The sequence below is a fragment of the Ruegeria sp. BHSC026 genome, from assembly GCF_059613065.1.
The window spans coordinates 1-48951 of sequence record NZ_JBXWRV010000020.1 but is presented as its reverse complement, the minus strand read 5'-3'; the positions used below and the strand labels follow the sequence as shown (position 1 = coordinate 48951).

General features: G+C 62.4%; 38 protein-coding genes, 1 tRNA gene and 2 pseudogenes. 23 read left to right on the top strand and 18 right to left on the bottom strand.

The genetic code is table 11. The features are described 5' to 3' along the window. Positions 1-803: 803 nt before the first annotated feature. Entirely contained in the window at positions 804-1430 is a 627-nt protein-coding gene (locus tag AC2FME_RS16820; RefSeq protein ID WP_496801048.1) for a hypothetical protein, read from the bottom strand. Between the two features lie 202 nt (positions 1431-1632). Here AC2FME_RS16820 and AC2FME_RS16815 point away from each other — a divergent pair, with 202 nt between their 5' ends. Genes AC2FME_RS16815 through AC2FME_RS16785 form a run of 7 tightly spaced genes read left to right on the top strand, consistent with a single transcriptional unit; the run spans position 1633 to position 10445 of the window. Continuing rightward, positions 1633-2277 (top strand): restriction endonuclease subunit S, encoded by a 645-nt coding sequence (locus tag AC2FME_RS16815; RefSeq protein WP_496801047.1) that lies wholly within the window; start codon positions 1633-1635, stop codon positions 2275-2277. Further along, complete coding sequence (locus AC2FME_RS16810) at positions 2274-3791, top strand: type I restriction-modification system subunit M (RefSeq protein ID WP_496801046.1); 1518 nt, start codon at positions 2274-2276, stop codon at positions 3789-3791. Before AC2FME_RS16815 ends, AC2FME_RS16810 begins: the two co-directional genes overlap by 4 nt. Next, positions 3781-4983: a restriction endonuclease subunit S gene (locus tag AC2FME_RS16805; protein WP_496801045.1), complete on the top strand. Its 1203-nt coding sequence runs from the start codon at positions 3781-3783 to the stop codon at positions 4981-4983. Before AC2FME_RS16810 ends, AC2FME_RS16805 begins: the two co-directional genes overlap by 11 nt. Beyond that, complete coding sequence (locus AC2FME_RS16800; RefSeq protein ID WP_496801044.1) at positions 4980-5447, top strand: hypothetical protein; 468 nt, start codon at positions 4980-4982, stop codon at positions 5445-5447. Before AC2FME_RS16805 ends, AC2FME_RS16800 begins: the two co-directional genes overlap by 4 nt. Then, positions 5444-6520 (top strand): serine/threonine-protein kinase, encoded by a 1077-nt coding sequence (locus AC2FME_RS16795; RefSeq protein WP_496801043.1) that lies wholly within the window; start codon positions 5444-5446, stop codon positions 6518-6520. Before AC2FME_RS16800 ends, AC2FME_RS16795 begins: the two co-directional genes overlap by 4 nt. Further along, positions 6517-9732, top strand: a complete 3216-nt coding sequence (locus AC2FME_RS16790; protein ID WP_496801042.1) for a type I restriction endonuclease subunit R — start codon at positions 6517-6519, stop codon at positions 9730-9732. The genes AC2FME_RS16795 and AC2FME_RS16790 overlap by 4 nt, the downstream gene beginning before the upstream one ends. Further along, positions 9729-10445: a M48 family metallopeptidase gene (locus AC2FME_RS16785; RefSeq protein WP_496801041.1), complete on the top strand. Its 717-nt coding sequence runs from the start codon at positions 9729-9731 to the stop codon at positions 10443-10445. The genes AC2FME_RS16790 and AC2FME_RS16785 overlap by 4 nt, the downstream gene beginning before the upstream one ends. Positions 10446-10533: 88 nt before the next feature. On the opposite strand, the gene AC2FME_RS16780 is transcribed toward AC2FME_RS16785, so the two are convergent. The 3 genes from AC2FME_RS16780 to AC2FME_RS16770 all read right to left on the bottom strand — a co-directional run bounded on the left by AC2FME_RS16780 (position 10534) and on the right by AC2FME_RS16770 (position 14365). Then, the gene (locus AC2FME_RS16780; RefSeq protein WP_496801040.1) at positions 10534-10965 is read right to left on the bottom strand and encodes a hypothetical protein; all 432 of its coding nucleotides are present in this window, start codon (positions 10963-10965) and stop codon (positions 10534-10536) included. After that, complete coding sequence (locus AC2FME_RS16775) at positions 10962-11372, bottom strand: hypothetical protein (protein WP_496801039.1); 411 nt, start codon at positions 11370-11372, stop codon at positions 10962-10964. Before AC2FME_RS16775 ends, AC2FME_RS16780 begins: the two co-directional genes overlap by 4 nt. Before the next feature lie 710 nt (positions 11373-12082). After that, positions 12083-14365, bottom strand: coding sequence for an adenosylcobalamin-dependent ribonucleoside-diphosphate reductase (locus AC2FME_RS16770; RefSeq protein ID WP_496794696.1), 2283 nt, complete (start codon positions 14363-14365; stop codon positions 12083-12085). Between the two features lie 129 nt (positions 14366-14494). Between AC2FME_RS16770 and AC2FME_RS16765 the strand changes: the two genes are divergently transcribed. Then, positions 14495-14926 (top strand): DUF1489 family protein, encoded by a 432-nt coding sequence (locus tag AC2FME_RS16765; protein WP_149776173.1) that lies wholly within the window; start codon positions 14495-14497, stop codon positions 14924-14926. Between the two features lie 2 nt (positions 14927-14928). On the opposite strand, the gene hisG is transcribed toward AC2FME_RS16765, so the two are convergent. Genes hisG through hisS form a run of 3 tightly spaced genes read right to left on the bottom strand, consistent with a single transcriptional unit; the run spans position 14929 to position 18194 of the window. After that, positions 14929-15618, bottom strand: coding sequence for an ATP phosphoribosyltransferase (gene hisG / locus AC2FME_RS16760; protein WP_496727602.1), 690 nt, complete (start codon positions 15616-15618; stop codon positions 14929-14931). Beyond that, positions 15615-16703, bottom strand: a complete 1089-nt coding sequence (locus AC2FME_RS16755; protein ID WP_496801038.1) for an ATP phosphoribosyltransferase regulatory subunit — start codon at positions 16701-16703, stop codon at positions 15615-15617. Before AC2FME_RS16755 ends, hisG begins: the two co-directional genes overlap by 4 nt. A gap of 3 nt (positions 16704-16706) precedes the next feature. Beyond that, positions 16707-18194, bottom strand: a complete 1488-nt coding sequence (gene hisS / locus AC2FME_RS16750; RefSeq protein ID WP_496801037.1) for a histidine--tRNA ligase — start codon at positions 18192-18194, stop codon at positions 16707-16709. Between the two features lie 128 nt (positions 18195-18322). On the opposite strand from hisS, the gene AC2FME_RS16745 reads away from it, so the two are divergent. Continuing rightward, positions 18323-18517 carry a SlyX family protein gene (locus AC2FME_RS16745; protein WP_093964614.1) on the top strand — a complete coding sequence of 65 codons (195 nt, stop codon included), beginning with the start codon at positions 18323-18325 and terminating at the stop codon, positions 18515-18517. A gap of 7 nt (positions 18518-18524) precedes the next feature. Here AC2FME_RS16745 and dnaE read toward each other — a convergent pair whose 3' ends face one another. Further along, on the bottom strand, positions 18525-22025 hold the full coding sequence (gene dnaE, locus AC2FME_RS16740) for a DNA polymerase III subunit alpha (RefSeq protein ID WP_496801036.1): 3501 nt from the start codon (positions 22023-22025) through the stop codon (positions 18525-18527). Between the two features lie 343 nt (positions 22026-22368). Between dnaE and xdhA the strand changes: the two genes are divergently transcribed. From xdhA to AC2FME_RS16705, 7 genes are all read left to right on the top strand, one after another. Then, positions 22369-23730 carry a xanthine dehydrogenase small subunit gene (gene xdhA / locus AC2FME_RS16735; protein WP_496801035.1) on the top strand — a complete coding sequence of 454 codons (1362 nt, stop codon included), beginning with the start codon at positions 22369-22371 and terminating at the stop codon, positions 23728-23730. Next, positions 23727-26069 carry a xanthine dehydrogenase molybdopterin binding subunit gene (gene xdhB, locus AC2FME_RS16730; protein ID WP_496801034.1) on the top strand — a complete coding sequence of 781 codons (2343 nt, stop codon included), beginning with the start codon at positions 23727-23729 and terminating at the stop codon, positions 26067-26069. Before xdhA ends, xdhB begins: the two co-directional genes overlap by 4 nt. Next, positions 26069-27004 carry a xanthine dehydrogenase accessory protein XdhC gene (gene xdhC / locus AC2FME_RS16725; RefSeq protein WP_496801033.1) on the top strand — a complete coding sequence of 312 codons (936 nt, stop codon included), beginning with the start codon at positions 26069-26071 and terminating at the stop codon, positions 27002-27004. Before xdhB ends, xdhC begins: the two co-directional genes overlap by 1 nt. Then, positions 27001-28518 carry an ABC transporter ATP-binding protein gene (locus tag AC2FME_RS16720; RefSeq protein WP_496801032.1) on the top strand — a complete coding sequence of 506 codons (1518 nt, stop codon included), beginning with the start codon at positions 27001-27003 and terminating at the stop codon, positions 28516-28518. Before xdhC ends, AC2FME_RS16720 begins: the two co-directional genes overlap by 4 nt. Before the next feature lie 63 nt (positions 28519-28581). Continuing rightward, the gene (locus AC2FME_RS16715) at positions 28582-29664 is read left to right on the top strand and encodes an ABC transporter permease (RefSeq protein ID WP_496687308.1); all 1083 of its coding nucleotides are present in this window, start codon (positions 28582-28584) and stop codon (positions 29662-29664) included. 3 nt (positions 29665-29667) lie between these two features. Further along, the gene (locus AC2FME_RS16710) at positions 29668-30588 is read left to right on the top strand and encodes an ABC transporter permease (protein ID WP_496801031.1); all 921 of its coding nucleotides are present in this window, start codon (positions 29668-29670) and stop codon (positions 30586-30588) included. 32 nt (positions 30589-30620) lie between these two features. Next, positions 30621-31694, top strand: a complete 1074-nt coding sequence (locus AC2FME_RS16705; RefSeq protein ID WP_496678504.1) for a BMP family ABC transporter substrate-binding protein — start codon at positions 30621-30623, stop codon at positions 31692-31694. A 52-nt stretch (positions 31695-31746) separates the two neighbouring features. On the opposite strand, the gene AC2FME_RS16700 is transcribed toward AC2FME_RS16705, so the two are convergent. The 3 genes and pseudogenes from AC2FME_RS16700 to AC2FME_RS16690 all read right to left on the bottom strand — a co-directional run bounded on the left by AC2FME_RS16700 (position 31747) and on the right by AC2FME_RS16690 (position 34062). After that, entirely contained in the window at positions 31747-32361 is a 615-nt protein-coding gene (locus AC2FME_RS16700; protein WP_496678506.1) for a CDP-alcohol phosphatidyltransferase family protein, read from the bottom strand. Positions 32362-32432: 71 nt separating this feature from the next. Further along, positions 32433-33662, bottom strand: a pseudogene (locus AC2FME_RS16695) (HlyD family secretion protein). Continuing rightward, on the bottom strand, positions 33655-34062 hold the full coding sequence (locus tag AC2FME_RS16690) for a hypothetical protein (protein WP_496687304.1): 408 nt from the start codon (positions 34060-34062) through the stop codon (positions 33655-33657). Before AC2FME_RS16690 ends, AC2FME_RS16695 begins: the two are co-directional and overlap by 8 nt. Before the next feature lie 149 nt (positions 34063-34211). Here AC2FME_RS16690 and AC2FME_RS16685 point away from each other — a divergent pair, with 149 nt between their 5' ends. The 4 genes from AC2FME_RS16685 to AC2FME_RS16670 all read left to right on the top strand — a co-directional run bounded on the left by AC2FME_RS16685 (position 34212) and on the right by AC2FME_RS16670 (position 37276). Further along, positions 34212-35150 carry an aldo/keto reductase gene (locus AC2FME_RS16685; protein WP_496801030.1) on the top strand — a complete coding sequence of 313 codons (939 nt, stop codon included), beginning with the start codon at positions 34212-34214 and terminating at the stop codon, positions 35148-35150. Further along, a complete protein-coding gene (locus AC2FME_RS16680; RefSeq protein ID WP_496801029.1) occupies positions 35147-36214 on the top strand; it encodes an NAD(P)/FAD-dependent oxidoreductase in 1068 nt (355 codons plus the stop codon). The genes AC2FME_RS16685 and AC2FME_RS16680 overlap by 4 nt, the downstream gene beginning before the upstream one ends. After that, positions 36211-36864 (top strand): DUF938 domain-containing protein, encoded by a 654-nt coding sequence (locus tag AC2FME_RS16675; protein ID WP_496687301.1) that lies wholly within the window; start codon positions 36211-36213, stop codon positions 36862-36864. Before AC2FME_RS16680 ends, AC2FME_RS16675 begins: the two co-directional genes overlap by 4 nt. Before the next feature lie 73 nt (positions 36865-36937). Beyond that, the gene (locus tag AC2FME_RS16670) at positions 36938-37276 is read left to right on the top strand and encodes a carboxymuconolactone decarboxylase family protein (RefSeq protein WP_496801028.1); all 339 of its coding nucleotides are present in this window, start codon (positions 36938-36940) and stop codon (positions 37274-37276) included. 279 nt (positions 37277-37555) lie between these two features. Here the strand turns inward: AC2FME_RS16670 and AC2FME_RS16665 are convergent, their stop codons facing one another. The 4 genes from AC2FME_RS16665 to AC2FME_RS16650 all read right to left on the bottom strand — a co-directional run bounded on the left by AC2FME_RS16665 (position 37556) and on the right by AC2FME_RS16650 (position 44659). After that, on the bottom strand, positions 37556-40063 hold the full coding sequence (locus AC2FME_RS16665; protein WP_496801027.1) for a GcvT family protein: 2508 nt from the start codon (positions 40061-40063) through the stop codon (positions 37556-37558). Positions 40064-40299: 236 nt separating this feature from the next. Then, a complete protein-coding gene (locus AC2FME_RS16660) occupies positions 40300-41697 on the bottom strand; it encodes an FAD-binding oxidoreductase (protein ID WP_496801026.1) in 1398 nt (465 codons plus the stop codon). A 92-nt stretch (positions 41698-41789) separates the two neighbouring features. After that, positions 41790-43580 carry a gamma-glutamyltransferase gene (gene ggt, locus AC2FME_RS16655; RefSeq protein ID WP_496801025.1) on the bottom strand — a complete coding sequence of 597 codons (1791 nt, stop codon included), beginning with the start codon at positions 43578-43580 and terminating at the stop codon, positions 41790-41792. A gap of 92 nt (positions 43581-43672) precedes the next feature. After that, positions 43673-44659, bottom strand: coding sequence for a 2-hydroxyacid dehydrogenase (locus tag AC2FME_RS16650; protein ID WP_496678522.1), 987 nt, complete (start codon positions 44657-44659; stop codon positions 43673-43675). A gap of 165 nt (positions 44660-44824) precedes the next feature. On the opposite strand from AC2FME_RS16650, the gene AC2FME_RS16645 reads away from it, so the two are divergent. Next, positions 44825-45313 (top strand): SH3 domain-containing protein, encoded by a 489-nt coding sequence (locus AC2FME_RS16645; protein ID WP_496687414.1) that lies wholly within the window; start codon positions 44825-44827, stop codon positions 45311-45313. Between the two features lie 441 nt (positions 45314-45754). Here AC2FME_RS16645 and AC2FME_RS16640 read toward each other — a convergent pair whose 3' ends face one another. Beyond that, positions 45755-46504: an alpha/beta fold hydrolase gene (locus AC2FME_RS16640; RefSeq protein WP_496801024.1), complete on the bottom strand. Its 750-nt coding sequence runs from the start codon at positions 46502-46504 to the stop codon at positions 45755-45757. Between the two features lie 80 nt (positions 46505-46584). Between AC2FME_RS16640 and AC2FME_RS16635 the strand changes: the two genes are divergently transcribed. Then, positions 46585-46659: transfer RNA gene (locus tag AC2FME_RS16635), tRNA-Gln, on the top strand. 420 nt (positions 46660-47079) lie between these two features. On the opposite strand, the pseudogene AC2FME_RS16630 reads toward AC2FME_RS16635, so the two are convergent. Beyond that, a pseudogene (locus AC2FME_RS16630) lies at positions 47080-47217 on the bottom strand (IS5/IS1182 family transposase); the annotation flags it as partial. 151 nt (positions 47218-47368) lie between these two features. On the opposite strand from AC2FME_RS16630, the gene AC2FME_RS16625 reads away from it, so the two are divergent. Beyond that, the gene (locus AC2FME_RS16625) at positions 47369-47974 is read left to right on the top strand and encodes a hypothetical protein (protein WP_496801023.1); all 606 of its coding nucleotides are present in this window, start codon (positions 47369-47371) and stop codon (positions 47972-47974) included. Between the two features lie 490 nt (positions 47975-48464). Here the strand turns inward: AC2FME_RS16625 and AC2FME_RS16620 are convergent, their stop codons facing one another. Continuing rightward, positions 48465-48689 carry a hypothetical protein gene (locus AC2FME_RS16620; RefSeq protein WP_496687290.1) on the bottom strand — a complete coding sequence of 75 codons (225 nt, stop codon included), beginning with the start codon at positions 48687-48689 and terminating at the stop codon, positions 48465-48467. Between the last annotated feature and the right edge of the window lie 262 nt (positions 48690-48951).

Below are 48951 nucleotides of genomic sequence, written 5' to 3'. Positions count from 1 at the left end.
CAACCTGCCGCAACTTCGTTACAATTTCCTCAGGCTTGAGTCGTTTCGTTCCCATTCTGATCCTCCGTTTTCCTAAACATAACGGCGGACCACTTCAGTGGGGGAGGATCAAGGTACCGCCCCGTTTTTCCAGGGGAGGTGGCATGAAGTACTCATCCGACAAAGACATCCATCGATTGATAAGAAACCTGGTTTCCCAAGGCTGGCAGTTCAAACGCCGCTCTAAACACGGTCGCCTTATTTCGCCCAGCGGCGCCGCAATCACGGTGTCGACGAGTCCGGGTGACAGGAAAACGTTGCAAATTCTCCGGTCTCGAATACGCCGAGCCAACGAAAATTAGAGCAGATTTTGGGTGGGGCCATTCGCTGCAACAAATGAGCTCTTGAACTCCGGCTGGCGCACATCAACACCCCGACGGCGGCCTGCTGAACCAAGATCCATCTTTCGTCCAGCTACGTGGCCCCAACAAACCTAACTTTTTGTCGCTGCGGGCAGCCTTCATTCTGTCCGCACATATTTTCGCAGGCCAAAGCCGATCGGTTATCTCGCATCAACAAGGGCGCCTACATGGACCCAGCCGTTCATTAAACTCGTGCCTTCGGCGATACGCTGGATGCACCATCTGGTTGAGGCATTGATGCCCCCACAGCATTTTGTAGTCGCTACGAAGAATCGCCCGGTTTTATTAACGCATTACGCGGCGAACCACTATCCACCGCGTAATTGTCAAATGTATTCCTCAAAGCTATGGCGGACTGAACAGTCGTTGCTCGCACCCCCAACGAAGGTCCGCTTCGGCCAATTAGCCGAGCCTCAGCATCCGAGACATGAAATCAGAAAAGGCAGCACAGATGCCGCCCTCGGTGCCATCTAATTCATGTCGCGACCAACGCAGTGGCCTACCCGCGCCCTGCGGCGAGGACGACATACGATGATAGCTCTTTGGATAGAGATCAGGTCGCCAGGCGGGGAGACTGAAAGTTAGTAGCCAATTGTCGATCTTGAACTCATCTGCCGTCCAGAATGCGTCCAGACGAAACGGCAGGATGTTCTCAAGAAGTGGTTGGTAAGCCGCAGGCGTGCGATCATTGATCGCCAACAGCACAACGACATCGTGACAGTATTCCAGATAGACTACTGGGATAGGCTCAATACGAAAAACCGAACCTTGGACCCGGTGCCTTTCACTCAGAGCTTGGAGATCCTTCTCGAAAAAAGAAATCGACCCCGGGTAATACCTTTTGATCCATGTGCCATGCCAAGCGTTCCGCCCGTAACCAAGATAAAGCATCTTTCCGAAATGAATGTCACGAGGAAGGCGACTTCGTTCTGCCAAAGATGACGGTGGTATTCTTGTAAGGTTGCAGTATTTCCTTCTTTGCGCTTCTCGCTCCTCGTATTCTCGAACAAGCTGTTGATAGTCTTCCATAGTTTGCTCCAACCACGACGGTCTGAAATTGCAATCAGCACCGCTCTTCAGCCAATTTCAAGCAGAAGATGAAAGTTTGACTGATGGTGCCTCTGATTGGCACGACACTCCGAGATAAACGTAAAATTCGTGATTTAGCGGTGGCTGCGAGGCCAACGAACGCCACTCAAATTATTTGCTGTAATTTGAATACAGAAAAACATTGACACTGGACTCTAACCGTGAAATCTCTGTATCAACATTACAGGGAGATTCCATGATTCTGAGCGAAATTTGCAGCATAGCAACTGGGTACACAACCCGCGGCCGACTGGAGCCAGCTCAGTCGGGCGGCTCTCTCGCAATCCAGATGCGCGACGTTCAGGAAGGCAGAGGCTTGGATACGGATACTTTGCAGCGGTGTAAATTCGACACCCCGGTGGAGCGCTTCTTGGTGCACGGCGGGGAAATCATCTTCAAATCGCGTGGCGAAAGCAACACTGCGGTGGCAATCGGACAGTTAAGCGAACCTGCGGTCGCAATCCTTCCCCTGTTTATTTTACGCCCAAAGAACGATGTCGTACTTCCCGATTACCTCGCCTGGGCCATCAACCAGCGCGAAACCCAAAGACGCCTTGATGCAGAAGCTCAAGGAACCGGAGTCAGAATGATTTCCAAGTCAACTCTTGAGCGGATTGAACTCCCCTTGCCAGACATCGAAACTCAGCGTCTGATCGTGGCAATCGCAGATCTCGCATCCCGGGAGGGCACACTCCTACAAGAACTCGCCAACCGCCGGGAGCAATTGTCCAGCCTAATCCTGGCAAAGTGCGCAAGAAAATCGCGAAAGGAGGAAACTCGGCAGTGACCGATCAAATTACTCAGGACCAAGTCAACAGTGCCGCTTGGGCGGCTTGCGACACATTTCGAGGCGCAGTCGATCCCGCCCAATACAAGGACTACATTCTCGTAATGTTGTTCCTGAAGTACATTTCGGACCTTTGGAACGACCATCTCGAGGCCTACCGTAAGCAGTATGGCGACGATGAAACCCGCATTCGGCGGCGACTCGAGCGCGAGCGCTTTGTCCTGCCCGAAGGCGCCAGCTTCTATGATCTCTACGCCCAGCGGAACGAGGCCAACATCGGCGAGCTGATCAACATCGCGCTGGAACGGATCGAAGACGGCAACCGGGCCAAGCTCGAGGGCGTCTTTCGCAACATCGACTTCAACTCCGAAGCCAATCTGGGTCGACCGAAGGACCGCAACCGCCGCCTGAAGAACCTGCTGGAGGACTTCGCCAAGCCCGCCCTCGATCTGCGCCCTTCGCGCATTTCCGAAGACGTGATTGGCGAGTGTTACATCTACCTCATTTCGAAATTCGCTTCGGACGCCGGCAAAAAGGCCGGTGAGTTCTACACTCCTGCTGCCGTTTCGCGCCTGCTTGCCAAGCTGGCCGCGCCGCAGCCCGGCAACACGATCTGCGATCCCGCCTGCGGGTCCGGCTCGTTGCTGATCCAGGCCTCGCAGGAAGTCGGGTCTGAGAACTTCGCCCTCTACGGGCAGGAGGTGAACGGGGCGACCTGGGCGCTGGCTCGGATGAACATGTTCCTGCATGCCCGCGACGCCGCGCGCATCGAATGGTGCGACACGCTCAACAGCCCCGCGCTGGTCGAGGGCGACCACCTGATGCGGTTCGACGTGGTGCTCGCCAACCCGCCTTTCTCGCTCGACAAGTGGGGGGCGGAAAATGCTCCCAGCGACCAGTACAACCGTTTCTGGCGCGGCGTGCCGCCCAAGTCCAAGGGCGACTACGCATTCATCACCCACATGATCGAGACCGCCAAGCGGCAGTCTGGCCGGGTTGCCGTAATCGTGCCGCATGGCGTGTTGTTCCGGGGCGGGGCCGAGGGCCGCATCCGGCAGCAGCTGATCGAGGAGAACCTGCTCGACGCTGTCGTCGGCCTGCCAGCCAACCTGTTCACCACCACGGGGATCCCGGTCGCCATCCTGATCTTCGACCGCTCCCGCGAGGAAGGCGGCGCGAACGCCGACCGGCGCGACGTGCTGTTCATCGACGCCAGCAAGGAGTTCACGCCGGGCAAGACCCAGAACGTGATGGACGAGGCACATGTCGCCAAGGTGCTGGAAACCTACGCCACCCGCGCCGAGGTCGAGCGGTATTCGCACCGGGCCAGCCCCGAGGAGATCGCCGAGAACGGCTACAACCTCAACATCCCCCGTTACGTCGACACCTTCGAGCCGGAGGAAGAGATCGACGTCGCCGCCGTGCAGGAGGACATCCAGCGGATCGAGGCCGAGCTGGCCGAGGTGCGGGCAAAGATGACCGGGTATCTGAAGGAGCTCGGCGTTGAAGTTTGATGGGTGGAAAAGCGTCGCGCTCTCCGAACTGGCAACGTTCCAATCAGGAGGCACGCCAAACAAAGGGCGGTCATCTTTTTGGGGTGGGCCGATCCCGTGGGTGACCGTCAAGGACATGAAGGCCATGCGCCTGAATGGGGTGGGTGAAAGCCTCACTGAGGAGGGTGCCAAAACCGTTCGAGTCGTCCCTGCCGGAACCGTTTTGGTGCTTGTGCGCGGCATGGGCCTGTTCAAGGACTTGCCGGTGGCTCTGTGTGATCGCCCCGTAACCTTCAATCAGGACATCAAGGCACTCGTGGCGAAGGACGGTGTTGACAGCGAGTATCTTGCGTTCGCCCTCATCGCCCGAAAGTCCGACATTCTTCGGCATGTTGACAGCGCCGGGCACGGCACGGGTCGGCTCGATACTGACTTATTGAAATCGACGCCGCTTCCACTCCCCCCGCTCCCCGAACAGCGGAAGATCGCCGAGATCCTGCGGACCTGGGACGAGGCGCTCGAAAAGCTCACCGCCCTCCGCGCGGCGAAGCAGGATCGGTTCACGGGCCTGACGCAGCAGATCGTGGGGCGCGGCGGGGCCTTCCCCCAACAATGGCCGCTCAAGGCGCTGTCGGCAGTCTCGACCCCAGTTCGGCGCAAGAGTAAAGGCGACAATCATCCTGTGATGACGATCTCGGCGAAGTCCGGTTTCCTCATGCAGTCCGACAAGTTCGCTCGCGACATGGCGGGCCGAAGCGTCGAACGCTACACGCTGCTGCACGAGGGCGAGTTCGCCTACAACAAGGGCAACTCCAAGACCGCCCCCTACGGTTGTGTCTTCCGCCTCGACCGGCCGACTGCGCTGGTCCCCTTCGTCTACTACTGCTTCGCGCTGAAGTCGGGTCTCGATCCCGAGTTCTACGAGCATCTCTTTGCTGCTGGTGCGCTGAACCACCAGCTCTCACGCCTGATCAACTCCGGCGTCCGCAATGACGGGCTGCTCAACCTCTATTCCGACGACTTCTACAGCTGCCGTGTGCCGGTACCGCCGATTGACGAGCAACGAAAAATCGCGCGGGCCCTGACGACCGCAAAGCAGGAATTGGAGTTGATTGATGAAGAGATCGAAGCCCTGACCCGTCAGAAACGTGGGCTGATGCAGAAGCTGCTGACAGGCGAGTGGCGCGTGAATTCAGAGAAGGAATTGGTATGAAGGTACTTGGATTTCGCGGTGACCCGAAGGCCCCCCGCTACGCCGTCGTGTCGGAGGTGGGCGGGGCCTACACCTTGGAGAACGCCACCAGCGACAACAAGCTGTCCGTCCCCGCCTCGATCTCAGAGAACGCCGATGCCGAGCGGCTGGACTGGCTGTACAACGAAATCCTCGCGATCTTCGATGCCCACCCCGACATCGCCAAGGTGATGATCAAGCAGAATGAATACACACAGAGCGACACCAAGGCGAAGCGCAAGTCTGCGCATGCTGATGCTGCCGTCGTGCTCGCCTGTGCGCATCGTGGCATCCCGGTCGAGCTGAAGATCTACTCGTCCATGCCAACTACGAGCAAGGACACGAAGCAGCACGCCGAGGCCCGGGTCGGAAGAACCGACAAGTACTGGGACAACAAGATGGCGGACGCCGTGAATGCGGCATGGTGGGGGCTGAAACGGCCATGAACCAGCTTGTCCCTGTAACGCTCATGCCTGGCATCAGCCTCTACAAGTACCACTTGCTGAGCAAGATCGGTGAGGGATCACTTGGCGAGGTTTGGCTGGCGCGGGAAGGTGCCCTACAACGGGACTTTGCCATCAAGATCCTGAAGCCACGCTTCACTGTTGACCACAGGCTGAAGGAAGCCCGGATCGGGAACGTCCTCTCCCACAATAATCTTGTCCACGTCTATCAAGCCGACGTTGTGAACGTTCAAGGCTCTGACGTGGTCATCCTCGCCATGGATTATCAGCCAAACGGGTCGGTCGAGACCTTGGCAAATCCTGCGGGGTATCTTCCTCTTGGAGCCGTTCTGCGGATAGCCCGGGATATCCTTCAGGGGCTGGAACACCTCCACTCGCGGGGCTTCTTCCACAACGATATCAAGCCCGGGAACATTCTGATTGGCCCGCAACAACAAGCAATGCTTTCAGACTATGGCATCACCGGGATCTCGTCGAATGGAGCGCCGGTGCCAGCGCCGGATGCCTACTTACTGCACCTGGCCCCCGAAGTCGCAGCCACGGGCAACATTGGCGTCAGCTCAGACATCTTCCGGGTCGGAATGACCCTTGCGAGGCTTCTGATCCACCTTGATCACCTTGGTGCGGTCTGGTCTCAGATCGGGCAAGCAGAGTTCGAACGGGCGATTTCAGCTGGAAAGCTGCTCACATCCAAGGACTTCGGTTGCCACATCCCGCCAGCTGTTCGGCGCGTGATCCTGAAGGCCGTCGATCCCAATCCGGCAAAGCGGTACACCAGCGCCCTCGAAATGCGACGCGCGCTCGAGAAGCTGCACTATCCCGGGCACTGGACCGTCGACGCTGCCGGCAACGAGGTCGGCAAGTGCGGGACCTACGAATTCTCCCACTCGGTCTCGCCTGTGGCAGCCGGGAAGTTCGACGTGACCTGTAGCAAGCGCAACGTGGTCTCGGGCAATACTCAGCGCGTCACCCAGTTCTGCAGGCGTGGTGTAACCCAGAAACAGGCGGAAAAGATCGTCGCGGACTTCAAGCAATTCGTGGTGACCGGGAAATGACCTTCAACGCCGCCGAGAAACACCAGTCCCAAGTTCCAGCACTGCAGCTGCTCGTGGCGCTCGGGTTCACCCCGCTCTCGCAAGAGGAAGCGCTGCGCCTCCGCGGCGGGCGCCTCCGGAACGTTGTGCTGGATGATGTGCTCACCGAGCAGCTGATGCGCATCAACTGCTTCACGCATCGGGGTCGCGAGTACTCCTTCGACCTCGAGGACGCGCATGAGGCAATGCGGCGGCTTAAGCCCACGCCGGACCGGCTAAAGGGTCTCCGCGGAACGAACCAGGACATCTACGACACGCTCGTTCTCGGCACGACCATCACCAAGTCCATCGACGGCGACTCGAAGAGCTACTCGTTCCGCTACATCGATTGGGAGCGGCCGGAGAACAACGTCTTCCACGTCACCGCAGAGTTCTCGGTCGAAAGGACCGCATCGAGCCAGACCAAGCGCTGCGACATCGTCGCATTCGTGAACGGCATCCCGATCCTGGTGATCGAGAACAAGCGTCCGACCGAGAGCCTGAAGAAGGCGGACAGCCAGCTGATCGGCTACCAGAACGAGGACAACATCCCGCAGCTCTTCCATTTCGCCCAGCTGCTGATCGGAATGAACCGCAACGAGGCGCGCTACGCGACCGTCGGGACGCCGCGGAAATTCTGGCAGACCTGGCGCGACGAGGAAGACACCGACGAGGCCATCGCGCCCTTTGCCAACCGCGTGCTCACCGCAGCGGAGAAGGACGCCATCTTCTCCGGTGATTTCGCCAGCGCGCGCACTTATTTCGACGCGCTGGCCGCTGAGGGCGAGCGCGCGGTCACGGTTCAGGATCGGACGGTGTACGCGCTGTGCCGCCCCGAGCGGCTGCTCGATCTTATCCGCCGCTTCACCGTGTTCGACGGCGGCGTCCGCAAGGTCGCGCGCCATCAACAGTTCTTTGGCATCCGGCGAGCGGTCGAGACGGTCAAGCAGCATGATGTCAGCGGCGCCCGCAAGGGCGGCGTGATCTGGCACACACAGGGCTCGGGCAAGTCGCTGACGATGGTGATGCTTGGGCGCTCGCTCGCTCTCGAGCGCAGCATCGAAAACCCGCGGATCATCATCGTCACGGACCGCGACGATCTCGACAAGCAGATCAAGGACACCTTCAAGTCCTGTGACCTCGAACCGGTTCGGGCGACGAGTGGGTCTCATCTTCTGGAGCTCGTCCACAACAAGGCTCCGCTGGTCACCACGATCATCAACAAGTTCGACACGGCGCTGAGGAACAGCAAGCTGGCGGACGAGGATCCGAACATCTTCGTGCTGGTCGACGAGAGCCACAGGACGCAGACGGGGCGCTACGGCGGACACAGCCAGTTCGCCGCGAAGATGCGGCGCCTTCTGCCCAAGGCCTGCTACCTCGGCTTCACCGGCACACCCCTGCTGAAGAAGGAGAAGAACACGCTTTCGACCTTCGGGCGGCTGATCCACCGCTACGCCATCGACGAGGCGGTCGCCGACGGCGCCGTCGTGCCGCTGCTCTACGAGGGACGGCTTGTCGAGCAGCAGGTCTCGGGCACCGTGATCGACCGCTGGTTCGAGAAGATCAGCGAGGGGCTAACCGACAGCCAGAAGGCCGACCTCAAGCGCAAGTTCTCCCGGATGGACGCGCTGTCGAAGACCGACCAGGCCATCCGAGCCAAGGCGTTCGACATCTCCGAGCACTATCGCCAGCACTGGCAGGGCACTGGCTTCAAGGCGCAGCTCGTTGCCCCCTCGAAGGCCGCAGCCGTCCGCTTCAAGGAGGTTCTCGACGAGATCGGCCACGTCTCGAGCGCGATCGTCATTTCGCCGCCGGATGAGAACGAGGGCAACGAGGAGGTCGACCAGGAATCCAAGGACCTCGTCCGCCGCTTCTGGTCGCAGATGATGGCGCGGTACAAGACCGAGGAAGAGTACAATCGCCAGATCATCGATGCCTTCAAGGGCTCCGGCGATCCCGAGATCCTGATCGTTGTCTCTAAGCTGCTCACCGGCTTCGACGCCCCCCGGAACACGGTGCTCTACGTCTGCAAGTCCCTGAGGGAACACAACCTGCTGCAGGCGATTGCGCGCGTGAACCGCCTATACGAGGACGGCGGTACGGAGAAGCAGTTCGGTATCATCGTCGATTACGAGGGGCTGCTGGGCGAGTTGGACAGCGCCCTGACAACCTATAGCGCCTTCGAAGGTTACGAGGCCGCGGACCTCGCAGGGACGGTGCACGATGTCCGGGAGGAAATCCGCAAGCTACCCCAGCTGCACGATCAGCTTTGGGACCTTTTTAAGCCGGTGAGGAACAAGAAGGATATGGAACAGTTCGAGCAGCACCTCGCTGACGAGGCGCTGCGCCATGAGTTCTACGCACGCCTCAAGGCGTTCAGCCGCTGCCTGCACATCTCGCTCTCGTCCGACAAGCTGTTCGATGTCTTCGACGAGACCAAGGTCGATGCCCTGAAACGCGATTGGAAACAGTTCTCCGAACTCAAGCGCTCGGTCCAGCTCCGCTATCAGGAAACGGTCGATGTCCGCGAGTTCGAGCCGAAGATCCAGAAGCTCCTTGATGACCACGTCGTAGCAATGCCGGCGGAGACCATCATCGAGGTGGTCAACATCAATGATCCCGACGCGCTGAAAGCCGTCGTCGAAGAGACGGGGGTTTCCGAGGCCTCGAGGGCCGATCGCATCGCCAGCGCGACCCGGCGGGCGATCACCGAGAAGATGGATGAGGACCCGACGTTCTACAAACAGTTCTCCGAGCTGCTCGAAGAGACCATCCGCGCCTACCGCGAGAAGCGGCTGTCTGAGCGCGAATACCTGAACAGCGTCGTGGACCTCGCGAGCAAAGTCGCACGCAAAGATCGCGGCCGAGATGTTCCGGAAAGCATTCGGGGCGACGAGGATGCACAAGCGTTCTTCGGGATCCTTGACGGTCAGCTCAAGACCGACGGCGATGAGCTGGTAGCCGGCGACGATGTCGCAGCGATCGCTCAACAGATCATCGACATCATCAAGTCCCACCTGATCGTGGACATCTGGTCGAACGAGGTGGCCCAGAACAATCTGCGCAACGCCATCGATGACTTCTTCTTTGACGTCCTGCGCGACGAGAGGGGCGTCGACCTTCCTGTAGAGGTGCTCGACGATCTCGAACTGAGGATCATGGACCTCGCCCGGGCTCGGTTCGCTGCATGACGCGGGAGTTGCACTGCCTGCAGTACGGTAAGCAGGAGATCCAATACGAAATCGTCCGCCGCCCGAGGACGACACTGGAGATCGCCGTCGAGCCGGATGCGTCGGTGGTGATCGCGGCCCCGGAGGATGCGACACTGGACGCAATCGAAGCCAAGCTGCGGAAGCGCGCAGCATGGGTGACAAGGCAGCAACGGTACTTCTCCCAGTTCCTGCCGCGGACGCCGGAGCGCAGGTTCGTCGCCGGAGAGACGCATCTCTACCTCGGGCGCCAGTACCGGCTGAAGGTCGTGCCGCATGTGCAGGAAGGCGTGAAGCTGATCCGCGGCTTCATCGTCGTGCAGACTCACCGGCCGACCAGGCCGGAGGTGACACGCGAACTGGTCGAGGCATGGTACCGCGATCGGGCTCACATCAAGTTTCCTGAGCGAGTCGAGTTCTGTCTTGGACTATTCCCAGATCCAGAAGCCTTTCGGCCAATAGGACTCATCGTACGTCAGATCCGGCAAAGGTGGGGATCAATGTCTCCGGCCGGTCGCCTGCTGCTCAACATCCGATTGGTGCAAGCCCCTATAGACACAATCGACTACGTCATAACGCATGAGCTCTGTCACTTGGCCGAGCCCCATCACGGCGCAGCGTTTTACAAGTTGCTCGAAGTCGTCATGCCAGATTGGGAAAAAAGGAAGCGCCATCTGGAAATTGTCATGTCTTAGGGAAACCGCTACTCTGAAACTGACAGTTAAATTTTTGCCGCCAAACAAAAAAACGAAGACGCCGGGCGATGCCCGGCGCCATTTCTACTTAGGCGGCACCCCGAAGTATGCCGGCAATTTTGTGCGCCTCAATCACGACCTGGACCTGCTCCATCGCTTCGCGACAAGCTTGCAGTCGGGCGCAATGAGCGGCGAGCGCTTCGGCTTCAGGTGACCAAACGGTTTCGAACCAGCCACCAGATACGCAGTGCTCATCGCTGATCCATCCTCGGTATGTGCCAGCGTCAACCCACCTCTCAACCGTTCGCAGAATATCACCGAGTTCCTCGAGCTCGTCCGCATTCAGCAGTTGGCTGGCAGAAAGTGTGCGCTCGAGACGCCAAATTCGCCTACGAAGGCTGTTGTCACAGGCCGCGCCCGAGCCGAGCGCCCGGAGGCTATTCTTGGCGGCTGGGATATGTCCGGCCGCTTTGAGGAGCACAGCGAGTAACGGGTCGTTGCGGAATTTGTTCGCAGTCATGACAGGTCTCGTTGGGCAGCTGCAAAGCGACCTGCACATTCGAATGTGGAAAGCTGTGCTTCCATAGTCGTGTTTCCGTCACGCTGAATTGCATCCTCCAGCCGGTCGGTAAGCAGGCAGATGTCCTCAACCTCCGGAGAAGCCGGGTCGAGCATTGCAAAGAAGGCGGATTCGGGCCGGCCTTCATCGTGCACATGTTGCAGTGTAAACAACTGATGAAGATGCATAATCTCCCGCCAGGTTCGGCTGGTGATTTGCGGGCTCCAGTTTAGGTCATCAAAGACCCTCTGGACCCGCGCCAGTTCCGATTGCCCTCCGAGGAGCAGGGCTGCGTTCTGGATTTTTTCCACATGATCATGAAAGAGTTTTTGTAGCGCCGTGGCGCCAATTGGGTTTACGTCGAACATTGCTGTTCTCCCTGTTCCGCCCGCCACACTGCGTGTCGAGCTTCAAGAGCCGCAGCGGTCCTTTCTCGCGGCCGTAGGTTTGTCTGTTTCGTTCTAATTGGGTTGATCAGGGCACCTTCCGATTCCAGCGACTTCATCGAGAGAGAAGCTGGTCGGAAGGTGACCACATCGACAGGTCTTGCGATTTTCTGGGCGTGGATTGCAGGGTACGTATTCCAGTCCACAGCATTTACTGAGGGCGGAAGCTATTGTGTCTACAACAGCATTCCGCTGCGGGAAGTCAGACAATTATTCTTCCCGCAGCGATCACCAATATTCTTTGAAGAACTTGGGAAAGACTTCCCTCAGCCTGTCTTTTGCATTTTTTGAAGCGGTTTTGAGAGTGGAACCCTGCGGCTGTTTTGGCAGGTCGAACTCTCGTGCGGGATCGCGACCGAACAAAATAGTCGGTCAGCGCCTTCTCTTTCGAGAAGATCCGGCCAGTCCGTGCGAAGCAAACAAGGCAAGCACGCAACGGGGGCTTAGAACATCACACGCAAGAATGCCGCTGGAATGCGACTTTCTGGTTCTCCAACCGCCTCCCTCGGAGAAAGTTGTTTTATAACAGAAACTTAAGTCTGACGGCAAAACTTCCCACGGCCGATGGACGAAAAAACCCCCGGTTTCGGACAAACTACGCCAGTCGCTTCATCAACTCCGGCCTTCCCCCATCAACCACATTTTGAATGGCCGCAGCTTGCGCAGGTCATGCAGCCTTCGATCATGCGCATCTCATACTGACCGCAGGACGGGCAGGCCTTGCCGCGGGGAGCGTCCATATTGACCACCTGCGCCTGCGGGTCGGATTTCAGTCCCATCCCTTCCCCCTCAAGGAACCCGATCGCGATCATGTGCTGCTCGATCACGCCACCGATCGCCGCTAGGATCGAGGGGATGTACTTGCCCTGCACCCAGGCCCCGCCGCGCGGGTCGAACACGGCCTTCAGTTCCTCGACCACAAAGGACACGTCGCCACCGCGTCGGAACACGGCCGAGATCATCCGGGTCAGGGCCAGCGTCCAGGCGTAATGCTCCATGTTCTTCGAGTTGATGAACACCTCGAACGGACGCCGCCGGCCACCGATGACGATGTCGTTGATCGTCAGATAGATCGCGTGCTCGCTATCGGGCCATTTCAGCTTGTAGGTCGACCCTTCCAGCGACTGCGGCCGGTCCAGCGGTTCGGACATGTAGATGACATCGCCGCCATCCACCTCGTGCGGCGCATCCGCGCTTTCACCTGGCACCTTGTCGTCGCTTTCCGAAACGGTCAGCACCGAACCTGTCACGTCGTTCGGGCGATAGGTGGTGCAGCCCTTGCAGCCCTGATCCCAGGCCTGCATGTACACGTCCTTGAAAGCATCGAACGCGATGTCCTCGGGGCAGTTGATCGTCTTCGAGATCGAGCTGTCGATCCATTTCTGTGCGGCAGCCTGCATCTTGACATGCTCGGCCGGGGTCAGGGTCTGGGCGTTTACGAAATAGTCGGGCAGTTCGACGTCGCCGAACTTGTCGCGCCACATCTGAACGGCATAGTCCACCACCTCTTCCTCGGTGCGCGAGCCGTCCTTCTGCAGCACCTTGCGGGTGTAGGCATAGGCAAAAACCGGCTCGATCCCCGACGAAACGTTGCCCGCATACAGAGAGATCGTGCCCGTGGGCGCGATCGAGGTCAGCAAAGCGTTGCGGATGCCGTGTTCGCGGATTGCCTCGCGGACATCGTCATCCATCTGCTGCATGGTGCCGCTGGCCAGGTATTTCTCGGCATCGAACAGGGGAAAGGCCCCTTTTTCCTTGGCCAAGTCCACCGACGCCAGATACGCGGCGCGGGCGATCGCGTGCAACCAGCGCTCGGTCTGACGCGCCGCCTCGTCCGAGCCATAGCGCAGGCCAAGCATCAACAGCGCATCCGCAAGCCCGGTCACGCCCAGACCGATACGACGCTTGGCCTGCGCCTCGGCGGCCTGCTGCGGCAGCGGGAATTTCGAGGCATCCACCACGTTGTCCATCATGCGAACGGCCGTGGCGACAAGCTCCTGCAATGCCGCCTCGTCCAGACGAGCCGCGTCTTCGAACGGTGCTGACACCAGCCGCGCCAGGTTGATCGAACCCAACAGACAGGCGCCATAAGGCGGCAGTGGCTGCTCTCCGCACGGGTTGGTGGCGGCGATGGTCTCGCAATAGCTCAGGTTGTTGGCCTGGTTGATCCGGTCGATGAAGATCACGCCCGGCTCGGCATAGTCATAGGTGGCCTGCATGATCTTGTTCCACAGATCGCGGGCCTGCACCGTGTGATAAACCTTGCCGTCAAAGACCAGATCCCACGAGGCATCGGCCTTGACCGCGTCCATGAAAGCATCCGTCACCAGAACCGACATGTTGAACATACGAAGGCGGGCCGGGTCGGATTTGGCGGTGATGAACTGTTCGATATCCGGATGGTCGCAGCGCATGGTCGCCATCATCGCGCCCCGGCGCGAGCCCGCCGACATGATCGTGCGGCACATGGCGTCCCACACATCCATGAACGACAGCGGCCCCGAGGCATCGGCGGCCACCCCATGCACATCCGCGCCGCGCGGCCGGATGGTCGAGAAATCATAGCCGATCCCCCCGCCCTGCTGCATGGTCAGCGCGGCCTCTTTCAGCATGTCGAAAATGCCGCCCATGCTGTCGGGGATCGTACCCATCACGAAACAGTTGAACAGGGTCACCTGCCGCGCGGTGCCTGCTCCGGCCGTAATGCGCCCGGCGGGCAGGTATTTGAAGTCCTCAAGCGCTTCGTAGAACTTCTGCTCCCAATGCGCGGGGTCCTTTTCCACCCGCGCCAGATCGCGCGCAATTCGCCGCCACGTATCCTCGACCGACTTGTCGATCGGCGTGCCATCCGCTTTTTTGAAGCGGTATTTCATGTCCCAGATCTGCTCGGCGATGGGGGCGGCAAAGCGGCTCATTGGTGATTCCCTGTTCTGAAAGAGGCACCCAGATTAGACCAAACCCGCGCTGAACCACAACAGCTTGATAGCGCGCAACGGTAGGCTACAATATAAGGATGGTCCTTGGGACGACTCTGTGGGAAAGCTGTGGATAAGTACATCAACCTCGTGAAACTCTCGGTCGGGTCCGAGAGCGTGGACAGCCTGATCGCCTGGCAGGACAGCTATCGCCGGCGCTTTGCGGACGGCCTGCCCCGCCACATCACCCGCATGTGGCCCAAGCGCGAGGCCGAGATTCTGAACGGCGGATCGATCTTCTGGGTCATCAAGGGCGTCATCCAGTGCCGCCAGCGCATTTTGCGGCTGGACGAGGTGACGGGTGAGGATGGCATCCGCCGCTGCGCCATCGTGCTGGACCCGCAAGTCCATCGCACACAGGGCGCGCAGAAACGGCCCTTTCAAGGCTGGCGCTATCTGAAACCCGAGGACAGCCCCGCAGACCTGCCCGAAAGCCGCGCGCAGGACGACGCCCTGCCCGAGGATCTGAACCGCGCGCTGGCTGAAATCGGCGTGCTCTAGCCTCAGCCCAAACGGCGCATTACTTCTGCCAGAGCGGCCTTTTCAGTGGCCCCGTACTCCGCAACCCGGCTGCGCCACAAAGTGGCCTGCGATTGCAGGATCAACCCATCTGACAGGATCTTGAGGTGGTTGGCGCGCAGGGTCTCGCCGGTCGATGTGATGTCGGCAATCGCCTCGGCGGTTTCGTTCATCACCGTTCCCTCGGTCGCCCCCTGGCTGTCGACCAGCGTATAATCGGCAACCCCAGAATCGGTCAGGAACTCGCGCACCAGGCGGTGGTACTTGGTGGCGATCCGCAGACGGTGCCCATGAGTGGCCCGAAAGGCGGCGGCGGCGGCGTCCAAGTCATCCAGCGTCTCGACATCGACCCAGCAGGCCGGAACCGCGATCACCAGATCGGCCTGGCCAAAGCCCAGCGGTGCGATTTCTTCAACCTGCTGTTCCCAGCGCGGCAGCTTCTCGTGCACCAGATCGGTGCCTGTCACGCCCAGGTGAATCCGCCCGGCAGCCAGCTCGCGCGGAATCTCTCCGGCTGACAGCAGGATCAGCGAGACATCCTCGATCCCGTCCACCTTGCCTGCGTATTCCCGGTCGGATCCGGCGCGCGACAGCTCGATCCCGTGGCGGGCGAACCAGGCAAAGGTTTTCTCCATCAGCCGCCCCTTGGACGGCACGCCCAGCTTCAGGGTCATTGGCCCGCCTCCTCGATTTCCAGCATCAGGTCGGGGCGCAGCACGCCACCCACCGCCGGGATCTCGGCCCCGTTGCCCAGCCGCCGCGTCAGCGCATCATAGCGCCCGCCGGTGGCGATGGGCGGCAGGTCGGGGCGGCGCTCGGCGTAGAAGCCGAAAACGAACCCGTCGTAATATTCCATCGAGGTGCGCCCATACGAGGCCTCGAAATCCAGCTTGCCGACATCAACGCCACGCGCTTGCAGGGCGGCGATCCGCGCCTCGAGTCGGTCCAGCGCGGGGGTGATCTGGGGCAGATCGACAGCGATGTCGCGCAGATGCTCCAGCGCATAGGGCATGGTCTCGCGCACGCCCAGCAGCGAGTCCAGCCCGGCCATCTCCGTATCGGAAATCGGCGGTGTGTCGCGGTCAGCGCGCAGGGCGTCGATGCGGGCGGTGATCTCGGCCGGCCGGCGCTTGCCGATCATCGGCGCGTCGCAGGCAATCGGGTCGGCCGCCGCGAGCAAAGCGGCGCGGTGGTCCGGCTCGGGCTTGCGGCCCGCGAACCGGTCGAGCAGAGCCCGGAACCGACGCGGACGCCACAGATGGCGCATCAGCGCGGCCTTGCGTTGGTCGGAGGTGCGCAGGCCTTGTACGGCCGCGGTCAGAATGCCGATGTCGCCGGTCGCCGCGCGCAGCGGCAGGCCCCGCAATTGCAGGGCAAACAGCGAGAACACCTCAGCATCGGCCCCTGCCGGGTCGTCGCGGTCAAAGACCTCATAGCCCACCTGGATGTATTCATTGGCGCGGTCGGGGTCATGTTCCTGACGGCGGAACACCTCGCCCGAATAGGTATAGCGCGCCGGTTCGGCCCCGTCGCGCATGTGCATCTGCACCACCGGCAGGGTGAAATCCGGGCGCAGCATCTGTTCGCCGCGCAGCGCGTCCGAGGTGACATAGGCGCGCGCGCGGATATCCTCGCCGTAAAGGTCCAGCAGCGTCTCGGCCGATTGCAGCAGCGGCGTGTCGACGACCTGTGCCCCGGCGGCTTCGAAGCGCACGCGCATCATCGCGGCCCGGGCCTGGATCTGGGATCGATTGGGCATGGCTCAGTCCTGACTGTCCAGAATCTCGCGCACCTTGGCGACCAGATCACCGCGCGGCACCTCGAACTGGCTGGGGCGTTCCTTCCATTCCTCGAGCGTGGCGCTCTCGGCGATCTTGGCGCCCAGGATCAGGTCCTTGATCTGAACCACGCCACGGTCCTTCTCGTCCCCGCCCTCGATCACCGCGACGGGCGAGTTCCGCTTGTCCGCGTATTTCAACTGATTGCCGAAATTCTTGGGGTTGCCCAAGTAAACCTCGGCGCGGATGCCGGCATTGCGCAGTTCGGCCACCATCGCCTGATAGTCGGCCATGCGGTCCCGGTCCATCACGGTCACGACGACCGGCCCGGTGTCATGTGACTTGATCCGACCTTTTTCGCGCAGCGCGGCCAACAACCGGTCGACCCCGACCGAGATACCCGTCGCGGGCACTTCCTGTCCGGTGAAACGCTTCACCAGATCATCATAGCGCCCGCCGCCCGAGACCGACCCGAACTGCCTCTTGCGGCCCTTTTCGTCGAAGATCTCGAAGGTCAGCTCGGCCTCGTAGACCGGACCGGTGTAGTATCCCAGCCCTCGCACGACCGAGGGGTCGATCTGGATGCGATCGGCGCCATAACCGCCCGCGGCTAGCAATTCGCCGATCTGTTCCAGTTCCGAGATGCCTTCGGCGCCGATCTTGCTGTCGCCCACGGCCGCGCGCAGGTTGGCCAGCGTTCCGGCGGCGTCATCAGCCTTGGAGGTCAGGAAGGCGATCACCGGCTCGGCCTGATCGTCGGACAGGCCCACGCCGTCGATGAACGCGCCCGAGGCATCCAGCCGGCCCTTGGTCAGCAACTCGCGCACGCCCTGCTCGCCCACCTTGTCGAACTTGTCGATGGTGCGCAGAACGTCGTCGCGCGCCGCCGCGTCCGTGCTGAGGCCCATGGCCTCGAGCACGCCGTTCAGGACCTTGCGGTTGTTGACCCGCACCACATAGTCGCCGCGCGGGATGCCCACGGTCTCCAGCGTGTCGGAAAGCATGGCGCAGATTTCGGCATCGGCGGCCATACTGGCCGTACCCACAGTATCCGCATCACACTGATAGAACTGGCGATACCGTCCCGGCCCCGGCTTTTCGTTGCGCCAGACCGGCCCCATCGCATAGCGGCGATAGGGCGTGGGCAGGTCGTTGCGGTGCTGGGCATAGACCCGGGCCAAAGGTGCTGTCAGATCATAGCGCAACGCCATCCAGTCGCCGTTGCCGCCCTCGTCAAACTCCTGCCAGGCGAACACGCCTTCGTTCGGGCGATCGACGTCGGGCAGAAATTTGCCCAGCGCCTCGACCGTTTCCACGGCGCTGCTTTCCAGCGCGTCAAACCCATAGCGATGATAGACGTCCGCAATCGTCCGCAGCATCTCGGTGCGCTGCGTGACTTCCTGGCCGAAATAGTCGCGGAACCCTTTCGGCGTGACGGCCTTGGGGCGGGGCTGTTTCTTGGGCTTGGCCATGTGGGGCGTCCTTGGGATTTCATCACTTGCGCGCGCGGTCTATCCCATGGTCTGGGTCGGGGCAAGCCAGCGCTGGCATTGCGTGCGCCACAGCGGTATGACCGCACCAGATCACAGGAGCCCCAGCGATGCAGCATCTGGAAGAGAAAATCGCCCACCTGACCCGCACCGTGGATGACCTGAGCATGGTCGTCGCCAAGCAGCAGGACGAGATCGATCGCCTGACCCGCCATGTCGCGATGCTGATGCAGCGCGAGGCCGAACGCGCGCAGGAGGGGTCCGGCGGGGTCATCCTGGGCGACGAACGCCCGCCGCATTACTGAAGGGGCGTCAGACCTCCTGCACGTCCATCACGCCATCGAGCGATTTGATCGCACCCTTGATCTGCGGGTTGATGGGGAAATCCTGCCCCAGATCCATCTCGACTTCGCCCGGCAGGCCCGGGTCCATCAGGCACAGGTGAACCGGCCCCTTCGCGGCATTTCGGGCCGCCCCCGCCGCGTCCTGCAAAACCCGTGCCACGGTGGACACCACCTGCGGCTGATCGACGAAGATGCGCAGACCCGTTGCCCCGGCCTCGGCCACCACCGAATCCGCCGGACCGACCGAGCGCGCCAGCAGCTTCAGCTGGTCGGCCTCCATCGTGGCTTCGGCCGTCAGCACGACCTGCGCACCGGTTTCCAGATACTCGCGTGATTTCTCCAAGGTTTCCGAGAACAGCGTCACCTCGTATGCCCCCGTCGGGTCGGACAGCTGGGCAAAGGCGAACCGGTTGCCCTTGGCCGATTTCCGTTCCTGTCGCCCGGCGACCACACCGGCCATCTTGGCGATCAACGGACCCGAGCGTGCCTTTTCGGTGACCTCGTCCAGCGTCATCACCTGCTTGCGTTTCAGGGCGGGCATGTAGTCGTCCAGCGGGTGGCCGGAGAGGTAGAAGCCGATGGCCTTGAACTCCTCGCTCAGGCGTTCGGCGGGCAGCCAGTCTGGCGATTTCGACAGGCGCGGTTCGGGCAGATCGTCGCCCGCCTCACCGAACAGCGACACCTGGTTCGAATTCTTCTGCTCGTGGATCGCCGCCGAATACTGCACCAGCTGTTCGAGGCTTTCGAACACCCTGCGGCGGTTCTTGTCCAGCTCGTCGAAGGCCCCCGCACGGGCCAGCATCTCCAGCGGCCGTTTGCCGACCTTTTTCAGATCGACCCGGCGGGCGAAGTCAAAGAGGTTGACGAAAGGCTTGTCGCCCCGCCCCTGCACCACGAGGTTCATCGCCTCGACGCCCACGTTTTTCAGCGCGCCCAGAGCATAGACCAGCTGGCCATCCACCACGTTGAAGGTCGCCAGCGAGCGGTTCACGCAGGGCGGCACGTAAGGCAGGCCCAGCCCCTTGCGGACCTCTTCGAAATACACCGCCAGCTTGTCGGTCAGGTGGATATCGCAGTTCATGACGCCGGCCATGAACTCGACCGGGTGGTTCGCCTTGAGCCAGCCGGTCTGGTAGCTGACCACCGCATAGGCCGCCGCGTGGGATTTGTTGAAGCCGTAGTTGGCGAATTTCTCCAGCAGGTCGAACACCTCGGAGGCCTTCTTGGCGTCCACGCCGTTCTTGGCCGCGCCAGCCTCGAATTTCGGGCGTTCGGCGTCCATCGCCTCTTTGATCTTCTTGCCCATCGCGCGGCGCAGCAGGTCGGCGCCGCCAAGGCTGTAGCCCGCCATGACCTGCGCGATCTGCATCACCTGCTCCTGGTAGACGATGATGCCCTGCGTTTCTTCCAGGATGTGGTCGATCAGCGGGTGAACGGATTGGATCTGGCGCTGGCCGTTCTTGACCTCGCAATAGGTGGGGATGTTCTCCATCGGGCCGGGGCGGTAGAGCGCCACAAGGGCCACGATGTCCTCGATGCAGGTGGGTTTCATGCGCTTGAGTGCGTCCATCATGCCCGAGCTTTCAACCTGGAACACCGCCACGGTCTTGGCCGCGGAATAGAGCTTGTAGGTGGCCGGATCGTCCAGCGGGATCGCGTTGATCTCGTTCACTGCGCCTTCGGGCGGGTCGTATAGCTGGGTGCCATCAGCGGCGATGTGCAGGTCGCGGCCCGACTTGCGGATCAGGTCCACCGCGTTCTGGATCACGGTCAGGGTCTTTAGGCCCAGGAAGTCGAACTTCACCAGACCGGCCTGTTCCACCCATTTCATGTTGAACTGGGTCGCGGGCATGTCCGAGCGCGGGTCCTGGTAGAGCGGCACCAGCTCGTCCAGCGGCCGGTCGCCGATCACCACGCCGGCGGCGTGGGTCGAGGCGTTGCGCAACAGCCCCTCGACCTGCTGGCCGTAAGTCAGAAGGCGGTCCACCACCTCTTCGTTGCGGGCCTCTTCGCGCAGGCGGGGTTCGTCCTTGAGCGCCTTTTCGATCGACACCGGCTTGACCCCTTCGACCGGGATCATCTTGGACAGGCGGTCCACCTGGCCGTAAGGCATCTGCAGCACCCGCCCGATGTCACGCACCGCGGCCTTGGACAAGAGCGCGCCGAAGGTGATGATCTGGCCTACCTTGTCGCGGCCGTATTTCTGCTGAACGTAGCGTATCACCTCTTCGCGGCGGTCCATGCAGAAGTCGATGTCGAAGTCGGGCATCGAGACCCGCTCGGGGTTCAGGAAGCGTTCGAACAGCAGGCTGTAGCGCAGCGGGTCAAGGTCGGTGATCGTCAGCGCATAGGCCACCAGCGAGCCCGCGCCCGACCCCCGCCCCGGCCCGACCGGAATGTTGTGCTCCTTGGCCCATTTGATGAAGTCGGCAACGATCAGGAAGTAGCCGGGGAACCCCATGCTTTCGATGATGCCCAGTTCGAAATCCAGACGCTTCTGGTATTCCTCGGGCGGGACGGCATGGGGGATCACCGCCAGGCGTTTCTGCAGCCCCTCGTTGGCCTGACGCCGCAGTTCCTCGACCTCGTCATCGGCGAATTTCGGCAGGATCGGGTTGCGCTTGTAGGCCATGAAGGCGCAGCGCCTGGCGATCTCGACCGTATTCTCGATCGCTTCGGGCAGGTCGGCGAAGAGCGTGGCCATTTCCTGCGGTGACTTGAAATAGTGCTGAGCGGTCAGGCGGCGGCGGCCCTCTTGCTGGTCGACATAGGCGCCCTCGGCGATGCAGATCAGGGCGTCGTGCGCCTCGTACATGTCCGAGGTTGGGAAATAGACGTCATTGGTGGCGACCAGCGGCAGGTTCTTGGCATAGGCCATTTCCACGTGGCCGCGCTCGGTCAGGCGTTCGGCCTCGGGCTGGCCATCCTCGCCGGGGTGGCGTTGCAGTTCGATATACAGGCGATCGGGGAACATCGCGGCCAGCCGGTCCACCAGCGCCTCGGCGGCCGAGCGCTGGCCCTGCTGCAGCAGGCGGCCCACGGGGCCGTCTGGGCCGCCGGTCAGGCAGATCAGGCCCGCCGAATGGCGCTGAAGTTCATCCAGAGTGACCTGCGGCAGTTGCCCGCCCTTGTCCACATAGAGGCACGAGCTGAGCTTCATCAGGTTCTCATACCCGGTCTCGGACTGGGCCAGCAGCACCACGGGCGCAGGCTGCGTCGGCTTGTCGCCCGGCTGTGCGGTCACATAACTGAGGTCCACCTGGCAGCCGATGATCGGCTGGATTCCCGCGCCGCTGGCGGTGACGGAAAACTCCAGCGCGCAGAACATGTTGTTGGTATCGGTGACCGCAACGGCGGGCATGTCCATCTGCTCGCACAGACCGGGCAGCTTTTTCAGCCGCACAGCGCCTTCCAGCAGGGAATATTCGGTATGAACGCGGAGGTGGATGAATCGCGGAGAACTGCTCATGAGCGCAGGCTATCCCACTCGGCGCGCGGGCAAAAGACAGAAGGATACCGGCGGGTTGCTCAAACAATAATCAGCGATTATTCGGGTTTTTCAGAAGGTGCTTCACTTGAGATCGGGGAGTAACGGCAAAAAGGTGTTTTGTTTCAAAGTCGTGCCCGGATCAGGCGGTCGATACACCTGTCACGACGAATAGGAATGGTGCATTCCAGGGGCGGTTTTTCTTGCCAGCCGTCCGGCGCTGTTTCTAACATCTTTCGGCAAGCTACAAGCCCGCTTCTTTCTCTACGTCGCATCGAGAGAGGGCACCCATGGGCGCAACGGGGTAACGCGACGGGTTTCTAGAATGAACATCACGTTTCTTCTGAACGGAGAGACTGTGGAGTTGGCGGATGTTGATCCGACGGCCACATTGCTGGATTGGCTGCGCGAGGACCGCGGCCTGACAGGCACGAAGGAAGGCTGCAACGAGGGCGACTGCGGCGCCTGCACCGTGATGGTGACGGATGAGGGCGGCGCCAAGGCGCTGAATGCCTGCATCCTGTTTCTACCGCAGCTGCATGGCAAGGCGGTGCGCACTGTCGAAGGCACGAGCGGGCCGGATGGCCAGATGCACCCGGTTCAGCAGGCGATGGTCGAGCATCACGGCTCGCAATGCGGGTTCTGCACGCCGGGTTTCGTGATGTCTATGGTGGCCAGCCATGCGAGTGGCGCAACCGATCACGACACGCAACTGGCCGGCAACCTGTGCCGCTGCACCGGCTATGCCCCGATCATCCGCGCGGCAAAGGCCGTCGAAGACCAGCCGGTGCCGGTCTGGATCAGGGACACGCCGGTGGCGGTCGAGCCCGCCTCGCCGATGATGCCGCGCTCGTCCGACGAGCTGGCCGAGGTCTATGCCAGCCATCCCGAGGCGACTCTGGTGGCCGGCGCCACTGATGTGGGCCTGTGGGTGACCAAGCAGTTGCGCGATCTGGACCCGGTGATCTTTCTGGGCGGGTGCGACGATCTGAAGGAGATCTCGATCACCGAAGACGAGGTCCGCATCGGTGCGATGGTGGACATGAACCGCATGGGCGCGGCGATGGCCGATCTGCACCCCTCCTATGCCGAGATGATCCAGCGCTATGCCAGCGTGCAGGTGCGCCATGCGGCCACCGTGGGGGGCAACATCGCCAACGGCTCGCCCATCGGGGACAACCCGCCCGCGCTGATCGCGCTGGGGGCGACGCTGCATCTGCGCAAAGGGGACGCGCGGCGGTCGATCCCGCTGGAGGATTTCTTTGTCGATTACGGCAAGCAGGACCGCGCGCCCGGCGAGTTCGTCGAGGCGGTCAGCTTTGCCCGTCAATCGGACCGGCTGAAATGCTACAAGCTGAGCAAGCGGTTCGATCAGGATATCTCGGCCGTGTGTGGCTGTTTCAACGTCACCGTTTCGGATGGCGTCGTGGCGCAGGCGCGCATCGCCTTCGGTGGCATGGCGGGCATTCCGAAGCGGGCCGCGGCGGTCGAGGCCGCCTTGGTCGGCAAGGCGTGGACGCATGAGACCGTTCAGGCCGCGCTGCCGGCGTTTGACGGGGATTTCACCCCGCTGACCGACATGCGCGCCTCGGCCGAATACCGGCTGGAGACGGCCAAGGCGATGCTGGAGCGGTATTTCGCAGAGGATCAGGGCGAGTTGGTCAACGTGCTGGAGGTGTCGGCATGAGCGTGACCAAGCCCCTGCCCCATGACGCAGCACCTCTGCATGTGTCGGGAACCGCGCGTTACGTGGATGACATTCCGACGCCCAAAGGCACGCTGCACCTGGCCTTTGGGTTGAGCCCGATCGCCAAGGGCCGGATCACGGCGATGGACCTGTCGGCGGTGAAGGCCGCCGAGGGCGTCGTGATGGTGATGACGGCTGAGGACCTGCCCTTTGCCAATGACGTCTCGCCCTCGGTCCATGACGAGCCGCTGCTGGCGGACGGGACGGTGAACTATGTGGGCCAGCCTGTGTTTCTGGTCGTCGCCACCAGCCATCTGGCGGCGCGCAAGGCCGCGCGGCTGGGCAGGATCGACTATGCCGAGGAAACGCCGATCCTGACCATCGAGGAGGCCTTGGCCGCGGACAGCCGGTTCGAGGACGGCCCGCGGATCTACGCCAAGGGCGACGCCGACGCCGCCATCGCGCAGGCGTTGCATGTGATCGAAGGCACGTTCGAGATCGGCGGGCAAGAGCATTTCTACCTGGAAGGTCAGGCCGCGCTGGCGGTGCCGAACGAGGGCGGGGACATGCTGGTGCATTCCTCGACCCAGCACCCGACCGAGATCCAGCACAAGGTGGCCGAGGCGCTGGGTGTTCCTATGAACGCCGTGCGGGTCGAGACCCGGCGGATGGGCGGCGGCTTTGGCGGCAAGGAAAGTCAGGGTAATGCGCTGGCCGTGGCCTGCGCCATCGCGGCGCGGGCGACCGGGCGGGCCTGCAAGATGCGCTATGACCGCGACGACGACATGATCATCACCGGCAAGCGGCATGCCTTCCGCATCAGCTATAGGGCCGGGTTCGACGCGGAGGGGCGCATTCAGGGTGTCTCGTTCAAGCATTACGCCATCTGCGGCTGGGCGCAGGACCTATCGCTGCCAGTGGCCGACCGGGCGATGCTGCATGCCGACAACGCCTATCTGTTGCCCAACGCGCGGATCGAGAGCCATCGGCTGAAGACCAACACGCAATCGGCCACGGCGTTTCGCGGCTTTGGCGGGCCGCAGGGCATGGTGGGGATCGAACGGGTGATGGATCACGCAGCGCATGTGCTGGGGCTGGACCCGGTCGAGCTGCGGCGGCGGAATTACTATGCGGCTCCGGCTGAGGGGGGCTCTGCCCCCCGGCCTGCGGCCTCCCCCCGGAGTATTTCCGAAAAGATGAAGGGGAATACCACGCCTTACGGGCAGGAGGTCGAGGATTTCGAGCTGCACGGGATGACCGAAGCCCTGCTGGCGTCGAGCGACTATGCCGCGCGCAAGGCGGCGGTCGCGGCGTGGAATGCCGAGAACCGCGTTGTTAAGAAGGGCATCGCCTTTTCGCCGGTGAAATTCGGGATTTCCTTTACGCTGACCCATCTGAACCAGGCCGGGGCGCTGGTGCATGTGTATCAGGATGGCTCGGTGCATTTGAACCATGGCGGCACCGAGATGGGCCAGGGGCTGTTTCAGAAAGTGGCGCAGGTGGCGGCCGCGCGGTTCGGTATTCCGCTGGAGATGGTGAAGATCACCGCGACCGATACCGCGAAGGTGCCGAATACTTCGGCCACGGCGGCCTCGTCCGGCAGCGATCTGAACGGGATGGCCGTCAGGGCCGCCTGCGACACGATCCGCGACCGGATGGCCGCCTATCTGGGCCAGCGGCATCAGGCCGACCCATCGGCGGTCGTCTTTGCCGACGGCCGGGTTACCGTGGGCGAGGAAAGCTACAGCTTTGCCGAGGCGGCGGCGCTGGCCTATCAGGGGCGCGTCAGCCTGTCGGCGACCGGGTTCTACAAGACGCCCAAGATCGAGTGGGACCGGATCAAGGGTCAGGGGCGTCCGTTCTATTACTTCGCCTATGGCGCGGCGGTGACCGAGGTGGCGGTGGATACCCTGACCGGGGAAAACCGGATTCTGCGGGCGGATATCCTGCATGATGCCGGCGCCTCGCTGAACCCGGCGCTGGATATCGGGCAGGTCGAGGGCGGCTATGTGCAGGGCGCGGGCTGGCTGACGACCGAGGAACTGGTGTGGGACGACAAGGGCCGGCTGCGCACCCATGCGCCATCGACCTACAAGATCCCCGCCTGTTCGGACCGGCCGGGCGTGTTCAACGTGGCGCTTTGGGATGGCGCGAACCGCGAGGACACGATCTATCGCTCGAAGGCGGTGGGCGAGCCGCCCTTCATGCTGGGAATTTCGGCCTGGCTGGCGCTGTCGAATGCCGTTGCGGCCTGTGGCGATGGATACCCGGGTCTGAACGCTCCGGCCACCGCCGAAGAAGTCTGGCGGTGTATCCGAAAGCTGCGCGGAGGACACTGATGGGTTTCGATCGGGAGGCATTGAGGGAGGCGGTAGAAAAACACGGCAAGGTGACACGCGTGGTCATCGCCGCGATACGCGGGTCGTCCCCGCGCGAGGTCGGCGCCGCGATGCTGGTTTGGGACGGCGGGCAGGCGGGCACGATCGGCGGCGGCACGCTCGAGTTTCAGGCGGCCGAGGCGGCCCGGGGCCAGCAAGACCGGCCCCGCCTATCCCGACATGCGCTGGGGCCGGACCTTGGGCAATGCTGCGGCGGCGCCGTCACGCTGCTGAGCGAGGTCTATGACGCGGAAGCTGTCGCGCAGTTGGACCGCGAGGTGATCGCCCGCCCCGTAACGGATGCTCCGATGCCGCTTTCGGTGAAACGGCTGCTGGCACAGGCCCGCAACCAGGGCCAGCGCCCCGAGCCCCAACTGATCGACGGCTGGATGATCGAACCGGTGCACAGCCCCCTCAGCCAGCTGTGGATCTGGGGGGCCGGACATGTCGGGCGGGCGCTGGTCGGTGTGATGGCCCCCCTGCCCGATCTGGCGATCACCTGGGTGGACACCGCGCCCGACCGTTTTCCCGAGATGGTTCCGCCGGGTGTTACCGCAGTGCCGGCAGCCAATCCGGCGGATCTGGTGCACCACGCTCCGCCAGATGCCGAGCACCTGGTGCTGACATATTCACACAATCTGGACTTTGAACTGTGCAACCGGCTGCTTTGGCATGATTTCCGCTTTGCGGGGCTGATCGGCTCGGCTACGAAATGGGCGCGATTCCGTTCGCGCCTTGCCGCGCTGGGGCATTCACCGGCGCAGATCAGCCGGATCACCTGCCCCATCGGGGACCCGGCCCTGGGCAAGCACCCGCAGATGATCGCAATCGGTGTGGCGGCACAGATCCTGCGCCCCGCCCGGCAGAATGACTTGAAGAAGGACCAGAGCGCGTGACCACTCCACTTCTGAGCCTGCAGGGACTGACCAAGGCCTATCCCGGCGTCGTGGCCAATGACCGTGTGTCCTTCGACATAGCGGAAGGCGAAGTCCATGCCCTGCTGGGCGAGAACGGCGCCGGCAAGTCCACTCTGGTCAAGATGATCTATGGGCTGGTCAAGCCCGACAGCGGCACGATGCTGATGCGCGGCCAGCCCTACGCCCCAAGCGAACCGCGCGCGGCGCGCGCCGACGGCGTCGCGATGGTGTTCCAGCATTTCTCACTGTTCGACGCGCTGAACGTGGCCGAGAACATCGCCTTGGGCATGGAAAACCCGCCTCCCATGGGCGACCTGGCTGCGCGTATTCGCGAAGTTTCGGAAAATTACGGCCTGCCGCTCGACCCGTACCGGACCGTGGGCGACCTGTCCGCGGGCGAACGCCAGCGGGTCGAGATCATCCGCTGCCTGTTGCAGGACCCCAAGCTGCTGATCATGGATGAACCCACCTCGGTTCTGACGCCGCAGGAGGTCGAGATCCTGTTCGAGACGCTGAAAAAGCTGCGCTCGGAGGGTACCTCGATCCTGTACATCTCGCACAAGCTCGAAGAAATCCGCACGCTGTGCGACCACGCCACCATCCTGCGGCTGGGCAAGAATGTGGGCGAATGCGTACCGTCCGAGACCTCGGCCCGCGACATGGCCGAACTGATGGTTGGCTCGGCCTTGCAGACACCGGAACGCGCGGGGCGCGCGTTCGGCCCGGTGGCGCTGGATGTGACCGGCCTGTCGGTGCCGTCTCCGTCCGAGTTCGGCACGGCGCTAAAAAACGTGCACCTGACCGTGCGCAAGGGCGAGGTTCTGGGCATCGGCGGCGTCGCCGGCAACGGGCAGGACGAGTTGCTGGGTGCGCTGTCGGGCGAAATCCTGACCACGGCCGACGCCATCAAATTCAACGGCCAGCCCATCGGCCGGCTGGGGCCCACTGCACGGCGCGAGCTTGGCGTACTGACCGCGCCCGAGGAACGTCTGGGCCATGCGGCGGCACCGGACATGAGTCTGACCGAGAACGCCCTGTTGACCGGGTCGGTGCGGGAAAACCTCGAAACCCGGGGCTTTCTGAAATGGAGCGAAGCCCGGGATTTCGCCGAGCGGATCATCAAAACCTTCGACGTCCGCACGCCCGGCGCTGAGAACGCCGCGCGGTCGCTGTCGGGCGGCAACCTGCAGAAATTCGTGATCGGCCGCGAGGTGCTGCAAAACCCCGAGGTTCTGGTGGTGAACCAGCCGACCTGGGGGGTCGATGCCGCCGCAGCCGCCGCGATCCGTCAGGCTATTCTGGACCTTGCGGCCCAGGGCACGGCTGTGGTTTGCATCAGCCAGGACCTGGACGAGTTGATGGAGATCTCGGACAGTTTCGCCGCGCTGAACGAGGGGCGACTGAGCGCGCCGCGGCCCACGGCCAACCTGAGCGTCGAAGAGATCGGCCTGATGATGGGCGGCGCGCATGGCATGGAGGTGGCGCATGTATAGGCCTCGGCGCGGCTTTCGACCGGCGCACATCAACAAGAACGCAACAGGCAGGGGGATCACGGGATGATCGTGCTGGAGAAACGCCCACAGCCGTCCAAGGCGTGGTCCTACGCCACGCCGCTGGTGGCGGTGGTGGCCACGATGGTGTTCGGCGGGCTGCTGTTCGCCATCTTGGGCAAAAACCCCGTCGAGGCGATCGGCACGATCTTCTGGGAGCCCCTGTTCGGCGAGTTCTCATTCTATTACCGGCCGCAATTGTTGGTGAAAGGCGCGCCACTGGTCCTGATCGCCATCGGGCTGTCGCTGGGCTTTCGCGCCGGGATCTGGAACATCGGGGCCGAGGGTCAGTACATCATGGGGGCGATTTTCGGCGCGGGCATCGGGCTGGCCTTCTATCCGCTTGATGCTTGGTATGTATTTCCGCTGATGGTCCTCGCCGGGGCCTTTGGGGGCTGGATCTGGGCGATGATCCCGGCCTTTCTGAAAGTGCGCTTTGGCACCAACGAGATTCTTGTCTCGCTGATGCTCGTCTATGTGGCCGAGCAATTCCTGGCCTCGGTCTCGCTGGGGCTGCTTAAAAACCCCGAGGGGTTCGGCTTTCCGGGCTCGCGCAACCTGCAATCCTATGACGCCGCGCACAACGCGGAACTGATCGCAGGATCGGGCATGCACTGGGGTGTGGTCGCGGCCTTCGTTGCGGTGATCTTTGCCTATGTCCTGCTGAACCGGCACATGCTGGGCTTTCACATCCGCCTGACGGGCGAGGCCCCCCGCGCAGCAAGATTCGCAGGCGTGAACCCGCCCCGGCTGATCCTGTTCTGCCTGGGGCTTTCGGGTGCCCTGGCGGGCTTGGCGGGCATGTTTGAAGTGTCCGGCCCCGCGGGCGTGGTGAGCATCGACTTCAACGTGGGCTACGGGTTTACCGCCATCATCGTGGCCTTCCTCGGCCGTCTGCACCCGGTGGGCATCCTTCTGGCCGGCGGCCTGATGGCGCTGACCTATATCGGCGGCGAGATCGCGCAGTCTCAGCTGGGGCTGCCCGCCGCCGCGATTCAGGTGTTTCAGGGGATGCTGCTGTTCTTCCTGCTGGCCTTCGACCTATTGACCAACTACCGCATCCGTGCGGCCCGCAGCGAGGTGGCGTGACCCATGAACCTTGGTGAAATCAACCCCATTCTGCTGATCGCCTCGCTGATGGTGGCGGCCACCCCGCTGTTGCTGGCCGCAATCGGAGAGCTGGTCGTCGAGAAAGCTGGCGTACTGAACCTTGGCGTCGAAGGCATGATGATCGTGGGCGCGATCAGCGGCTTTGCGATCTCGGTCGAGACCGGCTCGCCCTGGCTGGGTTTCGTGGCGGCGGCCATCGGCGGCGCGCTGCTGTCGCTGCTGTTCGTGCTGCTGACCCAGTTCGCACTGGCCAACCAGGTGGCCAGCGGCCTGGCCCTGACGCTGTTCGGCCTGGGCCTCAGCGCGTTGTTGGGGCAAAGCTATGTGGGCATCAAGCCGCCCAGCATGGGCGACATCCACATCCCCGTCCTGAGCAACCTGCCGGTGATCGGCCCCATCCTGTTCCAGCATGATCCGATCCTGTATGTGGGCATCGCGCTGACCGCAGGGGTGTGGGCGATGTTGAAATACACCCGAGCGGGTCTGATCCTGCGCGCGGTGGGGGAAAACCACGATGCCGCCCATGCGCTGGGCTACAAGGTGGTGCGGATCCGCATTCTGGCCATCCTCTTCGGCGGCGCCTGCGCCGGGTTGGGTGGGGCCTATATCAGCCTGATCCGGGTACCACAATGGACCGAAGGCATGACCGCCGGCGTCGGCTGGATCGCGCTGGCGCTGGTGGTGTTCGCCAGCTGGAAACCGTGGCGCACCTTGCTGGGTGCCTATCTGTTCGGCGGCATCACCGTTCTGCAGCTGAATTTGCAGGCAGCGGGCGTTGCCATCCCTGTCGAGTATCTGGCAATGTCGCCCTACATCATAACGATCCTTGTGCTCGTGATCCTTTCGGCCGACAAGAGCAGGGCACCTGCCTCACTTGGCCGGATCTTCCACGCCTCGCACTAGGGGCCAACTGTACCAAATTGGGGAGTAACTAAATGAAATTCACTTCACTTCTGGCAAGCGCCGCCATGGCACTTGGCCTTGCCACGGGCGCCGTGGCCGAGGACAAGACAAAGGTCGGGTTCGTCTATGTCGGCCCGGTGGGCGATGGCGGCTGGACCTACGAGCACGACAAGGGCCGTCAGGCTGTCGAGAAGCACTTTGGCGACAAGGTCGAAACCGTGTACGTGGAATCGGTACCCGAAGGCCCGGATGCCGAGCGCGTCATGACCCAGATGGCGCTGGAAGGGGCCGACCTGATCTTTACCACCTCGTTCGGCTACATGGACCCGACCATCAACGTGGCCAAGAAATTCCCGAACGTGAAATTTGAGCACGCCACCGGCTACAAGACCGCCGACAACGTGTCGGTCTACTCGGCGCGTTTCTATGAGGGTCGCGCTGTCCAAGGTCATATCGCCGGCAAGATGACCAAGTCGAACATCATCGGCTATATCGGCTCGTACCCGATCCCCGAAGTGATCCGCGGCATCAACTCGGCCTTCATTCACGCCAAGAAGGTGAACCCGGATGTCGAGTTCAAAATCGTCTGGGCCTACACTTGGTTCGATCCGGCGAAAGAGGCTGATGCCGCCAAGGTTCTGATCGAACAGGGCGCCGACGTGATCCTGCAGCACACGGACTCGACCGCACCGCAGGCTGCCGCACAAGAAGCCGGCAACGTGATCACTTTCGGCCAGGCCTCGGACATGAGCGAATATGCTCCGATGCCGCGCGTCAGCTCGATCATCGACAACTGGGCGCCTTACTACATCGCGCGCACCCAGGCTGTGATGGATGGCACCTGGGAGTCGGTGAACACCTGGGACGGTATCAAGGAAGGCATGGTCGAGATCGGCGAGATCTCCGATGCCGTTCCGGCCGACGTCAAGGCTGAAGCTCTGGCTCTGAAGGACGCGATCGCATCGGGTGAATACCATCCTTTCACCGGCCCGCTGAACAAGCAGGACGGCAGCGCCTGGCTGGCCGAAGGCGAAGTGGCCGATGACGGCACGCTGGCTGGCATGAACTTCTATGTCGAAGGCCTGGAAGGCGAAATTCCGCAGTAAGCCGGATCTGAAGAGCACCGGAAAGCCCGCCCCATCTGGCGGGCTTTTTTATTTACAGTTGGTCCCGAAAACTGCGCCAGGCCAGAAGAACCCGCGACGACGCCGTCAGGAAACACAGCCCCCCGAACACCCAAGCCATGGGCGCGAATGCCTGCGGCAGCAGGCAAAGCAGAACCAGGAAAGCGATCGTCTCTGCCCCTTCCAGCAGGCCGCCGGTGAAATACAGCGCCTTCTTCCCCCGCGCCTCGGACCGCAGTCCGTGACGGTCGGCCAGCAGGGCAAAGCCCAGAAAGCTGGTGCCGTTAACGTAGAAGGACAGCAGCAGAAAGGCCCCGGCAAAGCCGTTGGCTGCAGGGTCGGCGACGACGAATGCGAACGGGACCGCGCCGTAGAACAGGAAATCGCAGGTGATATCAAGGTAACCGCCGAAATCGGTCCCTCCGCGCGCGCGGGCCACCGCGCCATCCAGCCCATCCGCCAAGCGCGACAACAGCAGCGGCAGCAAGGCCCACGCCGTTTCCCCAACGGCGATCAGGCCGCAGGCCACCAGCCCCAGCCCCAAACCGATCAGCGTGATCTGGTTGGCGGTAAAGCCCAGCCGGGCAAGAACACGCCCCTGCGCGTTCAGCACCGGATCAATAATGGGTCGGATCTGTGCATCAAACATGCGCGGCTCCTAGCCTGCGATCCCGATTTTGGCCAGACACAATGGCGCGAGCGCGCAGTCGCTGCACGCGGCTAGTGCCCGCTGAGCACCAATGTGTTAACCGGCATCAGGATCAGCCGCAGGCGCAGGCCCGCCGCATGCACGGCACCGATCGCGTCGACCACGAGGTAAAACGCCTTCTGCCAGAACCCTAGGCTTTCATCCTCGAGCTTGTGGTGATTGTCGGTATAGACATTGGCCAGGCAGTTGCTGCCCGGCGGGAGCGTGTCGGCCATGCCGCCATACAGCGGCTCGAGATAGACGAGGATCGAACCCGGATTGGTATTGACCTGCACGTCACGCAACTCGTCCGTGGGCCGGATCTACCCCGATGGGATCACGTCCTGCACCTGAACCACCACGGCCGGGATCACCGTGAACGGCTTGTTCATGCAGCCCAGTTCTCCGATCTTGCCGGGCTCGATCACCTGTGCGCTCATCTGGTTGAACGCGGCCTGGAACCTGTCGCGCCCCGAGTTTAAGGGCACCAGAATGCCCGCCCGACGCAGAAGCGGGCTTACATAGTCGCCGACCCGCAGCCCGAACTGCTCGACCCGGCCGGTCACGCCGGCACTGACGACCGCCTTGTCCAACTCACCCAACGCCGCGTCCAACTGCGGATTGGCGCTGGACAGTTGGGCGGGGTTCAATTCCTCGATCTGCTGAACGACAGCGGCCTTCTTCGACTCGGCCGCACGCACTTTGGCCTGGCGCTCGGCCACCAGGTTTTCCAGCCGGTCGATCTCGGCCAGCCGCACGGCGCTGGAGCCCTCGTCGCGCCGGGTCGTGTTGCGCTCGAGGTCCTCAAGGCCCTGATCCAGCGCGGCCTTGGCCGCCGCAATGCCAGCCTCGGCTTCGGCCAAGTCGGTCTCGGTCACTTTCAACGAGGCCTGGATCTGGGCGATCTGCGCATGCGCCGCCTCGACCTGGGCCTTCTGGGTGAAATCCTCGATCCGGAAGATCGGCTGCCCCGCGGTGACGATCTGGTTGTTGGTCACATAGACCTCGGACGCCCGCCCGCCCAGCTGCGGCAGGATCGTCACCGTGCGGAAATACGACGCCGCGGTCTTGCTGGCCGGATGAAAGTAGAACAACATGGTGATCACGAGCGCGAGGATCGCGCAGGTGGTCAGGTCCCAGCGCAGCTCGTACCACATGGTGAACAGGGTGATTTCATGCGCGATCCGCTTGCCCTGCACGAACCTGCGGAACAGGAAATCCCGCAGCACGGTGACCAGCGCGCACATCAGTGTTTCAAGCATCGGCCGCAGCTCCGTCAGTGCGCGTCCCCTGGGCGGTCACGGGTGCCGCGGGCGCCTCTGGGTCGGGTGGCTGGCCGCGGCCCGGTGCCAATGACCGGATGGCATCGGCAATCGAACGCAGCGGAGCAGCGAAGTTCGGAAACTGGAAACCCGCCATCAGGATCGCCGCAATCCAGAAGATGCCGTCGTGGATGAACAGTGCCAGCAGCGCCAGAAGCCTGACCAATTTAAACTGAGGGTGGTTGTTTTCATGCGCCATCTTTTCCGGCACCGAATTCAGGGTCAGGTACCCGACCCCGATCAGAACGACCACGCCGACGGTGAAAAACACAATGAAGGTGAACAGAAAGTCGCTTCCAACCGCCTCTGTCACATACGAGGGGATATGCCCCGTGGCCATCGGGTGAATATCTGCGCCGGTAAAATCCGCCTCCGGAAAATCCTGCAGAAAGGGACTTGATGGGTTGATGCGCAAATTCAACCCCGCTTAAACAAGGGGGACGGATTGTTCCGGCGTTTCGTCCAAACGATCACCAATCGGACGCAGACATGACCCAGTACCTTACCACCCTGAACGGCGCACCCTTGCGCGGATTTGCCTTCGGCACGATGCAATTCGGCGGCCGCGCCGATGCGGACCAGAGCCGAGCGATGTATTATGCCTGCCGGGCCGCAGGGATCGCGCATTTCGACACGGCATATGTCTACACCGATGGCGCCTCGGAAACCTTGCTGGGCCAGATGATCGCGCCCGAGCGCGACGATCTGCTGATTGCGACCAAGGTCGGGTACACGGGTGGCGCGGGGGCGGCGAATATCGAAAGCCAGTTTGACATTTCTCGCGCCCGACTGGGGCAGGACGTGATCGACCTGCTGTACCTGCACCGGTTCGACCCCGGAACCGATCTGGCCGAGACGATGGAGTGTTTCGCCCGCCTGAAACAGGCCGGCAAGATCCGCTATGTGGGCCTGTCCAACTTTGCCGCCTGGCAGGTGATGAAAGCCGCACAGATCGCCGCGCAGTTCGATCTGACGATCGACGCGCTGCAGCCGATGTACAACCTCGTCAAGCGTCAGGCCGAGGTCGAGATCCTGCCCATGTGTTCCGATCAGGGAATCGCTGTGTTTTCCTATTCTCCTCTGGGCGGCGGTCTGCTGACCGGCAAGTATGCGCGCGGCGGCGGCGGGCGGCTGGCCGAAGATGAACGCTATGCCAGCCGCTACGGGGCCGACTGGATGGCCGAAACCGCGACCCGGTTGGCCGATCTGGCGGCCGAAACCGGGGTCGATCCGGCGACGTTGGCGGTGGCCTGGGTCTCCGCCAGCCCCTATGCGCCGACCCCCATCATTTCGGCGCGCAGCCGCGAACAACTGGACCCGTCGCTGGCCGCGCTGACCTTCGAAATGTCCCCCGATCTTTATGCCCGCATCACCGCGCTCAGCGTATCGCCGCCACCCGCCACCGACAGGCTCGAGGAGGCCACATGATCGACTTTCTGGTCATCGGCGGCGGCGTCGCGGGGCTGAGTGCAGGCGCCCGCCTGTCGGAACACGGCTCGGTCACCGTTCTCGAGGCCGAAGACGCGTTAGGCTACCACGCCTCGGGGCGCTCGGCCGCGCTATTCGAGGAGGGGTATGGCCCCGCTTCGGTGGTTGCATTGAACAAGGCCAGTGCCGGGTTCTTTGCCGACAGCGGATACCTGACGCCGCGCGGTCTGATGCTGTTGGCCAAGCAGAATCAGGCCGAACAGTTCGCCCTGGACGTGGCCGAATTGAACATGACGGAAATCCCGATTTCAGAGGCACTGGCGCATGTCCCTATTCTGAACCCTGAAACGGTGACCCGCGCCGCGCTTAGCGAGGCCGCCCATGACGTCGACACCGACCGCGTCCTGCAGGATTTCGCCCGCACGATCCGCGCCAATGGCGGGGCGGTCCTGACCGGGCAGGCGGTGACAGGTATCCGCAAGGCCGGACACTGGGTCGTGACGGCAGAGCAGGAATTCGAAGCCCGGACCATCGTCAACGCGGCAGGCGCATGGGTGGATGAGGTGGCAACGATGGCCGGGATCGACCCGATCGGGATCACGCCGCGGCGTCGCTCGATGGCGCGCCTGCCCGCGCCCGGCAGCCATGACCTGCGCCACTGGCCAATGATGCTGGGCGCGGGCGAGACCTGGTATGCCAAGCCCGACGCCGGCAAGCTGCTGGTGTCCCCGGCCGACGCCGACCCCGTTGCCCCACAGGACGCCTGGGCCGATGACATGGTGCTGGCCGAAGGGTTGGCGCGCTACGAAGAAATGGTCACCTGCCCGGTTGTGCGGGTGGAAACCAATTGGGCCGGTCTGCGCAGCTTTGCGCCCGACGGCACGCTGGTTCTGGGTCCGGATCCGGCGGATGCCAGTTTTGTCTGGTCGGCCGCGCAGGGTGGCTATGGGTTTCAGACCGCACCTGCGGCAGCGCGGCTGGTCGCCGACCTGGCGCTGGGCCTGCCGCCCGAGCTGCCGCCCGAGATCGTCACGGCGCTGTCCCCAGCGCGACTGCGATCATGACCCGGCGCCCCCTTCCCCCGTGCGCAAGCGTCGCCACTCCGGGCGATGGCGCCCGGCTGGTCGCCCCGGCTGCCAGCAGGAACGTCGCACACCTGTGCGCTCTGCTATCCGAGTTCGCCCCCGACCGAGGCCGCGCGCTGGAGCTGGCCAGCGGCACCGGTCAGCATGTCGCTGCGTTTGCCGAGCGGCTGCCCGGGCTCGAATGGCAGCCGACCGAGATCGACGCCGCGCGGCGCGCCAGCATCGACGACTATGCAAGCGACCTGCCGAACGTAGTCCCGGCCATCGCGCTGGACGCGACCGAGCGTGGCTGGGCGGACCGGCACGGTGGGCAGGATCTGATCGTGCTGATCAACCTGCTGCACCTCATCAGCCAGCCCGAGGCAGAGACCATCATCGCCGAGACCGCCCGCGCCCTTGCCCCGGGCGGGCGTTTCGTCCTCTATGGCCCGTTCATGCGGGCCGGGGAACTGACCAGCGAAGGCGATGCCAGATTCCACGCCACCCTGACCGCGCAGGATCCCGAAATCGGCTACAAGGACGATTTCGACACGATCGACCTGATGCAGGACGCAGGGCTGGAACTGGTGCAGGTCTTGGAGATGCCTGCAAACAATCTGGCCCTTGTCGCCGAAAAACCGGCGACCTGATCGAGATCAAGGAGACAGCTCCAAAACCCTATACACATGCCAACAACGATATGTTTCAAAAGGGTAGCTACACATGAGCTGGAAAGAAAAACTCTCTGCCACACGATCGGGGCTGAGAAACCTGAACGGCGCGGTCCCCGACACGGCCCGCGCCTTCGGCGCGTTGAGCAAGTCCGTCAAGGAAGGCGGAACGCTTGACTTCAAGACCAAGGAATTCGTCGCCCTCGGCATCTCGGTCGCGGTGCGGTGCGAGCCCTGTATCTCGCTGCATGTCGAAGCCTTGATCAAGGCGGGCGCAACCCGCGAAGAGGTCGCGGATGTTCTGGCGATGAGCATCCAGATGGGCGGCGGGCCGTCAATGATGTATGCGGCCAAGGCGCTGGAATGTTTCGATGAACTGACCTCGGACTGAACCAGGTGCCCCACCGGGAAAGCCTGCCAAGGGCAGGCTTGCCTCCGGCGGAGGTATTTTTGAACAGAAGAAGGGATTTGTTAACCCTTCTCTGAAAACCTAGAGATGCGGTACAGGCGGAGGCGCCGATGACCGCAACAGGAGAAGGCCCCCTGCCACAGGCGGGGGGCTGGATCATTTCTCGATCCGGCTGCTTCTTCTGTTTGAAAATACCTCCGCCGGAGGCATGGGCCGCCGCAGGCGGCGCATTCGGGGCGCGCCGCCAGCCAGGGGAAGCAATCAGCCGTCCTTGCGGATGGTTTCGCTCTTCGGGTCGTAGGGGCTGTCGCAGGTCACGACCGCATCCCACAGCTTGTCGAACATCTTGACCTTCAGCTTGGTGCCCTCCACGGCCAGCTCGGGCTTGACGTAGCCCATGCCGATCGATTTCTCGAAGGCAACCGAATAACCACCCGAGGTCAGACGGCCCACACGCTCGCCTTCGGGCGTATAGAGCGCCTCGCGGCCCCACGGGTCGGCATCCTCGGGCCCGTCGATAAGCAGGGTGCAGCATTTCACCCGCACGCCGGTCTCGATCAGCTTGTCCTTGCCGTGGAATTCTTTGTTCAGATCGACGAAACGCGGCAGGTCGGCCTCGAGCGGCGTCGCGTCGCGGCCCAGTTCGGTGCCGAAGGCGCGATAGGATTTCTCCTGCCGCAGCCAGTTTTGCGCGCGGGCGCCGACCAGCTTCATGCCGTGCTTCTCTCCGGCTTTCTCCAGCAGGTCGAACAGGTAGTTCTGCATCTCGATCGGGTGGTGCAGTTCCCAGCCCAGCTCGCCGGTATAGGCCACGCGGATCGCGTTGACCGGGCACATGCCCAGTTCGATCCGGCGGGCCGACAGCCACGGGAAGCGCTTGTTCGACAGGGCGGTTTCGGGCTCGGCGTCCTTGATGACCTCTTTCAGCACGTCGCGCGACTTGGGCCCGGCGATGGCAAAGACGCCCCACTGGGTGGTCACGTCCTGGATCTCGATATAGCCGAACTCGGCCATCTTGTCCTCGGCCGCCTTGCGCAGGAAGTCGGCGTCATACTCGGTCCAGGCACCGGCCGAGACGAGGTAATACTCGTGCTCTTTCAGGCGCACGATGGTGTACTCTGTGCGGGTGGTGCCGTGATCGGTCAGCGCATAGGTCAGGTTGATGCGGCCGACCTTGGGCAGTTTGTTGCAGGTGAACCAGTCGAGGAACTGCGTGGCACCCGGGCCTTTGACGATGTGCTTGGTAAAGGCGGTGGCGTCGATCAAACCGACCCCGTTGCGGATCGCCTTGGCCTCCTCCACGGCGTATTGCCACCAGCCGCCGCGGCGGAAGCTGCGGGCGTCGTGGTCGAAATTCTCAGGCGCATCCAGCGGGCCGTAGTAGTTCGGACGCTCCCAGCCGTTGACCCAGCCGAACTGCGCGCCGCGCGCCTTCTGGCGGTCATAGGCCGGGGCGGTGCGCAGCGGGCGGCAGGCCTCGCGCTCTTCGTCCGGGTGGTGCAGGATGTAGACGTGCTCGTAGCATTCCTCGTTCTTGCGCGCGGCGAACTCGGTGGTCATCCAGTTGCTGGAGTAGCGTTTCGGGTCCAGCGAGGCCATGTCGATCTCGGCCTCGCCCTCGACCATCAACTGCGCCAGGTAATAACCGGTGCCGCCGGCGGCAGTGATACCGAACGAGAAGCCCTCGGCCAGCCACATGTTGCGCAGACCCGGCGCGGGGCCGACCAGCGGGTTGCCATCGGGGGTATAGCAGATCGGGCCGTTGAAATCGTCCTTGAGGCCAACCGTTTCCGTGGACGGAATCCGGTGGATCATGCTCATGTATTCCTCTTCGATCCGCTCGAGATCCAGCGGGAAGAGGTCGGCGCGGAAGCTGTCGGGCACGCCATATTCGAAACGGGCCGGCGCGTTGCGCTCGTAGGGGCCAAGGATCCAGCCGCCGCGTTCCTCGCGCACATACCACTTGGCGTCGGCGTCGCGCAGAACCGGATGCTCGGGGTTGCCGGCCTCGCGGAACTTGACCAGCTCGGCGTCGGGTTCGGTGACGATGAACTGATGCTCGACCGGGATCGCGGGGATCTTGATCCCCAGCATCCGCGCCGTGCGCTGCGCGTGGTTGCCCGAGGCGGTCACCACATGCTCGGCCGAGACGACGATCTGCTCGTCTGACGGCACCAGGTTGCCGCCCTTCTCGACCATCTTGGTCAGGGTCACGTCCCAGTGGTCGCCTTTCCATTCAAAGGCATCGGCCTGCCACTTGCGCTCGATCATAACGCCGCGCTGACGGGCGCCCTTGGCCATCGCCATGGTCACGTCGGCCGGGTTGATGTAGCCGTCGGTCGGATGATAGATCGCGCCGACCAGATCATCGGTCCGCACCAGCGGCCACCGCTCCTTGATCTGGGCCGGGCTCAGCCATTCGTAGGGCACACCGCAGGTTTCGGCGGTCGAGGCATACAGCATGTATTCGTCCATACGCTCCTGCGTCTGGGCCATGCGCAGGTTGCCCACCACCGAGAAGCCCGCATTCAGGCCCGTTTCCGCCTCGAGCGTCTTGTAGAAATCCACCGAGTATTTGTGGATGTGGGTCGTCGCGTAGGACATGTTGAAGAGCGGCAGCAGACCCGCCGCGTGCCAGGTGGACCCCGCAGTCAGTTCGTCGCGTTCGATCAGCATGACATCGTCCCAGCCCGCCTTGGCCAGGTGATAGGCAATCGATGTGCCGATGGCGCCGCCGCCAACGATCAATGCTTTGACTTGGGTTTTCATGTGCCCGCTCTCCGGATTGAGTCTGTTTGGCAAGGTTTATGCCCAAGCGCATGGCAAACCGCCAAGTCCATCCGACGCAAAACGGTACAAAACCGACCTGCACCGCGCCATATCCAGCGAATGCGATCGGGCAGCGGGCTCATTTGAGTATTTGAGAAAAGGTGAAATGCCGATGCATCTTCATCTTTTACCCAAATACTCCCCCCGGAGGGATGCGCCACAGGCGCATTTCTTGGTCAGACGATCTTGCCCGGGTTCATGATGTTGTGCGGATCCAGCGCGGCCTTGATCGCCCGCATGTAATCGACGGCCGGCCCGAGTTCCCGCGTCAGGTAAGGCTTCTTGCCCTGCCCGATCCCGTGTTCGCCGGTACAGGTTCCCTCCATCGAGATGGCCAGGTCGTTCAGCCAGCCTACGAATTCCTCGGCTTTGGCGACCTCGTCGGCGTTCTCCATGTCGATCAGCAGCAGCGTGTGGAAATTGCCGTCGCCGACGTGGCCCACGACGGGCGCCAACAGGCCAAGCTCTGCCGCCTTGTCCTGCGCTGCGGTCACGCATTCCGCCAGGCGCGAAATCGGCACGCAGACATCGGTCGAGATCCCGCGCGCGCCCGGCCGCAGCTGCAACGAGGCCCAGTACATGTCGTGCCGCGCCTGCCACAGCTTGGTGCGCTCTTCCACGGTCGCGGTTGCCGCGAACCCGGTCCCACCGAATTCGTCGGCGATGTCGCCGAAAGTCTCGGCCTGTTCGGCGGCGCCCGCGTCTGAGCCGTGGAACTCGAGCAGCAGCAGCGGCGTCTCGGGCAGATCGAGGCCGGAATAGGCATTGGCGGCCCTGACGGACAGCTGGTCCAGAAGTTCGATCCGCGCCACCGGCACACCGTATTGGATGGTGGCCATCACCGCCTGGCAGGCCGCATCGACGGACGGAAAGGAACACCGTGCCGAGCTGATCGCCTCGGGGATGCCATGCAGGCGCAAGGTCAACTGGGTGATTACCCCCAGCGTGCCTTCCGCGCCGATCAGCAGCCGGGTCAGATCATACCCGGCCGAGGTTTTTTTTGCGCGGTGGCCGGTGCGGATGATCCGGCCGTCGGGCATGACGGCTTCCAGGCTCAGGACATTGTCCTTCATCGTCCCGTAGCGCACCGCGTTGGTCCCGGATGCCCGCGTTGCGGCCATGCCGCCCAGTGAGGCATTCGCGCCGGGGTCAATTGGAAAGAACAGCCCCTTGTCACGCAGGTGGGTGTTCAACTGTTCGCGCGTAACGCCGGGCTGGACGATGCAGTCCAGATCGCCTTCGTTCACGGCCAGAATCCGGTTCATCTGGCCCAGATCAATGCAGACTCCGCCCGCCGGCGCGTTCACATGCCCTTCCAGCGACGTGCCTGTTCCGAACGGAATGACCGGCACCTTGTGCGCGGCGCAAGTTGCAACGATTTCGGCCACTTCTTCGGTGGAGGCGGCAAAGATTACCGCATCTGGACTCTGGTTCTCGATCCAGGTCGTGGTGTGCCCGTGCTGTTCGCGCACCGAGGCGCCGGTTTGCAAGCGGTCGCCAAAACGCTGCTTGAGAATGCCGATTGCGGTCTCGATCCCCGCCGCGTTTCTCTCCAACGTGGCTGCACGGCCCATGGCATCCCCCTTTTCTGATCCACTCTGCGCAAAGCGTTTCAATGACTAGATTGCCCGCGCGCGGCAGGCAATCCCCGGCCCCTGCGACGTGATCACTCGCCCAGCGCGATCCCCTCGCGCCGGGGGTCCGCGCCACCGCGCAACCCGTCGCGGATCTCGATTGCGTGCAGACCCGATGTCAGATCGCGCGCGTTCACCTCGAACCCCAGCCCGGCCAGCGCATCGGCAAGCCCCTCGGCCTCGGTCCCGGCCTCCACGTCATAGGTGCCGAAGCGGTTGACCAGATGCGGCAGGGCGACCGCCTGCTGCGCGTCCATGCCCCAGTCGGCCCAGGCAATGATGGACTTGGCGACATAGCCGATGATGCGGCTGCCGCCGGGCGATCCGATCGCCAGAACCGGCGCACCGTCCTGCAGGACGATGGTCGGGCTCATCGACGACCGGGGGCGCTTGCCCGGCTCCAGCCGGTTGGCGATTGGTACGCCGTCCTTGTGGGTGCGGAACGAAAAATCGGTCAGTTCGTTGTTCAGCAGGAACCCGTTGGTCATCAGGCGCGAGCCGAACCCGTTCTCGATGGTCGTCGTCATCGACAGAACGTTGCCAGCGGCATCGACGATGGAAATATGCGAGGTCGAGGGCAGTTCGATCGAAACATCGTCGGCCCAGTTCAGGGCGTGATCGAATTCGGGCATTCCCGGCGCCACCTCGGTCAGGGCCGCGGGGCCGGTCAGCAATGCGGCGCGCCCCGACAGATAGTCCGGATTGACCAGCCCCTGCGTGGGCATGGGAACAAAGTCGCTGTCGGCCATGTACCGGCCCCGATCCGCGAAGGCCAGGCGCGAGGCGTCGCCGATCAGCCGCCAGGCCTCGGCGCTGTCAGGACCCAGCGCCGCCAGATCGAACCCGTTCAAAAGACCCAGGATCTGCCCCACCGTCAGCGCACCCGAGGACGGCGGCCCCATCCCGCAGACCTCATAGGCGCGATATTCGGCGCAGACCGGTTCGCGTTCGATCACCTGATACAGCGCCAGATCCACCCCCGACAGGACGCCCGGGTTGCCCGGTGCGTTTCGGACGGTGCTGACGATATCCGCCGCGATCTCGCCGCCATAGAAACCGGCGGACCCCTCGCGTGCCAGAATGCGCAGGGTCCGGGCATAGTCGGGGTTGGTCAGCCGCTGGCCTTGCTGAATGGGCGTTCCGCCCGGAAGGAAATACTCGGCCGTGGCCGGGAACCGCGACAGACGCTCGGCATCGGCGGCCACCAGACTGGCCAGCCGGGGCGAGACCACGAAGCCTTCCTCGGCCAGGCGGATGCCATCCTCGAACAGGCCGGGCCACGGCGTGCGCCCCCAGCGCCGGTGCGCGTCCTCCAGAACGGCCGGTGTGCCGGGCGTTCCAACCGACAACCCGCCTACAACCGCATCGAAGAACTTCAGCGGTTCGCCGTTTTCGTCCTGAAACAGGGTCGGCGTGGCAGCACGCGGCGCGGTTTCCCGCCCGTCGAGCGTGGTCAAAGACTGCGTGGCCGCATCATACCAGACCAGGAATGCGCCGCCGCCCAGCCCCGAGGATTGCGGCTCGACCAACCCCAAGACCACCTGTACTGCAACCATGGCATCGGCCGCCGATCCTCCGTTGCGCAGCACCCTGGCGCCCGCCTCGACCGCCAGCGGATTGGCTGCGGCCACCATCCAGTTCTGCGCCGAAACCGGCCGACCGGCCGCCTTGGCCTCGAGCGCGGCCAGGGCTTGTTCGGTCAGCGCCAGAACCTGACCTTCCGAGGCGGCCTCGGGGGCCGTGGCATCGGCGGCTTCCTGTGAGATCGAAGGGCCGGCCAAAACCAGCGCCGCAAGCGTCAATCCAGAAAACAAAACACGCATCCTGAAGTCCTCCCGAAAAAAATTTTGCTGTGGGCCGCGCCTAGCGGGCCCCAAAAAAATCCCGGCCGCGCGATGACTGGCCGGGAGCAAACTCACAACATCGCAGGCACGACCTGATCGGGCGGGCGATGCCCATCTTCGAAAGTCTTGATGTTGATGATGACCTTTTCACCCATCTCGATCCGGCCTTCCAGCGTGGCCGACCCCATGTGCGGCAGCAACACGACGTTCGGCAGCTGACGCAGGCGGGGGTTCACGTCGGTTCCGTGTTCATAGACATCCAGACCGGCGCCCGCGATCTCGCCCGCGCGGATCATCCGGGTCAGCGCATTTTCATCCAGCACCTCGCCACGCGACGTGTTCACGATCACCGCGCTGGGTTTCATCAGCTTCAACCGCCGCGCATTCATCAGGTGAAAGGTGGACGGGGTCGAAGGGCAGTTGATCGAGATCACGTCCATCCGCGCCACCATCTGGTCCAGGCTTTCCCAATAGGTGGCCTGCAACTCCTGTTCGATCTCTGGGCGGAGGCGACGACGGTTGTGGTAATGGATCTGCATGCCGAATGCCGCGGCACGGCGCGCGACGGCTTGCCCGATACGGCCCATGCCCAGGATCCCCAGACGCCGCCCACCGATGCGGCCGCCCAGCAAGGCGGTCGGCGCCCAGCCGGCCCAGTCGCCTTTCTGCATGATCGAAAGCCCCTCGGGGATGCGGCGTGTCACCGCCAGAATCAGCGCCATGGTCATGTCGGCCGTATCATCGGTCAGCACCCCGGGGGTGTTGGACACCAAAATGCCGCGCTGCCTGGCGGTGGCGACGTCGATGTGGTCAACCCCGGCGCCGTAATTCGCAATCAAGCGCAGCCGCTCGCCGGCCTGGCCCAAAAGCCCCGCATCGATGGAGTCGGTGATCGTCGGGACCAGCACGTCGGCCTCTTTCACGGCGGCCGCCAGTTCGTCGCGCGTCATGGGTGTGTCATCGTCCCGCAGCCTGACATCGAACAGCTCGCTCAGCCGTGTTTCCACCACTTCGGGCAACCGTCGCGTTACAACAACACTCAGACGTTCTCTCGGCACCTCAACCCTCCTACCGCTTTGCAATCCGACGCGCGCCATGGCATCGTGGCGCAGGATCAGTTGGGGCACAAGAACCCCTGGGGCATCATCCCCACCTTTTTGAATCACGATCGACAGGCGTAAGAGCAGGCAGTGAGCGCTTTTTTCCGGCTGAAACGCCCGCTTCTGGGCATTGTGACGGCGCTGTTCAGTGGTCTCGGCGTTTCTTCCGCCCATGCGGAGCAGGTCCGCGGCCAGGTCACCAACCTACCGATTCCACGCTATGTCTCGATGAAGGCCGCCGAGGCCAACGTGCGCCGCGGCCCGTCGCTGACCCACCGGATCGACTGGGTGTTCAAAAGGCGCGGCATGCCGCTGCAGGTGGTGGCCGAATACGGCAACTGGCGTAAAGTTCAAGACCGCGACGGCGCCGGAGGCTGGGTGCATTATGCCCTGCTGTCAGGCGTTCGCACCGTCCTGGTCGAAGCCGACATGCTGCCGGTGCGCGCCAGCCCCGATCCGGGCGCACTGATCAATGCGCAATTCGAATCCGGCGTGGTGGCCCGCCTAGGCAGTTGCAACATTGACTGGTGTCGCATTTCGGCCGGCGGCTATGGCGGCTGGGCACCCAAAAGCAACCTATGGGGCGTGGACCCGAACGAAATCCGCGAATAACCGGGATCAGGACGTGCGCCGGACAAAACCCAATAAAGTTTTAACAAGCGGTTCGGGTACATCCTCCTGCAGAGGATGCCCGGCTTTGGGCTGACGTAGATGCGGCTGTACTGCGGCACTCGGACAGAGTTCCTGAAACACGCGGTCCGCGCCGGCCATATCCGGTCTTCGGTGCCAAAGTCCGTCAGGACCGGCGTCAGTAAGTTTCGGATCACGGCCAAGGCCTTGCGATTCGATTCGGATTCCCGGTCGTCCGGCCGGTCTGGCACCAGCACGGGAAACTGGTGCGCATCGGCCTTGTAGCCATCATCCGGGAGCGGCGCGTCATAGTCGGAGGCCTCGGCCTCGGACAGATTGGACACCGCTCCGCCATGGACTTTTCGCCCGGCGCGAAACTCAGGCGTTTCCTGGCTGAACCGGCGCTACGCGGCGAACGCCGCGCTACAGAGGCTGGTCGCCTGTGAGCAGCGCCGCGTTCGCGACCATGATCCGCGCGAACCGATCCGGTATTTCGGCCCACAGTCGCTGCCCGATCAGCCCGCCCCAGTCCTGACGAAACGGGGTGGTGTCACGCAGATCGAGGCGAAGCAACACCTGCCTCAACCGAAACACGTGGCGCGCATAGGTAAAATCGGTCCGCTCGACAGGTTTGTCCGATTTTCCAAAGCCTGCACGATCGGGCGCGATGACCCGGAGTCCGGCTGCGGCGACGGGCCGGATCATGTGACGATACAGGTACGACCAGGATGGTTCTCCGTGCATCATTGGTACCAGATACGCAGCCTTCGGCCCTTCGTCCAGATAGTGGACCCGCAATTCGCTGCCTTCGGTGTCATCCACCATCAGGTAGTTGGGTACAAAGCCGCAGTCCGGCAGGTCACTGAACCTGTGGTCCGGCGTGCTCAGCACCTTCATTTGGATCCTTCCCTTTGCCGTCCCCAGGCTGGCATGCCGACGGCAGGGCGACAGCATGAATGTCACGAAACGCAGCCCGTCTTTGGCGCAAATCTTCAACACCCCCGCCGCGATCTCGCCGCCATTGATCCAACCCTGCGCGTACTTGAAACCCATATGATACACTGCCCCATTCGGACATTGATGGCGTTCAGGATCGAGCCCGAGCTTTCCAAACCGCCAAGCCGAAAACAGGGTTAGTGCAGCACTGCTGCACACCTGATGAGGAGGGTGCAAAAAAATTTTTGTTCGCCCGAATTTTTTCTTCGAAAGCCCTTGAACCCCGCCAACAACAATCGTAAGTAGCCGCTCACCGTTGGGGTGTAGCCAAGTGGTAAGGCAGCGGTTTTTGGTACCGTGTATCGTAGGTTCGAATCCTACCACCCCAGCCAGCTCATCAGAACATGGAAAGACAGCAGGCGCTTGGGTCACCGATACCCGAGAAATGCCCCCATTTATACCCCAGTGGTTACGTGTGTTGAGGGTGGGCCCTCAGAGGTCGTTGAAGGCCCACGCCACAGGTTATAGCAGGTCGTAATCGACCCCGTTCGCCCAGAAGCCCCAATCGTCGCGTTTGTTGTCCGCCGCAGACCCCTCAATCAGGTGCTGAGGACGGACGCAGCGCGCGTTATGGCAGCGGCGGCGAACCACCGTTGCCTTATCGATCACTGCCCGGTTACAAAAGAAAACCCACGACGAGAACGCCGAGGGCAGACAGGTATTTCATGGGTCAAACTCCTGCAGTTGCTTCTTTATTTAGATGCAGGGGTTCTCTCAGTTTCGACGGGAGCGGAATTCAGGTTTTCCGCGCAAATGGCGTGCAGCTTGGTGTTCATGCCGCCCTTGGTCCGGCCAATCAGGCGTCCACACCCCCCCTTTTTGACGCCCATGCTGGTCGCTGCGCGGTGTGCCTTCAAGTGGGTCGGGTCTATCATCACAGTCTTCTGTTCGCCTTGGTCTTCGGCGCGGCGGAAATCAATGCATTCTGACCCTAAGGGTTGGAGTTCGCGCTTTTCGGACCGATTTGTTCCAATACTTGACGCAACTTATTCAGTGATGCGATGATTGTTTCATAAACTTATTTTCCTATGGGGGGGGGAGATGCGACATTTCTTTCTGGCAATAGTTATCTTATGGGCGCTGCCTGTTAACGCGGCAACCTTCACATACCACTATCAAGGTGCATTGTTGGACCAAATAGTGGATAACAATGATGGCACTGCAACTATCCAAAATGGCTTTAGTGCGACACTTATTCTTGACGAGTATTTGCTCGGTCAGTCTCTGTTCGACGCCAATATTTCTTTTTTTCTTCCGGGTTCGTCAGACTTAACCCCACAGGGACCGGTACAAGGCGTGCTGGGTTTTTTTACTAATTATGCGGATCTCACGAACACCGTCGCGGGAACTGAATTCAGAATGCAAACGAATGCATTTGGCAACCTGACGGGTACAGCGTTTTGGTTGGACGGTCCCCCAGATGGATTTTTTGGCTCCACTACTCCATCATATGGAAATGCTTATGATTGGTATCACGATTCCGTAAATACCATCGGAAGCTCTCGGCCCGGCACATGGTCATTGGTTTCGATTCAAGGGGACTTGTTCGTTGCGCCAGTTCCACTGCCTACTTCATCTTGGCTGCTGATAACTGCACTTCTTGGGCTAGTATTAATTTCACGCGACAGGTCAAAGAAGTTAGGCTAGGTAGATAGCTTCCGCCGTATTCTTGGCTTCAGTTTGCTGTTATAGCGCTTTCTAACGGTTAGTGCAGGGGCATTCCTGTTTTGGCTCAGATCAGCCATTCGATGCATCAGCCCCCCACCCGCCAGCACCAGAGACCAGTCTTTAGCCCCCGGAACGACTCGTCAGCTGTCCAGTCCTTCGGACGCCGTCAGCGCCAGTGGACGGTCGATCTAGCGGTAAAATGCCCCCACGACCGCACCAGTTCCCGCGTCTAGTTGGAAAAGCACTTAGGTTTCATCGGTCGGCAAGGAGTCCTATCACCCCAGCCAAACACTTCTCTAAAAATAGCCGTCTGCAACCTGCACTTAATTAAGTGCCTAGTTTCAGCCTGTTCGCTTGGCCAAATTCAAAACGAGACCCCAAGCAGAGCACACATCCGGTCGATTTATCGCCGCAGTCTCTGTTCGCCATTCCGGCGGTACGAGTTTGGTAGTTTTTGCGAGGTTTTGACTTACAGCTTCGCGAAGGTTTCGCGCTGTTCCGACCATATCGCGGGAACGCCGGACTTGATCAGGTAATCAGAGGTCAGACCATCTGGCTGCTCACACGCAGCAATCGCCTCCAAGACAACTGGTGCGAGCAGTGCCAGATCAACCACGTCTTGGATCCGCCGCTTTGAAGTCCCTTCCGCATCCGCAATCTCTGCAAAGGATTTGCCGTCGAGGATCATCGCCATCCATCGCTGTGCATTTCCGATGTTCGCACGAGCATTCTATCAATCTCAGTCGGCGCATCTCCAAGATGCAGTTTCAGCTCAACGCCCCTTCTGCGCATCCGGAATGGGCCTTGGATGATGAGCTGATCCGGGTCGATCTTTTCCGGATCGCACTAGGGTCAGGACCCATTGATTTCCGCGTAGGGGCGTGATTCACGGTTCGAAAACCGAGCGGAGAACATGTCTGATCTTTTCTGGCTGACGGATGCGCAGATGGCGCGCC

What these genes read in the sequence shown, in the direction of transcription:
- AC2FME_RS16820 (WP_496801048.1), bottom strand. Translation starts at nt 1,430, where the DNA reads ATGGAAGACTATCAACAGCTTGTTCGAGAATACGAGGAGCGAGAAGCG.
- AC2FME_RS16800 (WP_496801044.1), top strand. Translation starts at nt 4,980, where the DNA reads ATGAAGGTACTTGGATTTCGCGGTGACCCGAAGGCCCCCCGCTACGCC.
- AC2FME_RS16795 (WP_496801043.1), top strand. Translation starts at nt 5,444, where the DNA reads ATGAACCAGCTTGTCCCTGTAACGCTCATGCCTGGCATCAGCCTCTAC.
- AC2FME_RS16790 (WP_496801042.1), top strand. Translation starts at nt 6,517, where the DNA reads ATGACCTTCAACGCCGCCGAGAAACACCAGTCCCAAGTTCCAGCACTG.
- AC2FME_RS16785 (WP_496801041.1), top strand. Translation starts at nt 9,729, where the DNA reads ATGACGCGGGAGTTGCACTGCCTGCAGTACGGTAAGCAGGAGATCCAA.
- AC2FME_RS16780 (WP_496801040.1), bottom strand. Translation starts at nt 10,965, where the DNA reads ATGACTGCGAACAAATTCCGCAACGACCCGTTACTCGCTGTGCTCCTC.
- AC2FME_RS16775 (WP_496801039.1), bottom strand. Translation starts at nt 11,372, where the DNA reads ATGTTCGACGTAAACCCAATTGGCGCCACGGCGCTACAAAAACTCTTT.
- AC2FME_RS16770 (WP_496794696.1), bottom strand. Translation starts at nt 14,365, where the DNA reads ATGAGCCGCTTTGCCGCCCCCATCGCCGAGCAGATCTGGGACATGAAA.
- hisG (WP_496727602.1), bottom strand. Translation starts at nt 15,618, where the DNA reads ATGACCCTGAAGCTGGGCGTGCCGTCCAAGGGGCGGCTGATGGAGAAA.
- AC2FME_RS16755 (WP_496801038.1), bottom strand. Translation starts at nt 16,703, where the DNA reads ATGCCCAATCGATCCCAGATCCAGGCCCGGGCCGCGATGATGCGCGTG.
- hisS (WP_496801037.1), bottom strand. Translation starts at nt 18,194, where the DNA reads ATGGCCAAGCCCAAGAAACAGCCCCGCCCCAAGGCCGTCACGCCGAAA.
- AC2FME_RS16745 (WP_093964614.1), top strand. Translation starts at nt 18,323, where the DNA reads ATGCAGCATCTGGAAGAGAAAATCGCCCACCTGACCCGCACCGTGGAT.
- dnaE (WP_496801036.1), bottom strand. Translation starts at nt 22,025, where the DNA reads ATGAGCAGTTCTCCGCGATTCATCCACCTCCGCGTTCATACCGAATAT.
- xdhA (WP_496801035.1), top strand. Translation starts at nt 22,369, where the DNA reads ATGAACATCACGTTTCTTCTGAACGGAGAGACTGTGGAGTTGGCGGAT.
- xdhB (WP_496801034.1), top strand. Translation starts at nt 23,727, where the DNA reads ATGAGCGTGACCAAGCCCCTGCCCCATGACGCAGCACCTCTGCATGTG.
- xdhC (WP_496801033.1), top strand. Translation starts at nt 26,069, where the DNA reads ATGGGTTTCGATCGGGAGGCATTGAGGGAGGCGGTAGAAAAACACGGC.
- AC2FME_RS16715 (WP_496687308.1), top strand. Translation starts at nt 28,582, where the DNA reads ATGATCGTGCTGGAGAAACGCCCACAGCCGTCCAAGGCGTGGTCCTAC.
- AC2FME_RS16710 (WP_496801031.1), top strand. Translation starts at nt 29,668, where the DNA reads ATGAACCTTGGTGAAATCAACCCCATTCTGCTGATCGCCTCGCTGATG.
- AC2FME_RS16705 (WP_496678504.1), top strand. Translation starts at nt 30,621, where the DNA reads ATGAAATTCACTTCACTTCTGGCAAGCGCCGCCATGGCACTTGGCCTT.
- AC2FME_RS16700 (WP_496678506.1), bottom strand. Translation starts at nt 32,361, where the DNA reads ATGTTTGATGCACAGATCCGACCCATTATTGATCCGGTGCTGAACGCG.
- AC2FME_RS16690 (WP_496687304.1), bottom strand. Translation starts at nt 34,062, where the DNA reads ATGGCCACGGGGCATATCCCCTCGTATGTGACAGAGGCGGTTGGAAGC.
- AC2FME_RS16685 (WP_496801030.1), top strand. Translation starts at nt 34,212, where the DNA reads ATGACCCAGTACCTTACCACCCTGAACGGCGCACCCTTGCGCGGATTT.
- AC2FME_RS16680 (WP_496801029.1), top strand. Translation starts at nt 35,147, where the DNA reads ATGATCGACTTTCTGGTCATCGGCGGCGGCGTCGCGGGGCTGAGTGCA.
- AC2FME_RS16675 (WP_496687301.1), top strand. Translation starts at nt 36,211, where the DNA reads ATGACCCGGCGCCCCCTTCCCCCGTGCGCAAGCGTCGCCACTCCGGGC.
- AC2FME_RS16670 (WP_496801028.1), top strand. Translation starts at nt 36,938, where the DNA reads ATGAGCTGGAAAGAAAAACTCTCTGCCACACGATCGGGGCTGAGAAAC.
- AC2FME_RS16665 (WP_496801027.1), bottom strand. Translation starts at nt 40,063, where the DNA reads ATGAAAACCCAAGTCAAAGCATTGATCGTTGGCGGCGGCGCCATCGGC.
- AC2FME_RS16660 (WP_496801026.1), bottom strand. Translation starts at nt 41,697, where the DNA reads ATGGGCCGTGCAGCCACGTTGGAGAGAAACGCGGCGGGGATCGAGACC.
- ggt (WP_496801025.1), bottom strand. Translation starts at nt 43,580, where the DNA reads ATGCGTGTTTTGTTTTCTGGATTGACGCTTGCGGCGCTGGTTTTGGCC.
- AC2FME_RS16625 (WP_496801023.1), top strand. Translation starts at nt 47,369, where the DNA reads ATGCGACATTTCTTTCTGGCAATAGTTATCTTATGGGCGCTGCCTGTT.
- AC2FME_RS16620 (WP_496687290.1), bottom strand. Translation starts at nt 48,689, where the DNA reads ATGGCGATGATCCTCGACGGCAAATCCTTTGCAGAGATTGCGGATGCG.